This window comes from Leptolyngbya subtilissima AS-A7, assembly GCF_039962255.1.
Classification (GTDB): Bacteria; Cyanobacteriota; Cyanobacteriia; order Phormidesmidales; family Phormidesmidaceae; genus Nodosilinea.
This window is the reverse complement of sequence record NZ_JAMPKY010000002.1, coordinates 400,716-458,386: the sequence shown is the minus strand read 5'-3', so window position 1 is coordinate 458,386 and position 57,671 is coordinate 400,716. Positions and strand designations below refer to the sequence as shown.

Below are 57,671 nucleotides of genomic sequence, written 5' to 3'. Positions count from 1 at the left end.
CGGTGACACCGGGGGTCTGACCGGCGGGCGATCGCCCTTTTCACTTAAGGCGTAACCCGCCGGTTCACCATTGCTAATTTGGGGCATCTGTCCGAGAGCGGCGATCAGCGTCTTGTCGTTCAAAATCATCTGGGCGCCCTGGTTGATCAGCCCCAGGCAGCCCTCACTATTGAGGTTATCCAGCGACCCTGGCACCGCAAATACATCGCGGCCATAGTCATTGGCCAACTGCGCCGTAATCAGTGCCCCCGATCGCGCCGGAGCTTCGGTCACCACCACTGCTCGACTGAGCCCGGCAATGATGCGGTTGCGGCGGGGAAAGTGGGCGCGATCGGGAGGTGTGCCGTTGGGGTGCTCACTGAGCAGCAGACCGTGGCGAGCAATGCGATCGTGCAGATCGCGGTTGCCCAGGGGATAAACCTGATCAACCCCCGTTCCCAGCACCGCAATGGTGAGACCATGGCTGTCTAGGGTCTGCTGGTGGGCGTAGCGATCGACCCCCTTGGCCAACCCCGAGATTACGATCACATCGTGGGCCACCAGTTGCTGGGTCAGGCGGCGGGTCCAGCGCTGACCGTAGTCTGATGGGTTGCGAGTGCCCACCACCCCAACCGATGGAACCAGGTGCAGGGCACCCGCCAGCTCCGGCTGTCCCCGATAAAATAGCAGCGGCGGCGGATCAGTAATTTCGTAGAGCAGGGCCGGGTACTCCGCATCTGCCGGAGTCCAAAAATTGGGGTGCTGCTGTTCGTAGCTGGCCAGCAGCTCTAGCGGAGAAACCGTCTGCCGATACTCCACCAGTTTGGACCCCGTCCCCAGGCCAATGCCTTCCACCTCTAGCAGAGCTGCTCCTTCAGCATGCCAGGCGGCAGATAGGGTGCCGAAGTGGCTGCACAGTCGCTTCAACAAAATTGGGCCGAGGCCGTAAGCCTGGGCCCAGGCTAGCCAATACGCTCGTTCTGCCATGCTGGACGGGGGTTAAAATCTCCCGCTCAGTATGCCCGCATCGTGCTGCAAGCCCTACCGACGCGCCCTGGGCAAACGCTGGGTGCCGCTGCGCCTAAAGAGACTGCCCAGGGGCAGCCGTCTTGGGTTGAGCTGTCGCAGGGGTGCCGGCAGTTCTAGGGTGGTGGTGGGTTCACCCCCAGGCGTCGTCCACCAGGCGTTGATGGTGCCTCCGGCAAACCCGGCCACTGCCCCCAGCAAAATGCTGGGCACCACGCCATAGCCCAGCAGCAAGAATATAAATAGAAAGGCCAGCCAAATTTTTAGCGCTGGTGGAATAATTTTGTCGGCCACCGGTACATCCTCTCTGGGGCGCTAGTGAGGCTAGGCAAGTGCCTATGCCCCTACTATAGCGGCTATTTGCTGGGGCACCGCTCGGGTAGTGTCAATCGCCTGCACCAGCGGCTGCTCGACCTCGGTAAAGGGCTCCATGTGCTGGCGCTGAAGCACCGCTACGGTCGCATCAGCAATGTCCCCCGCGCGATCGCGCACCCGCTGCTCCAATACCTCAGGGGGAGCCGTGCAGTGCAGAATGCTCACCGGCAATTCCGCCTGCTGAATGGCCTCAATCGCAGTTTGGCGCAGAGCCTGGCGATCGTACTTGGCATCAAGAATCACTGGGTAGCCGGTCTGAGCCAGGGCAATGCCCAAGGTGAGGAGGCGATCGTAGGTCTTCTCGGTCATCTCTGGAGTGTAGAGGCTGTCGTCGCCCCGCTGGTCTAGGGGCACTCCGGCCAGGTGCTTGCGCACCGCGTCGCTGCGCAGGTGAATGGCATTGGTGTGACTGGCCAACTGCCGAGCGGTGGTGGACTTGCCCGAGCCGGACAGCCCGGCCATTATGTAGACTGCACCGCTGCGGGGTTGGCACACCGACCAGGCGAGGCGGTAGTAGCCAGCCGCTGTCTCAGCCGCTTGTTGCTTGGTCGCTTCATCAACTGACGGATCGCCAAGCAAAAATGAGGTCACCTTGGCTCGCACGTAGGCCTGGCGGCTAATGTACAGAGGCAGCAGCTGCACCCCTTCCCAATCGCCGGTGCACTCTACATAGTTGTTCAAAAACACCGTGGCTAGTGTGGCGCAGTCCTTAGACAGCAGATCCATCACCACAAAGCCGACGTCATACATCACATCGACGTAGCGAAAGGGCTCGTTAAACTCGATGCAGTCAAAGAGATAGAGTTGCTCTTGCCAGCGACACAGGTTATTTAAATGCAGGTCACCGTGGCAGGCGCGAATCCAGTTTTGTTCAACCCGCCGTTTAAACAAATCGCCGTGGGCCGCGAAGAAAGAGTCGGTATAAGTCTTGGTCTCATCGAACTGGGCTTGGGTCTGGGGGCCGCCGATAAAACCAGTGGTTTGCTCGTAGTTTTCGTCAAAGGCCTGGCGAATCTGCTCTACCGCACCAAAGGTGCGAATGTGGTCATTGGTTTCGGCCCCCAGGTGAAAGTCGGCCACGGCCGTTGCTAGATCTGCCATTAGGGATTCGGTGAGTTCGCTGCGATCGAATAGAGCACTCAGCAGCGTATCCTGCGGGAACTGCACCATTTTGACGGCATACTCCACGGTCGTGCCGCTGCCGAGGTGATAGGTTTCTCCGGTTTGGCCCAAAGCGACCACCTCTAGGTAAAGCGCTCCGGCCCCCCGCTGGTTAAGCCGCAGCTCTTCTTGGCAAAAATGCTGCCGCTTTTCCAGGGTGGAATAGTCTAGAAAGCCAAAATTTACCGGCTTTTTCACCTTGTAGGCGTAGTCACCAGTCAGCAGCACATAGGACACGTGGGTTTGCAGCAGCCGAATGGGCTCAACTACCGGGTGGGGATAAAACTCCGGCTGACTCATCTGCTGAATCAATTCGGGAAGTGCAAAATCGGCCATATTCTACCTGCCAAAAACTGCCTAACGCTACAAAGGGGCCAGGAATGTGTTTCCTAGCCCCTAGGGATTAAAACCTGCCAGATTAACCAAGCAAGCCTATTCTGCTGCCGCTTCGTCCTCGCCTTCGCCCTCAGCCATGCGGCCCTGGAGCACCGTAGCAATGGTTTGAGTTTGGTCGCCAGCTACCACAGCGCCCTCGGGCAGCACTAGGTCGGCCACGGTGAGCGAGTCACCCACACCTAGCCCAGACACATCCACCTCGATCACCTCGGGGATGTCGATGGCCTTGCACTTAACGGTGACTTCGTTGATTTCGGTGTTGAGCACGCCGCCGTCGTCTTTAACCCCAGTGGGCTCACCTACAAAATGGAGCGTAACGCCCACTTCCACAGCATCTTGAGCCTTCACCGCAAAAAAGCTCAGGTGGTACACAGTTTTCTTCCAGGGGTGGGCCTGAACTTCCCGCAGCAAAGCCTTGCCGTTCCAGGACATATCTGGAATTTTTAGGTCAATCATGGTGTTGTTGACCGCGGCCTTGCGCAGCAGCAGGTCGGCGTCTTTTTGATTGACGGTCAGCGACACCGACTCGGTGCCCTGGTGGCCGTAAAGGACTACCGGCAGCAGCCCTTCGCGGCGTAGGGCGTTAGGCTTGGCCTTAGCATCGCGCGATTTGCACTCAATAGTCAGTTCCATGGAAAATCCCCCCGTTAAAAATAAATTCAAAAAACAAACTTGCCAAGCCCTAGGCTACCTGGGACTCGCCATTCTCGTAGAGCAGCGCCCGCTTCGGCCCATGGATGGGGTCCTCTACGATGATAGTCTGGTCGCGGCTGGCCCCAAGCGACACGATCGCGATCGGTACCTCCATCAACTCCGCCAAAAACTTGAGATAGTCTAGGGCAGCTTTGGGTAGGTCACTCAGCGATCGGCAGTGATCGGTGGGCTGTTTCCAGCCGGGCATGGTTTTGTAGATGGGCTTGCAGCGGCCAAAGGCCTCGGCACTGGCCGGAAGCTCTTCGCAGCGCTCACCGTCTAGTTCATAGGCCACGCATACCTCGATCTCATCCACATCGTCGAGGACATCGAGCTTGGTGACAGCGAGACAGTCGAGGCCATTGATGCGCACCGCGTAACGGCCAATTACGGCATCAAACCAGCCGCAGCGGCGGCGGCGACCGGTGGTAGTGCCAAACTCGGCACCGCGATCGCAGAGCAACTCACCCATCTCACCGGTCAGCTCGGTGGGGAAGGGGCCTTCTCCAACGCGAGTGGTGTAGGCCTTAGCCACCCCAATCACCCGGTCGATCACTGTAGGGCCAATGCCGGTGCCGATGCACGCCCCCCCCGCCACCGGGTTAGAGGAGGTAACGTAGGGATAAGTGCCGTGGTCGAGGTCGAGTAAAGTGCCCTGGGCCCCTTCAAACAGCACGTTTTTGCGCTGGCGAATGGCTTGATAGACATGGAGGGAACTGTCAATAATGTGGGGCCGCAGCCGCTCAGCATACTCAATGTATTCGTCAATCACCGCCGCTGGATCGAGGGGGGCGAGATCGTACAACTTTTCGAGAATGCCGTTTTTGTACTGAATCGTCCACTCCAGCTGCTTGCGGAGGCGGGCGTAGTCCATCAGGTCAATGACGCGGATGCCAATGCGCTCAGACTTGTCGGCGTAAGTAGGGCCAATGCCGCGCTTGGTGGTGCCGATCTTATGGTTGCCCCGGCGCTCCTCCGACGCCTGATCGATCAGGCGGTGATAGGGCATGGTGACGTGGGCCGCGTTGGAAATGAAGAGGTTTTTAGTGGAAATTCCTAGCTCGACCAGCTTGTCGAGTTCGCCAATTAGAGCCTTGGGGTCAATAACGGTGCCGCTGCCGATAACGCACTCAGTATCGGGGTAGAGAATACCGGAGGGAATCAGGTGCAGCTTGAAGGTTTGATCTTTAACAACGACGGTGTGACCGGCGTTGACCCCACCCTGGTAGCGCACAACTACGTCTGCCGAACGACTCAGCAAATCGGTAATTTTGCCCTTACCTTCGTCGCCCCACTGGGCCCCAATTACTACAACGTTTGCCAAGGGAATTCAGGCTCTAAAGTTCACACAAATTCCCATTATCACTAGGTAAATGTAATTGTGTCAACTTCAAGATCTTGTGACTCTGACTAAAGGCAACGCTACCTAGAGCCCGAACCCTTAGCAAATTAAATGTGTTTAACCTTATACCCAATGAGTGAAATATGCGATAGAACAGGGGAATATCTAGTTTACATTTCTTTAGATTTTTCAAAGACTCGCGATGGTATTGGCACAGCCTCTCTGCAGGGGTTAAGTCGGCTCTGAGAGGCCATTGCGAGCCCAGTCCATCTATAAAAGCTGCACTACAAAAGCTTCATTAAGGCGGAGGTTGCCGTGAGTCTATATGCTGAACTACACCGTCATCTAGGCGGTTCTGTTGTACCCCGAGTCCTGTGGCGCTATTTTGAGCGCAATCGCCCCGATCTGTCGGGCCAGTTTGCTGATTACCCAGCGTTTGAGCAGTTTTACACCCGTCCCCGGAATACTCTTGCGGAGTATCTAGAGCTGCATACCCTCGTCGAGAGTGTGCAAACCTACGAGGCCTTACCCTACTTCATCTATCGCCTGATTCGGGGTGCCTACATTTTTGAAAACCTGGCCTACTTAGAGCTGCGCTATACCCCCTACCTGCGCACCCCTGAGCATTTGACCCAGAACCAGCGCATTGAGGCGATGGCCGAGATTGTAGAAATTGTCGGGCGAGCCAGCCAGCAGCCTGAGTATCCCATTGTGACCAAGCAGATTCTGTGTATGCACTCGCGGCTGCCCCACGAGGTGAACCAGGCAATTGTGGAACTGGCGGGGCAATATCCCGAATATGTGTGTGCGGTCGATGTGGCGGGCGGTGACGCGAAGTACGGCGATCGCATCGACGAGTTTACCCAGCTCTACCAGCGCGCCCAGGATCTAGGCCTCAAAACCACCGGCCACCTCTACGAAACCGTGGATGGCGACCATCCCAAGCTGCTGCCCTACCTGATGCGCATTGGCCACGGCATTCAAATTCCGCTGCGACACCCGGAGCTACTGCCCGAGGTAGCGGCGCGAGGGCAGTGCCTAGAGGTGTGCCCCACCACTTACCTCAAGACCGGCACCCTAGACGAAATCAGCCAGCTCAAAGTCGTGTTCGATCGCTGCTTTGAGGCCGGGGTTGATATCGCTATCTGCACCGACAACGCGGGGCTGCACAACGTACGCCTGCCCTTTGAGTACGAGAACCTGCTCACCCACGACGTCATCGGCTTTGAGGAGCTGCAAGCCTGCCAGGAAGCGGCCTTTCGCCACGCCTTTGCTTGGCCACACAGCCAGCCCCCCTCCACACTATTGACCGACATGCTGCAAGTGCCGCCCGTCAGCCCCCTACCCACTAGGGAGCTAGCCGAGAGGGGCTCGCTGTCTTAACGGGCCTGTTCTAAACTAAGGTTGCACCGGTTTTGGTCGCATTTCTGGCAATGCTGCTGGGGCCGGAGCAATGGATTCGCAACACCGTTTAAGCAGCGGGGCTAGGGCATGCCACCTCGACTTCTATCTACGGCTAGCCAGGTGGATAACCTGTTTACGGCCCCGCCGCTGTTGTCTACCCAGGGCTTTTGCTGGCGTGGCACTCACGTAGACTGTCGCTGGGAACCGCCTGGAGCCATTGAGGAAGAGGTGTCTACGCCCTGGCACAGTGTTGTGCTATTTACTCAGTTTCCCGGATCAGAACCGGTCTGGGCAGAGCGCTCGATCGATGGACGATTTAAATCAGAGCGGGTGCATCCGGGAGACATTTTGGTGCTGCCCGCCGGGGTAGGACAGCGATCGCGCTGGAATGCCCCCGGCGAATTTATGAACTTGGTCTTTGAGACTGCTGCCCTAGGGCGATCGCTCGACGAAGCTGCCGACGGCACCACCTTTGAGCTCATACCTCACTTTGCTACCCAAGACCTCTTGGTGTTACAGCTAGGGCTATGTCTCAGACGGGTGCTTCAAAGTGGTGGTGAGCGTCTCTATGCCGAAGCGCTCACCACAGCCCTGGCCGTGCATCTGCTGCAAACCTATGCCACTCGCAAGCCACAGCTCAAAACCTATGGCAACGGGCTGGCCAAGCCTCAGCTCCAGCGGGTGGTGGACTACATTCACAGCCACTTAGATGCTGACTTGAGCCTAGAGACCCTATCCACCCTGGTGGGCATGAGCGCCCACTACTTTGCGCAACTGTTTAAGCAGTCCACTGGGGCCGCGCCCCACCAGTACGTCATTCGCTGCCGGGTACAGCAGGCCAAGACGCTGCTGGCTCAGCCCGACCTCCCCATTGCCGATATTGCCTGCCGGGTAGGCTTTGCCCACCAGAGCCACCTCAACCGTCACTTTAGGCGGCTGGTGGGCACGACCCCTGGCCAATGGCGGCAGGCAAACCGTTTCTAGGGCCGCTCTGTTGTCGTCATTAGGGTTGGCTTTGGCGTTTGGGTATATACCTGCATCGAACAGTGAGCCAAGAGCTTTGCATAGCCTCTTGCCGTGAGGGTAGAGGTTAGGCGCGGCGATCGGAAGTTTGTGCAAACCAGCGGAAGAACTTGCAAGACAGAGCGCGATCGCCCTGGCGATACTAAAACTATGCGCTCTGACTGGAGAAACGTCCATGGTGCTGCTTGAAACTCGAACCGAACCCATGGTGGTTAACTTTGGCCCTCACCACCCCTCCATGCACGGCTGCTTTCGGATTATGGTCACCCTCGACGGCGAAGATGTGATCGACTGTGAACCCGTGATCGGCTACCTGCATCGCGGTATGGAGAAAATTGCCGAGAGCCGGACTTCCACCATGTTCATCCCCTACACCAGCCGGTGGGACTACTACGGTGGCTTATTCAACGAGGCCGTCACCGTCAACGCCGTAGAAAAGCTGGCAGATATTGAGGTGCCCAAGCGGGCTAGCTATATTCGCGTGATTTTGCTAGAGCTGACCCGCTTGGTCAATCACCTGCTCTGGGTAGGCCCTTTCGTGATGGATATGGGGGCGCAGACGCTGTTTTTCTATGCGCTGCGCGATCGCGAACCCATTCTCGATTTATTTGAGGCGGTGAGCGGTTACCGCATGGTCAATCACAATTATTTCCGGGTGGGTGGTGTGGCTGCTGACCTGCCCTACGGCTGGACGGAAAAATGCCAAGACTTTGTGGACTACTTAGCCCCCAAGCTCGACGAGTACGAGCGCCTGGTCACCGACAACCCAGTGTTTCGCCGTCGCTGCGAAGGGCTGGGCGTCGTCACCCGTGATGAGGCTATAGGCTGGGGCTGCTCTGGCCCCATGCTGCGGGCTTCTGGCGTCCAGTGGGATCTGCGCAAGGTCGATCATTACGAGTGCTATGACGACTTTAACTGGCAGGTAGCCTGGCAGTCTGAGGGCGATTGCCTGGCTCGCTACCGGGTGCGTTTAGAGGAAATGCGTCAGTCGCTCAAGATCATTCGGCAGGCTCTCGATGGGCTACCAGGCGGCCCCTGGGAAACCCTCGAGGCCAAGCGCCTAGCTGAAGGGCCAAAGTCGCCGTGGGATAGCTTTGACTACCAGTTCATCGCCAAAAAAATTGCCCCTACCTTCAAAATTCCCGCCGGGGAGCACTATGTGCGGGTCGAGTCGGGGCGGGGTGAACTGGGCATTTTTCTGATCGGCAACGAGAGCCCTATGCCGTGGCGATGGAAGATTCGCCCTGCCGATTTCAACAACTTGCAGCTGCTGCCCTACCTGCTCAAGGGCCAAAAGGTGGCCGATATTTTCGTTATTCTCGGCAGCATTGACGTGGTTATGGGGTCAGTGGATCGGTAGAGGGTTAGTGCCATGGTTAGCACTCTGGCCAAAGCACAGCGTTGATGCTGGTGTGGGAACGCGCCATAACGCGTCAATTCGGCTTAACGCCATCCCTAAAGGTCGATATCTTGGCACATAGCAAACAGGGTTCAGACATCTCTGCCTGAACCCTGTTTGCTATTTATCTAGGTTTGGTCTTTACGATCAAATCTAGGAGTAGAGGTTTAGTAACCGCCGCGGGAGAAGCTATCGCCACCGCCACGGCGACCACCGCCGCCGCCGCCACCGAAGTTACCACCGCCGCCACCGCGATCTTCGCGGGGCTTGGCTTTGTTAACTTTGAGATCACGGCCCATCCACTCAGCGCCGTCTAGGGCTTCGATAGCTGCGTTTTCTTCAGAATCGGCAGACATCTCGACGAAGGCGAAGCCGCGCATACGCCCGGTTTCACGATCGGTGGGAAGTTGTACCCGCTTAACAGACCCGTACTCTGCAAACACAGAGGTTAGGTCTTCGCTGGTAGCGTCATAGGACAGGTTGCCTACGTAGATTGACATATCTTTTCTCCAAAAATTAAAGGATGTGCAGAGCAAAATTTCGGAGAGAAGTCTGTCAATGGAAAAACGGAAAAATTCGTTAGTACTAGAAACAAATGCTGCTAACCGATCTCTATATCTCTGGAGACACCCTAGCACGTTTGAAAAGCTGGTGGAACCCTAGAGGGTCAAATCGCTAAATAAAAACTAGCTATGGAGTGACAAACCCCGTGCAACCGTATATCTAGCGTTTTAATTGTGAAGTTTTGTATGTTTTGATGGCGCCGATCTTGGACAAATTACTTGCTTCAGATCAGTTTTTAGCCGCCTTACCAACCTGTTCAAGGGGAAAGGGCAGTAGGTGACGCCCGGTTTCCTGAACCATCCCCGTGGGAGAATGGGCCTTTAACTGAGATTTCACCTATGCCTGCTGCATACATTGAAAACGAAACCGAGTTTGATGCGCTTCTAAGTGCAGAGTCGTTATTTGTGGTCGATTGCACAGCAGCCTGGTGTGGCCCCTGCAAGTTGGTGGCCCCGCTGATGGACCAGCTGGCCGACGAATACGGCGATCGCGTCAAAGTCCTCAAGCTCGATTTAGATGCCAATCAGGCTGTAGCCAAGCGCTACGGCATTCGCAGCATTCCCGCCGTGATGTTCTTTCAGCAGGGAGACGTAGCGGAAACCTTGGTGGGGGCGAAAAAGTATGACGAATATAGTGAGACCCTAAGTAAGTACCTGAGCTAGGGCATTCGCCTTTGCCCAATGCTCTTTAGTCGCCACCGTTATAGGCGCAGGTCGCGATAGTTTAGGGCCAGTTGACCAAACCGCTCGTGGATGGGGCAACTGGCCGAGCTGCGATCGTAGGGTTGAGGGCAGATCTAGGCATAACGCCCACACCCCCGTAGACTGAGGACAACCGATTGATCCAACAGCAGGGCGGGCGATATGGAAATTCTTTTTGTAGCAGCAGAAGCGGCACCCCTGGCTAAGGTCGGCGGTATGGGTGACGTCGTGGGTTCCCTGCCTAAAGTGCTGCGCAAAATGGGGCACGACGTGCGCATCTTCATGCCCTACTACGGCTTTTTGCCTGACAAGGTCGATATTCCTGAAGAGCCGGTGTGGAAAGGCACCGCCATGTTTAACGACTTTGCGGTGTACGAAACTACTCTGCCTGAGTCTGATGTGCCGGTTTATCTGTTTGGCCACCCCGCCTTTGATCCCCGTAAGGTCTATGGTGGCGACGATGAAGCCTGGCGGTTTACATTCTTTGCCAACGGCGCGGCTGAGTTTGCCTGGAACTACTGGAAGCCTCAGATTATTCACTGCCACGACTGGCACACGGGCATGATTCCGGTGTGGATGCAGCAGTCGCCCGACATCAGCACGGTGTTTACCATCCACAACCTGGCTTACCAAGGGCCGTGGCGATGGGAGCTAGAGCGCATTACCTGGTGCCCGTGGTACATGCAGGGGCACAACACCATGGCGGCGGCGGTGCAGGCTGCCGATCGCGTCAACACGGTGTCGCCTACCTACGCCCAGCAAATTAAAACTCCCGACTACGGCGAAGAGCTGGAGGGGCTGCTGTCGTTTATTAGCGGCAAGCTAGGCGGCATTCTCAACGGCATTGATGACGAGTCCTACGACCCCGCCACTGACAGATATATCGTTAAAAACTTTACCCCTGACAGCCTTGAAAATCGCCGCGCCAATAAAGTGGCGATTCAAGAAGAGCTGGGTCTAGAGGTGAATTCTAAGGCCTTTTTGGTGGGGCTGGTCGGCCGCCTGGTGGAGCAAAAGGGGCTGGATCTAATTCTGCAAATTCTGGACCGCTTCCTCTCCTATACCGACGCGCAGTTTATTTTGCTGGGCACGGGCGATCGCTACTACGAAACCCAGCTCTGGCAGATGGCTAGCCGCTACCGGGGTCGCATGGCCACCTACCTCCTCTACAGCGAGGGGCTAGGCCGCCGTATTTATGCTGGAGCCGACGCGTTTCTAATGCCGTCGCGGTTTGAGCCCTGCGGTATTAGCCAGATGATTGCCATGCGCTACGGCTGCATTCCGGTGGTGCGGCGCACGGGTGGTTTGGTGGATACGGTGCAGCACCACGACCCCGAGCACCACACGGGCACGGGCTACTGCTTTGACCGCTACGAGCCGCTGGACCTGTTTACCTGCCTCATTCGCGCTTGGGAAGGCTACCGCTTTAAGGATGCTTGGCGGGCGCTACAGCGGCGGGCCATGGAGCAAGACTTTAGCTGGGACAAATCGGCGATCGATTACGTCAAGCTCTACAGCGAAATGCTGGGGATCGACTTTAAAGACCAGCTGTCTAAGCCCGAGTTAGCCCCAGCTACGACCTCTCCCCAGGAGCCGCTAGTGGTGGTGGATGCGACTCTTCCCAAATCTCCGCTAGCAAAATAGAGCGGAGAACCCTGCGGGACGGACGGTACTGCTGTCTGTCACTTGTGAGCGGTTTGTAAGGGGGAAAGTGTGGCAGATTAGTGGTTTCTGTTCCACGAGGCACCTATGAGCGATGGTAACGGTTCGGCAGCGGGAAACCTGATCCAACCCGGTCTACCCGAGACCGGAGCCTTGCCCAAGCGCCGTCATATTGTGCTGACCTCTCACTCCAATCGGTCGGGGCTCAAAGGGAATTCGGTGCAGTGGGGCCATGGGGATCCTCTTCAGCGTGGGGCAATCGTAGCGACGGTCACCGACCCCAACCACCGCAACGCCATTGGTACTCATTCTGGCTCCTATGCTGTGTACCGCGCTCTGGCGGTGGCTAGCGGGGTGCTGGATCCTGACCATAGGCCTGATTTTACCAATACCTCCCCTGCGATCGCCATTGGCCCTCACCCTAGCTGGGCTGACCCTGACAAAATCGTCTCCCTCGACCCCTTTGGGGCATTAGTTGGCGATGTCTATCGCGACAAGATTACCGAAGGCCTCGACATTCGCCCCACGATCGCCGTCACCCGGGCCCATATTCAAATGCCGGAACTGCTAGAGGCGGTGCGTCAGGGGCGAATTAAAGAAGACGGCGAAATCGTCAAACCTGGTGGCGACCTAGTGGTCACTAAGGCAGCCGTGGAGCCGGTGTGGTATTTGCCGGGGGTAGCCCAGCGCCTCGGGGTCAGCGAAGACGAGCTGCGCTACGCCCTGTTTGAGCAGACCGGCGGCATGTTTCCTGAGCTGGTAACGCGGTTTGATGTGAAGGTATTTTTGCCTCCTATCGGCGGCATTACGGTTTATATCGTTGGTGATCCCGACGCTATCACTGACCCGACTCGGCCCTTGGCGGTACGGGTTCACGATGAATGCAATGGCTCGGATGTGTTTGGTTCTGACATTTGCACCTGTCGCCCCTACCTAGTGCACGGCTTGGAAGAATGTATTGCTACGGCTCAGCAGGGGGGCGCGGGGCTGATCATCTACTTCCGTAAGGAAGGGCGCGCCCTGGGAGAGGTGACCAAGTTTCTGGTGTATAACGCCCGCAAACGGCAGGAAGGGGGCGATCGCGCCGATGCCTACTTTGCCCGCACCGAGTGCGTGGCCGGAGTGCAGGATGTGCGCTTTCAGGAGCTGATGCCCGATGTGCTGCACTGGTTGGGGGTGACCCGCATCGATCGCTTCGTGTCGATGAGCGACATGAAGTACAACGCTCTGGTGCGCTCGGGTATTGAGATTGTTGAGCGCGTGCCGATCCCCGACGATCTGGTGCCCCCTGATGCGCGGGTAGAGATTGAGGCCAAGAAGGCGGCGGGCTACTACACCGACAAAGTAGCCCCCACCGAAGAAGATCTGGCCCAGGTGAAGGGGCGGGGTTTGGAATAAGGATGGTAATAGGCAGCGATGGGATGGTGGGCGGTGCCCACACGACAGCAGAGGCAGCGATCGCTTACCTGCAAAGTCCGCAGGCCATTCGCGATCGCACCCGCGCCCTTTTTAAGCTAGCCGAGCAGGATCAGCTCCAGCATTTTCGCTACCATCCCGAAGCCCTATCCGCTACCGCTGCCTACGTTCTCGACGTCATGCGGCAGCAGTATCCCGATGGTGAGATTCCCTTTCACTCGCGCTGGCGACATTTTGAGGTAGAAGGGCGATCGCGCCTAGACCTTCTAGAGCCAGAGTTATCGAGACTGGATCTACTAGAGCAGGCAAGGCTGAAGGTGGATTTGGCGATCACCAGCGTGCTGCTGGACGCTGGAGCCGGGAGTCGGTGGCGGTACGTGGAGCCAGGGACGGGAATTGAGTTTCAACGGTCGGAGGGGTTGGCGATCGCCAGCTTCCACAGCTTCACTGCGGGACTTTTCTCTAGCCAACCCGACCATCCCTGGCAAGCAGACGCCCATGGGCTCACGCAACTCACTGCTAACCAACTTGCCCAAGCCTTCCAGGTTAACAACGACAATCCACTATTGGGACTCGAAGGACGAGTAGCGCTGCTGCAAAAACTCGGCCACACCCTGCGCCAGTGGCCCCAATTCTTTGGGTCTGACCTTCCCCGACCAGGTCACTTGGTGGACTACTGGCTACAAATTGCCTTCCAGAGTCAGCTATCAGCAACGACCGTTTTGCAAACCATTCTGCTAGGCCTGGGGCCGATCTGGCCCGGACGGGTAGAACTGGCGGGCACCAATCTCGGCGACGTATGGCCCCATCCTCAACTGCCCGATACTGGCTCCGGCAGCAACCTTGTCCCCTTCCACAAGCTCTCCCAGTGGCTCACCTATTCGCTGCTGGAACCCCTGCAAGACCTCGGCCTCACCATCACCGATCTCGATCAGCTCACCGGCTTAGCCGAATACCGCAACGGGGGGCTGTTTGTGGATATGGGTGTCCTCAGCCTCAAAAATTCTGCTGATTTTGAGGTCGCCCATCCGCCCAATTCTTCACTGATAGTTGAATGGCGCGCCCTCACCCTCTGTTTGCTAGACGACCTCGCCACCCACATTCGCCAGTCGTTAAACCTGGATGCCGAAACGCTTCCCCTGGTAAAAATTCTCCAGGGAGGCACCTGGACGGCGGGGCGACAGATCGCTGCGGAGAGGCGATCGGGGGGAGAACCGCCGATTCAATTGGCCAGCGATGGCACGGTGTTTTAGAGTTCAAAAATTCAAAATGGAGAATTCAAAACTTTGTAAATCCTTCGGACTGGCTTTGCCTACGTGCAGCGTCTTTGCAGGAGAAACTTTGAGTTTTGCATTTTCCCCTTCCCTCACCCACCCATCCTCCTCTCTACTAACCTATGCCTGATCTCCACCTCATCGACCATCCCCTCATCCAGCACAAGCTCACCCTGATGCGGCGGGCCGAGACCAGCACGGCAAAGTTTCGCACGCTGCTAAAGGAAATCAGCCTGCTGATGGCCTACGAAGTGACGCGCGATCTGCCGCTGAAGCTAGAAACCATCCAGACACCCATGGCCACGATGGAAGCTCCGGTGCTGGCTCCGGAGAAAAAGCTAGTCGTCGTTTCGATCATGCGGGCGGGGCAGGGCATTCTCGACGGCATCTTGGAGCTGATGCCCTCGGCGCGGGTGGGGCACATTGGTCTCTACCGCGATCCCCAAACCCTGCGGGTGATTGAGTACTTCTTCAAGGTGCCGGAGGATTTGAGCGATCGCGACGTTCTCGTCGTTGACCCGATGATCGCTACGGGCAATACGGCGGTGGCGGCACTGTACCCGTTAAAACAGGCTCAGCCGCGATCGCTCCGCTTTCTCTGCCTGCTCGCCGCCCCCGAGGGCATTGCCCACTTTCACCGCGAACACCCCGACGTGCCCCTCTACGCTGCCGCCGTAGATGAAAAACTGGACGAGCGCGGCTACATCTTGCCCGGCCTGGGGGATGCAGGCGATCGCCTGTTTGGCACTAAGTAGCAACGCCAAACCTCATTCACGCTTGATCAGCCTTGTTCCTAACGTTTGAATGTTCAACTAAACGGTTGCCCTAGACCCGTAGACGCTCCTATGAGATGCGGCGGCTCAAGCTCCTGGTCAGAGTTGAGTGGCGCTAAATTCTCTCAGCCAATTGACCTGTAGCAGATGAAGTTTGAGTAGGAAAGCCAAAATGCCACAACTTAAGACTATTGAGCTTTTCTTAATTTCTCGCTCTTCTGTTTTCATGCTTTTGCGATCGCAAAAGCATTCAATCAAAACGTTGGCCTACAATAACTTCATAAATTTGGGTGACTGACGCAGACTTATAAATAGCCTTAGTCTTAAGGAAATCAGCATTTATTATCTTTAAGTCGTGACACAACAGGTGGAACTGTTTTTTAATCTAGAATTCATCTGGTCAACAAATTGATTAAGATAATCGAGAACAGCTAGTTTTTACCTAAGCACGTCATCCGGAAGTAGCAAGGTGTTGCGTAAAGCTATGTAAAGCAGCTTCTGGAAATATTTAGAATTGTTCATGAAGCTTTTGTTACATCGAAAAGGCATTAACGATAAGGGTTTCAGGGCTTGAAGTCAAAAAAATCCGCTCTTTGACGCACTAATTCATTTAACTTCATACTTCTAAATCAGCGGCTCATAATATTGTCCTTCATACTCTTTTAAGGACTCTAAAAGTGAGCTAATTGGGGCATTCGCAGCGTTTGTCAGCATTTCTTGAGGCGAGCTGAGTAACGGGCTGAGGAGTTTTTAGAGCCGGTTAACAGGTCTTTTTCTTTCGTTCAGCAGTTTTGTCGGTTGGCTAGACGACAGAGTTTTATTCGCAGCCAGTTAAAATGAGGTCAATCTCGCCAAAAGCCTAAGGCTCAAGACAGGCCTTTGACCACGCTGGGCGAGAGAACCAATCCATAGTTGGGTTTGCTTGGTGTAAAAGTCTCAAGTCATTGAGGCCAAGTTGTCAACGCGAATGGTGAATTGCCCTGTAATTTGTCTTGGGTAATGCGATCGCCCCTACAGGCAGTCTGACCATCGCGGCATCTGCTTCGAGCCTACGGGCTGCCAGCGAATTCTTGTGTGATTACTACAGTATTAAGGGTTCTTATGGCTAAGCAATCTATTCGTCTGCCCGAATCAAACACAACGACAGAGGTGCCACTGTCGTTAGAGTCGGCAGGTGTTGCGCTCGATGCCGAAGCGCAGGTGAGCCAAATTCAGCAGGCGTTGGTCAACAACTTGTACTGGGTACAGGGCAAAGATGAACAGTTTGCCAACGCCCACGACTACTACACAGCGCTGGCCCACAGCGTGCGTAATCAGCTCCTGCAAAAGCGCATTCGCACCGCTAAAACCTACGCTCAAGAGCGGGCGAAGACGGTCTATTACATGTCGGCCGAATTTTTGATGGGGCGTCAGCTCGGCAATGGCCTCATCAACTTGGGCCTCTACGACACCATGCGCCACGCCCTAGCCGACTGCGGCCTCGACCTCGACGAACTGCTAGAGCGCGAGGCTGAGCCTGGCCTAGGTAATGGTGGACTGGGTCGGCTGGCCGCCTGCTTTATGGATTCGCTCACCACCCTTAACCTGCCGGCGGTGGGCTACGGCATTCGCTACGAATTTGGCATCTTTACCCAGCTGATTCGCCAAGGCCACCAGGTCGAAGCGCCCGACAAATGGCTCAGCTACGGCAACCCCTGGGAAATTGCCCGCCCCGACTATCGGGTCGAAATCAAGTTTGGCGGTCACACTGAGGTCTACAAAAAAGACGGCGACGACGACTATCAGGTGCGATGGATCCCAGCTCAGACCGTGATTGGTATTCCCCACGATGTGCCGGTGCCAGGCTATGGCACCGAGAACGTCAACCTGCTGCGGCTGTGGAAGGCCGAGGCCGGAGAAGCCTTTGACCTCGATGCCTTTAACGCTGGCGACTATTTTGGGGCGGTAGCCAACAAGATGATGTCTGAGAACATTACCAAGGTGCTCTATCCCAACGACGAGACCCGCCAGGGCAAAGAGCTGCGTCTGCAACAGCAGTACTTCTTCGTCGCCTGCTCGCTGCAAGACATTATTCGCCTGCACCTGCGCGACCACAGCAGCCTAGATAATTTGGCCGAGTTTGCCGCCATTCAGCTTAACGACACTCACCCGGCTATTGGCGTCGCCGAACTCATGCGCCTGCTGATCGACGAATACAACTTTGAGTGGGCCGCCGCCTGGCAAATCACCCAGCGCACCTTTGGCTACACCAACCACACCCTCATGCCTGAGGCGCTGGAGAAGTGGTCAGTGGACTTGTTTGGCAAGCTGCTGCCCCGCCACCTCGAAATCATCTACGAAATCAACCACCGCTTCCTAGCCCAGGTCAAGCTGCGCTACCCCAACGACCCCGATCGCCTCGAACGCCTTTCGCTAATCGAAGAAGGCGGCGAGCGCCGGGTGCGGATGGCCAACCTGGCCTGCGTCGGCAGCCACGCCATTAACGGCGTCGCCGCTCTGCACACCGAGCTGCTCAAGCAGGAGGTGCTGCAAGATTTCTACGAGCTGTGGCCCGACAAATTCAGCAATAAGACCAATGGCATTACCCCCCGCCGCTGGCTATTGCAGTGCAACCCCCGCCTGGCGCAGCTGATTTCTGAAACCATCGGCGACAGCTGGATCACCAACCTTGATGATCTCAAGCAGCTAGAAGCTCACCTAGACAACGAGGTGTTTCGCCACGCCTGGCAGGCCATCAAGCAAGAAAACAAGTGGAGCTTGGCCCGTTACATCCACGACACCGTGGGTATAGAGGTCAACCCCGACTCGATGTTTGATGTGCAGATTAAGCGCATCCACGAGTACAAGCGGCAGCTGATGAACGTGCTGCACGTGATTACCCTCTACAACCGCATGGTGCAAAACCCTGGGGATCACGTCGTGCCCCGCACGGTGATCTTTGGCGGCAAAGCGGCCCCCGGCTACGCCATGGCTAAGCTAGTGGTGAAGCTGGTCAACGCTGTCGCCGATGTGGTCAACAACGACCCGATTGTGGCCGGGCGGCTGAAAGTGGTATTTTTGCCCAACTACAACGTCTCCCAGGCCCAGCGACTATTCCCAGCCTCTGACCTGTCAGAGCAGATCTCAACCGCTGGCATGGAGGCCTCGGGCACTGGCAACATGAAGTTTGCCCTTAACGGCGCACTCACTATCGGCACCCTCGACGGCGCCAATGTGGAAATCCGCGAAGAGGTGGGAGCCGACAACTTCTTCCTGTTTGGTCTGACCACTGAGCAGGTCGCCGCCTGCAAGGCCGTGGGCCACAACCCCTGGTATTACTACGACACCAACCCTGAGCTAAAGCGCACCCTGGATGTGATCGCCTCAGGGCTGTTTTCGCCCGGCGAGCCCGACCTGTTCTTGCCCATCCTCGACTCGCTGTTGGTGGATGACCCCTACATGGTGATGGCTGACTTTGCCGCCTATGTGCAGTGCCAAGAGCATGTCAGCCGCACCTATGAAGACCGCGATCGCTGGGTACGCATGGCCATTCTTAACACCGCTCGCATCGGCAAGTTCTCCGCCGATCGCACGATCGCTGACTATGCCCGCGAGATCTGGAAGGTGAAGGCGGTGCCGGTGGCTGGAGAGTAGGAGGGTGGATGGGTGGATGAGTAGTCGGGTGGATGAGCGATTCCGTTGATCCTACCCCCCTACCCATCCACCCTCTCACCCATTTACCCCTCTCCTCGCTTCGGCGGTTCTTTGAGCGCCGCCACGAGCAGGCAGACGATGCCGATGTTGATGCAGACATCGGCTACGTTAAAAATCGGGAAGCGAATTAGCCGAAAGTCTAGGAAGTCAATGACTTCGCCAGACAGGAGGCGATCGATGCCGTTGCCCAGTGCTCCGCTGAGAATCAGCCCGTAGCCCACCTGCTCCCAGCGGTTGGGCAATCGTGCTTTTAAACCCAGAGCAATCAGTCCCAGACTGACGGCTAGCGATAGCCACTTAAGCCATTCACCGTTGTTGCTAAACAGGCTGAAGGCGGCCCCGCTGTTGGTTACATAGGTAAAGTAAAACACCCCTGGCCAGATTGGCAGCGAGTCGGGTGGGGTGGTGAGTTCAAAAGTTTGAGCTACCCAAAACTTAGTTAGCTGATCGAGGGCTAGCCCAACCCCAGCGGCGATCCAAAACCAACGATTGCGCACTCTCATGGGCCTAGTAGAACAACAGCTGTCGCAGCACCAGCGACAGCACTGCCACCGCACACACTATCACCAGATGGCCCGGTATCGGCAAAATAGAATAGCCCACCAGCAGCTCCCAGTAGGAGGCCGATACAGTCTGCAACCAGCCTAGCAGGGAGGCGAGAGTCAGGTAAATAATGCCCAGTCCGTGGATGATGCCCAACCCGCTAAGGCAGCTCAGTGCCAAGGTTTCTAGCTTGGGTGGGTTTTGAAAGGCCAGGTAGCCGCATACCCACCCAGCGGGCACAAAACCAATCAGATAGCCAAAGCCCGGCTCGCGCACGTAGCTCAGCCCGCCCCCCTGGGTAAATACCGGAAACTCAAACACTCGAAACAGCGCCAGCCCCAGCACTAGGTAAGCAACCTGCGACAGCGCCGCCGCGTTTTTGCCTCCCACGCAGCCGGTCAGCAGCACAGCCCCCACCTGAAAGCTCACCCCCAGCGACAGCAGCGCCATACCAGACTGACCCCAAGTCCAGGGAGCGTTGAGGGTAAAAGCTTCCATCCAGGTGGCCACAATGGTGAGAACCAACCCAATCAGAGCCCACAGTAGTTCGAATGGTGCTAGCACTGGCGATGTCTTCACCCGTTGGCGGCAGAATTCAGACATTCACATTAGCAGGGTTTGTCAGACTGGGCACGGGTTAACAGAAAGATTTTTGCCCGCTATTAGGCAGCGACAAAGGCATCTCAGTCGCGCACATTCCCCCGCAGAGATTTAATCTGCCCACGCTTAGCTTTGCTGTCGAGGCGTTTTCTCTTGGCAGTTTTTGAGGGTTTGGTGGGTTTGCGCTTTTTAGGCGTAACAGTAACGCTTTGAACTAAACCCTTGAGGCGATCGAGGGCATCTTCTCTGTTTTGCTCTTGGGTGCGATGCTGCTGGGCTTTAATGATGACAATTCCCTCTTTGGTGATGCGGCTGTCGTTGAGGTTGAGCAGACGTTCTTTGTAGAGGGGCGATAGAGAAGATGCATTGATGTCAAACCGCAGGTGAATGGCAGTGGCAACTTTGTTGACGTTTTGGCCCCCCGCCCCCTGAGAGCGGACGGCGCTCAGCTCAATCTCGCTCAGCGGAATGGCAGTGCGGTTGGTAATTTGCAGCATGAAAAATTGAGGACGCTATCTACACCATAGCCAGATTGAGCCAGGATGCAGCATAAAGCCTTGTCAGGTAACGACTTCATGCCGTGTGGCATCTCTACATTCTGGTTGATTACCTGCTCGACGGGTTTATTTACTTTGAAGTCAGAACGTTGCTCGCAGGGTGCTTTCTTCTTGTAGGGCGGGCGTTTTGGAGTGTTCCACCCAAAACTATTCTGATCAAGCATAGGGCTCGGCCCTTAGTCTGGCCCAGCAGAATCTTGAATAAGTATTTGGCGGAACACTCTTGGTTAAGAGCGACAAAGTCAACCAAAGGAGCTTAATGATGAGAGAACGCAACTGTGCACTAGTTTTAGGCATTTTATTTACGGTTTTGGGTTTGGCTGGGTTTGTTCCAGCGCTTGTAACGCTTCCCTCACCGGACATGGCCAGCGCTGCCCCTCTTCCAATTGATATGGGAGATACCTATGTACAGGGTTTTGGCTATCTTTTTGGCCTTTTCCCGATCAACTTAATGCACAACCTAGTTCACCTAGCGGTGGGCATCTTTGGGATCTCGGCTTCTACCACGGTAGGTGGTGCCCGTTTGTTTAATCGGTTCTTTGCAATTTCTTATCTGTTGATTGCCATTATGGGTTTGGTACCCGTGGCTCATACCACGTTTGGCTTGATGCCGATTTTTGGCAACAACGTTTGGTTCAACGCCGTTACAGCGTTGATAGCGGGCTATTTTGGGTTTGTTGCACCCGACAAAGAAACCAGCCTCAGCGTTTAATGATCTGGGAGTGGTAGGCTTGGCCTTCTAAGCCCACCGCTCTTAGGTTCTGTTTGGTTAAGCAAGGTTAGCTTGCTCAAGCATTTTTAGAAGATGGACGTAATTGAACTCGAACCGACGATCCCCACGATATTTAGGTAGGGTTTCAGCATTGCGAGAAATTCTGGCTAGCTTTATGACCTCATTGCTAACAACATGAGCCTGCCGCTGCCAACACGCCGGTGCAGCTTAGCCCTAATCTCTACACAGGGCTGACAGCATTGTCATGAACAAGACGGCGATCTCTGTCTAAGCTTCGTAGCCAAGATAGAACGTCTCTGTAAACGGTGTAGAAGACTAGTTGGCCAACCTAGTGCGTTGGAAAGACAAACCCATTGCCATGTCGATTGTCCAGGGTTAGTTAGTCGGTGTAGCCCACTTTACTCTAGGTTATACCCTCACCTACGCAGCCTTTTTGATTGCCACTACAGCTGGGCGATTTGGCTAACAAGGGGCTCAAAAAATCTAAGTCTTTCTCACGTGAAGTTGTCATGAATCATAAAGCTTAGTCGTGAGAAGCCGCGCAGTTAGAAGGGACTAACTGCGCTTTTTTATGGCGTCAAAAATTAGGTTACGACCTTTGACCGTTGAGGATTGCTCTGGAAAGGTAAAGCATGGATAAAAGCATTACTGTAACAGCCTTAAACGGGGCTGACTAGGAGACACCATGACAGAGCAATATACCCACAGAGGCATCGGTTTTTTCCCTAAGGAGGAGCAGGCCGAGCAAGCTATTCGAGCCTTACAATCATCCGACTTTCCGATGGGCCAGATCTCAATTTTGGCCAAGCAGTTAGCAGACGATGTGGTGGCGGGGGGCGTTAAGACAGGCTCTGAGGTTGAAGGGCAAGACATCAACGACTCTAAACGACTGCCGCAAAATGCTCTAGCAGGAGGATTTTGGGGTGGTTTGCTAGGCGGCCTGACCGGTTTGGCAATGATTCCTGGGGCGGGCGCGGTGATAGCGGCAGGCTCCGTTGGTGCGGCTTTGGCTACGTTGGCAGCTGGACAAGGGGCAGGGGCCTTGGCGACGTCAAACCTCAAGGCTGGGTTGCGTTCTTTAGGCGTTTCCGAAGACCAGGCTGGAGTCTTTAGCGATCGCTTAATTGGCGCAGAGTTTATGGTGATTGTCGATGGCAGTCAGGAGGAAGTGAGCCAGGCTGAGTCGGTTTTAGCTGGCCACAGCATTCAAACCTGGGATGTCTATCCCATGCCGCAGTCTGAAGTCGATTCTAAGTAGTCGATTCTAATTGGAAAGAACGATTGCGCTAGAGGCGATTGGTAGCTTTTAGATTAGTTGGGCGATCGCCTAAACGTCAATCTATTCCTTTCTAATGAGGATGTCCTAGACTCCCATTTCTAGACTGAAAACGACGACCTAGATAAAGCCTTTCTAACGCGATCTTAGCCTTCCTCGACAAGTCGTGACTGAGACCAAAGCCGCGATCGCAGCAGGTGCGCGCTGAGGTGTTGGCGAGGCTGTTTTGCAAGCTAGAGCCACCACTATTAGCCATGATCGACTCTCCTTCCTCAGGTACGGCAGAAAAGCCCAGTGCTTTTCCGATCAACGTTAGGCCGTTTAAGGTGGCCGGGTTTTTGATCGGGTTTGGTCTGGGCGGCTTTATTGACGCCATTGTTTTGCACATGCTGTTGCAGTGGCACCACCTGGTTTCGGGCCGGGTACCAATGAACACTTTGGTAGGTTTGCAGCGCAACGTTTTTTGGGATGGAGTTTTGAGCGCTGGCATGTGGTTGGTCATCGTGGTTGGGCTGGCTGTGCTGTGGCGCGGTATGCAGCAGGTCCCCATTGTGCCCCTCACCACCTCAGCTTTTGTGGGATGGATTTTGATGGGGTGGGGCGGATTCCAGCTCTTCGACAGCGTCTTTTTTCACGCTCTGCTGGGGCTGCACCACATCCGGCCGGGACCTAATTATTTAGTCTACGACGCGGCCTTTTTTCTAATCGGCTTTGTGTTGATTGGATTAGGTTTTCTCATGACGCGTAACCAAATTGATGCTTAGCCATTTTTCCTCCTAGCAGCCCTGCTGGTGCTGGTTGAGCGGCTCGATTCACTGCGATCGCCGTTTCGTCTTCTAGTACGGCTCTGAGTGAGGGCGATCGCGGGTCTTTTTAGTACTTACCCTGTCCTATCTTGTTCTGTCTAAAAAAGAATCACTAGGAGCGTTTGTCTGCTTGCCCAAATCAGCGGCATTGTCTATGTGCTGGTTTGCTTAGCTTTGTTCCTACTGTCGAGCACAGTGGTGGACAAATTTTGGAACGTTTCACGAAAGAGCTGCTGAGAGAGATTGTGTTGCTGCTCTGTGGCGCGGGGCAACTACTCTGGGCCACTCTATGGCCTGCTCTGGGGTCACTCCAGGCTCTGGAGTCTTAAGGAAAAAACACTTCACCATGATCTTGAAGGTTGGCATCAGCTTTTTCCTACGTCGTCAAGGGCACGGCTGATGCCCGGATACTTTCGCCTCAAAAGGGAGATGTGCTGAAACTTCTCGATCTATATAGTTGTTCCAGAAGAGCACAATGGTAGATATAACGTTTCAGAACATTTTTAGTTCTGAAACTCAGCGTGCTTGTATTGTTCGTCACTTCTTTTAACAAATTACTTAGTACATCATTTTTGCTTTCATGGATTTAAATCCTTCAGTTAGAACCGATGCGCCGTTTCCGGTTGTGGGGATGGCTGCTTCTGCGGGTGGCCTGGAAGCGTTCATAAACTTGATCTCTAACTTGCCAGCCGACACGGGTATGGCATTTGTGCTGATTCAGCATCTAGCGCCTGACCATGAGAGCCAACTGGCTGAGATCTTAGGTAGAGTCACCCCAATGGCGGTGCAGCAGGTGCAAGACCAGATGGCGATCGCGCCCAACCAGATTTACGTGATTCCGCCCAACACCCAAATGACATTGATAGATGGGGCCTTTTGTCTGGCGGCGCGCCAGAAAACTCAGGGCAAATATATGCCGGGGGATGCGTTTTTTGAGTCGTTGGCCGCGGATTGGGGCAATAAAGCGATCGCAGTCGTGCTGTCAGGCATGGATGGCGACGGTTCGCAGGGGTTAAAAGCGATTAAGGTGGCGGGCGGTGTGACCTTTGCCCAGTGCGAAGACAGCGCCAGGTATGACAGTATGCCGAATACGGCGGTTGCTACCGGAGACGTTGATTTTGTGCTGCCGCCCGAGGCGATCGCCGCAGAGCTGGTCAACATCAGCCGCAGCCCGCTGTTGACCGTCTCAGAGCCGCTTCAGGGCGTAAAGGAGCTGCCTCAGGCGGACGATGCCCTGACCACCATTTTTGCGCTGCTGCGCACGATGAAGGGCGTTGACTTCACGTTTTACAAATCTAAGACGATCGATCGCCGCATGCAGCGCCGGATGCTGCTGTATAAGCTCGACACCCTGGAAAACTATGCTCAGCACCTGCAAGAGCACCCGGCTGAGGTTCAAGCTCTACATGATGAGATTCTGATCCACGTCACGAGTTTCTTCCGGGATCCAGATACCTTTGAGCAGCTCAAAGCACAGGTTTTTCCAACCATTAGTCAAAACAAAGCCGCAGACACGCCCATTCGAATCTGGGTGGCGGGGTGCTCGACGGGGGAAGAAGTCTACTCGATCGCCATTTGCTTGCTAGAGTTTTTTAGCGATCGCGCCACCATCCCGACGATTCAGATTTTTGCCACCGACATCAGCGAAGCCGCGATCGCCAAAGCTAGGGCAGGCGTTTACTTAGAAAGCCAAATGGGGGGCGTCTCGCCCGAGCGGCTCAGCCGCTTTTTCTTTCCGGTGGCCGCCGGAGGATACCAAATTAGCAGCGCTGTCCGTGAACTCTGTATCTTTGCGCGGCACGATTTAGGCAGCGATCCGCCGTTCTCTAATCTCGACCTGATTAGCTGTCGCAACGTGCTGATTTATCTATCGAGTGCGTTGCAAGAGCGCATCATCGCTATTTTTCACTACAGTCTCAACCTCAACGGCTTTCTCATGCTGGGCATGTCTGAAAGCGTCAAAACCGCCTCAGACCTATTTACGTCGGTTCACGAGCCCGCCAAAATTTATGCGCGCAAGCTGACCTTGACTCGTCCCCTGTTTTCATTCACCACCAGGGTTCACCCGGCTGTCGGTGGCGAGCGCCCGCCGCGAGTGATTGAAACCACCAGCAATAATTTTGATGTAGTGCGAGAAGTTGACCAGCTAATCGCCGCTCGCTACGCCCCAGTGTCTGTAATTATCAACGACCAAATGCAGATTCTCCACCTGCGCGGCGACACCGACCCCTATCTGAAGCTACCCACCGGCACCACTGACCTCAACGTGTTGATGATGGCCCGAGAAGGGCTAATACTGCCCCTGCGCACCGCTATCTACCAAGCTCAAACTCAAAACATTGTGGTGCGACAAGAACAGGTTCAGCTGGACTCGGGTGAGGACTCAGCGTACCTCAACCTAGAAGTAATTCCATTTCAGCCGACCACTGCCGCCACAGTTTATTTTTTGGTGATCTTTGAAGCGGTTTTGCTACCGGTTCTCCCCGCCTCAGCGGCAGCTGAGCGTCAGGAACCGGAAGACCTAGAGCGTGAAATATTGCAGCTTCGTCAAGCTCTGTCCGCTGCGATCCAGCGAGAACTTTCGGCGCAGGCGCATTTGCAGGCGGTGATTGAGGAACACAGCCACCTCAACCAAAATCTGCGAGTGGCCAATGAAGAAATTCTGTCGAGCAATGAGGAGTTGCAGAGCACCAACGAAGAGCTCCAGACGGCTAAAGAAGAGATTCAGGCTACTAACGAAGAACTCTCCACCACCAACGACGAACTGCGCAGCCGCCACCTGCAACAAATTCGAGACAACAGTGATCTCAACAACCTGGTTGATAGCATCAGTGTGCCGATCCTAATGCTCAACAATAAGCTGGAAATTCGTCGGCTTACATCCACAGCACAGCGTCTGTTCAACTTCATTCCTAGCGATGTCGGCAGACCGTTTAGCGACCTTTGCACCGATTTTGACGTTTCCAGCCTAGAGTCTATGGCGTTAGAAGTGCTAGAGACGCTCAACACCAAAGAACAAGAAATTCAAACTCGAACCGGCTATTGGTACTCCCTGCGGATTCGTCCCTATCGCACGACAGAAAACCTGATTGACGGCGTAACCATAGTTTTTCTCGACATCGACGCGCTCAAACGCCATGCTGCCATCTTGGAGGCGGCTCGTGACTATGCAGAAGCGATCATTGAGACGGTGCCCACCCCCTTAGTTGTGCTGGATGCCGCTCTTCGAGTGGACATGGTCAATCGCGCGTTCCGCGACATGTTTCAGACGTCAGCATCAACGTTTGTGCGCTCGTCCCTGTTTGACCTCAGCAACGGGCAGTGGAATAGTCCTCAACTGCGATCGCGCTTAGCAGACGTGCTCAGCCATGATAGTCGGCTGCAAAATTTTGAGATGGACTATTGGTCTGAACGAATTGGGCAAAAAACGCTGCTGCTCAATGCCTGCAAGCTACAGCGTGACGATGAGACGGCGATGGTTTTGCTCGCGATCGAAGACATTACCGAGCGCCAGCGGTTTGAAAGCGAGCGCTCCCAACTCCTCGCCCAAGAACAGGTCGCCCGTCAGCAGGCCGAAACGGCCAACCTCGCCAAAGATGAGTTTCTCTCCAACCTCTCCCACGAACTCCGCAATCCTCTCAACGCCATACTCGGCTGGGCGCAGCAGCTTCGTGCGCGCGCCCTCGAAGAAACGACTATTATCCGTGCTTTAGAGACAATTGAGCGCAATGCCAGGATGCAATCCCAACTGATTGAGGACATTTTAGATACCTCTCGGATTGTTAACGGCAGGCTCATTCTTCGCCCGGCTCCGCTCGAACTGCGCTCAGTGGTGCAGGCTGCGATCGAGACCGTTCAACTTTCAGCCGACGCCAAACAGATTGAAATTGTGGCTCAGCTCAATGCTGAAACGGTAGTCGGGGATGCCAATCGATTGCAGCAAGTCTTTTGGAATTTGCTGTCAAACGCGATTAAATTTACCCCGCCCAACGGGCGCATTGAAATCACCCTAGAGCGGGTGCAGGGGCAGGCTCAAATTCGGGTTACTGACACCGGGCAGGGCATTACAGCCGATTTATTGCCGCATGTTTTTGAGCGCTTCCGGCAGGGCGACTCTAGCACCACCAAAGCAAAGCCCGGTTTGGGCCTAGGGCTCGCGATCGCCCAGCAGCTGGTAGAACTCCACGGCGGCACCATGCAAGCCACCAGCCCCGGCGAAGGACAAGGCGCCACGTTCATCGTCAGGTTGCCGCTGGACGGGCGCTTGGGAGCGCCGCCATTCAGTGTAGAGTCGCCTGCATCAGAGAGTTCAAGCGCCCCAGTTGCGTCGGTAGACGGCCTGCAAATTTTGGCCGTCGATGACGAAATTGATACCCTTGAGCTATTCAAATTTGTGCTAGGAAACTATGGGGCTAAGGTGCTAACTGTGGCCTCTGCCAGCGAAGCCCTAGCGGCTCTGAATGACAATCCCAATCGGTACAACGTGCTAATTTGCGATATTGGCATGCCCGAGAAAGACGGCTATTGGTTGATTCAGCAAGTGCGAGCGCTGAGTGCAGATGCCGGCGGGCAAATTCCAGCCATCGCGCTGACGGCTTATGTGGATGAAGCCGACCGACAACGGGCGATCGCCGCCGGGTTCCAGCGCCATCTGGCGAAACCTGTGGACCCAGAAGACCTCATCAGAGCGATCGTGTCAGTCCATAGCGACTCCATGTAAACCGTGCTGTAGGGTTAGGCATTTCGCCTGCACGGGCAAAATACCCGTTCCATCGAGTAAGCCAACTGGCCGATCACATTTGTCTCCTGCTACTGTAACCAGCAAGCAGGGCACCATCGCTCCACCGCGGCGATCGCTACTCGTGTAGATGCAACCTGATGCCTTAACCCTCACCGGCACCGCTGGCCTGTTGGGAGCTTTGTTTTGGGCACCATTGGCGGGTTACGACGGGTGTGGCTATGGATTCTGGGAAATGGCCATCTGATTGGCTAATGTATACCGTGCTGGGCCTTGACCTGCTCTAGCTGATGGGCGTTGCTGTGCTGGTGTGGCTAGCGGACGTAGGCAGCAAAAAGCCCCAACGCTGACCAGAGGCTAAAGTGAAGTTCCGTTGGCCCTATTTTGCCTTCAATTGCTCCAATATTATGCTCACGTTTTCGATGCCTGCGCAGGTTTTATCTAACAGCGCTGCTTAAGCTTTGTCGGCGGGTTCGGCGTGCAAGATGCGGTTAAGAATTTGTTCTAAGGTTTGAATGTCAATGTTCATTTTTGATGCTTCGCTGGCGTGGTTGCCTGCTTTGAGGCAGCGAATCTCGACGGGCACTACCCACCGTCCATCCCTTGTTTTTTTCTGCGTTCAAGCGATCGTGCTGGGATAGTACAACTATGCCATCTAGCTCTTTCATCAGCGTTTCAGCAGTAGCCGTGTCCCCGTCATTCGAAGCCTGAGTGTAGGCTTCTATCAAAATTCGAAATTCGTTGTTCATCATTTGCCATTCCTCTCAATGCTGCGTCAGTTGGTTTTCTCCATATACGAAGTAACACGCTCAGTTATTGAGGAGGCACAACCAAACGACAGATTCATCAGTAATTTCTAACAACTTATACGCATCTAAAACATTTTCATCTAATAAGTTATACATGCCATCAAATAACTGCTGAATTGCAAAATTCAGATCCATCGGGGTGATTTTTCTCCAATAGGATGGCCGAACATACCGTAAGATTCTGAGATCAGCGTTCTGTAAAAATAGACCGCATCTTCCTCCCCTCGTACTCAATCACCGTTGATTGATTGGGGTCGGTCGCGTTCAGCGTTATAACAACGTCAAACTCAGTAAACTCATATCTCATAACAAGGCCCGAAATAGGGGTTAACCTCCGAAGTAAACGGCTCGCTCTTTCTCGCGGCGCTTGACTAAGCCCAGTAGCACCTTGCCCCCGGCCTTTGTTCAGCTCATTAGGGCATCGGCTTGGCGGTTGCTCGCCTGTGCGTGGAGGTAGATTTCGCTGCCTATAAACTGGTGCGGACCCACGTTGTAGCAGAAGCTGTCCAGGGCACTGGCCTGATGCTCAGCGAAGCCCAAGGGTGCGATCGCAGGTAGGCATTTGCGCTCCAGGTAGGCCAGCATCTCCCGCTCTGCTCTTAATCAGTTCCGTCATCCCCGGTGCATCGATAGCGGGGTTCGAGGCTGCGATCCTCATCGTCTTGCGCTGCCCCTGATGCCGCCACCTCGGGCGAATCCAGCCGTCTATGTTCCCAATTGAAACTTCACCTTTGGGAGTTCTAGCCATTTCGGGTACCCATTCTGTACCCATTGAAGCGCTAAAACCCTGATCGTTCCGTTTAAATCCGTTAAGTGCACACCCGTTTCTAAATGCGATCGCACCCCAGTGTCAATCATTAAAGGCCTTGAAATGGCGGCTTTTCAGGGAATGGACGTAACTGGACTCGAACCAGTGACCCCCACGATGTCAACGTGGTGCTCTAAATGGCTCAAATGTATTGATTACAAGGCTTTTGAGAGGTTTCAGCGGTGTTAGGGCTTGTCGGAAAGTAACGGAATTATAGGGGTTTTAGTGGTTTAATGGAGGTGTAATGGCGGTGTAGAAGGCATGCCTAGGACTCCTAAGGGCGAAATCAGCATAAATGACAGTGACGGTTGGATTCAGCTTGTATGGCGCTACGAGGGTAAGCGGAAGTGGTTCAGCCCTGGTCTACGGTATGAACCGATCAACCTGGCAGTGGCCCACCAGTTGGCCCACCAGATCAAGTTGGACATAATCAGCGGTAACTTTGATCCAAGTCTTAAGAAGTACAAGGGCGATCGCAGTCTTGAGCCAGCCAAGGATCTAGGGGCTGTGAAGCTGTTTGAGCGGTTCATCGAGTTCAAGACCAAGAAGGTACAGCATAGAACTTTAGAAAAATATAAAGGGCTGCTGACTTGGCTTAGAGAGTTCTATGGCGATCGCCCTGCTACGGAGAAGGATGCTGAGGACTTCATTCACTGGCTCAATGAGAATATGGAACCAGTCACCAGCCAAGAAAGGCTAGGGTTGCTGAAATCTGGCTGGAAATGGGGAATCAAGCAAGAACTCGTGAAGGATAACCCTTGGGTAGAACTGAGGGTCAGGAATCGGCCTAAGCAGAAGCCCAAAGCCTTTACTAAGGACGAAGTACAGCGCATACTCAAGGGTTTTGCGGAACATTGTCGCTATAACCACTACACCGACTATGTGAGATTCAAATTTAGCTGTGGTTGTCGAACTGGAGAGGCTAATGGTCTTCGCTGGCGACACTTGAACGAAGATTGCACTGTGATTTGGTTTGGTGAAGCTCATACTCATGGCGAGTTCAAGGAAACCAAGACTGGCAAGGATCGAGACGTGAAGCTATCTGACAGCCTGGGGGCAATGTTGCGTTTTCGTAGACCTACCAACGTTGACCCTGATAGTTTGGTATTTCCAGCACCAAAGGGCGGTGCAATCACAGAGGGTAACTTTGGTAAGCGTGGATGGCGGAAGGTTTTAGAGGCTCAGGGAGTGCCCTACCGTCGTTACTATAATACTCGCCACACGTTTATCTCTCATGCTCTTGAATCAGGTATGAACCCGGTAGAGGTAGCGGCGATTACTGGGCATGATGTCAAGACACTGTACCAAAACTATGCCGGATTGATCAAAAGCCATCCAAAAACACCGGAGTTGTTTTAACTGGCTTTTCTATTGCGCTTCTGCCCACTAGGTAGCGATCGCCGAAAGTTTTCTATGGCAACTTGGTGGGCATGAGGAGAGGACTGGTTTGCTAACCAATCAAAAATCAACTCTCTATTAAATAAAATTGGTGCTGTGAGTCCTTTGCCTCTCTTAAAATAGTGAACGCCTTCAATCCAGTGCTCCCTTAAGCTCTTGAGGGTATCCTTTTCGCATTTTAGAAATTCACAAGCTTCTTCGGAAGTTAGTAGAGTACAATTCATTTTCATCGTCGATCTAAATTATTGTAAAATGCCTAGGTCGTATATAGGTAATTGTCTTAGCAGCGGCTTAAAAGGTTATATTTACCTTTCACTTAAGTTGTGGTTACTTAGGGCGGCATAGCATCTCTCCTCTGATGGCTAGCTTTCATTGGGAATTACTGTTATGGAAGGCTGCTCGTAAAGATCAGAGATTTTATCGATCGCATTCAAAATCTCTTGGTAGGTGTCTTCAGGTAATATTTTCTCCAGAACATTGATGAACTCAGTAACTTGCACGTCCATCATGTTTTGAATCTCAAGACGTTTAGCGCTTTCTAGGCCATAGAGCCTCATCCTTAACTCAATGTTTCGATGTAACTGTTGAGTGAGTTTAGCCAGATCGCTAGGGCTTCCAGTGCTGACTAGTGTGGTGGACAGTTTTAGCCAAATGCCATCCAGCCGTTGACCTTCGAGTTCTCGAAGGTTTTCACATATTTCAGCCGTATGAGATCTAGTCTCAGAGAGAGATACCTGGACATCTTGAAAGGCTTGAACGTGAGAAACCCCTAATTCTTCGCCGATTTGTCTAAAGGTGTAGCCTTTGAGCCTTAGTTCAGAGGCTTTTTCTTTTCTAATGGCTAGACTGCATTGGTCTGGGCTTAACTTTCCACCTGGCATGTTAAATCACCTATCAGTTAAATTGATTGTCTCCAATTACAAGCCTGAGAAACTTCTGAATAGCGATTCACCATTATTGAATCAGGCAAAATCAAGAGATTAGCAGAAAGGGCGCGGCATCGAAGAGGGAGTGAGCAGCGCCGGGGTTTACTTCGACGTTTGGGACAGCCCCGGTAACTCGTCTAGAGAGTACCCACACAAAACGCCCCCTTGGGAGAGACAAACACCAAGGGGCATTTGGGTAGACAACGTCATAGATGAAATTGAAAATCCTTGAGGAATTTAGAAAAAATAAAAAAAATATTTTTATCTCGTAGCAGTTCCGTATGGGAACTCGCCCTCGTGAATCCATAGCGTTGAAGTGGAAGCATTTTTCTGATGACTGTTCCTCTGTATGGATAGGAGAGTCCTACAGTCGAAAGAAATATATCAAGTTAGCCAAGATGAATAAGTCTAGGACGCTTGTGCTGCCCTGTGAGGTGCGCGAGACGATGTTCGCTCGTCATATATCTCATCTAATGAACTGGTCTTTCCTGCTCCTCGTCGTGGAAGCTATTTGGACGATCACAACTTTAGCCAAAGGATATGGAATAAGTCTTTTGTGGCGGCAGATGTGCGTCATCGTACGTTCTATAGGACTAGAAGCACATTTATTAGTGACGCCCTACAGTCGGGTATTCATCCGATCGATGTTGCAGCCTGCGTTGGCGATAGTGTTGCTGTGATTTATCGCTATTACTCTGGATGTATTAAAGGTTCAAACAATATACCGATGCTTTTCTAGTAAGTGCGATCGCTAGAAGTATTGATATACAAAGCTTTAATCCCCTATATACAAACGCGATAAGGAATAAGGGGGGGACTGTCTATACATAAGACGTTACCCGTGGTACTTCCATTTCTGGAACTATTTTATTTTTGATCTTTATTGGTAACCTTCCTATTCGCTTGTGTATGGGGGAGCCGGTGAAGTTCTCTAATCCAATTCGATAGATATTAAATGACTTGTGGTGCTTGTTCGAGATTATCGAGCAAATTTGTGATCTGAATCACTCAAGACCGGAAAAACTTACTTAAAACTGCACCAATTCCTATATTTAGAGTAACTTTTTCCGGTCAAGCCCTCGAAAAAATAAAAATGATCGCTTTCCCCTTATAGCGTGGAACTATCAATATAGATGAAGTCAGTATGTTAGTTCTGCTTTCTCGAACTAGCTAAAAGATAGTTTCTCCTTGTATTAGAGAAACTAAATTGAAAGAGTACGAATTGTAAAGGTATCAACCGATGAAATCCATTCTCGAATCACCAGTATCAGTTTTCAAGTTTTCACACGAGAACTCTACTGTACCTGCTCACACCACCGCAATATTAGATGCGCTGGACAGTATTCGCACTAATGAACAGGCAAAAATTGTAAGAGATATTTACCAGAAGGAAGGCAAAAGCAAGCATTATAAAGCTGAAAAGAAGAAACTACCTGGCATTACCTGGGCTGGAACCTTCCCTATCCGCAAAGATGACTGTATAGATAAAGTCAGCGGAGTGATGTACCTGGACAAAGATGAACTAGACATCACTCTCGATCAAATCGTCCAATACCCTGAAGTTGTAGCCTGCTGGAAGAGTGTTTCTGGAGCGGGATACGGCTTTCTTGCTTTCTATGAGGGTAACTACAAGAGTGCTTTCCGTGAACTCAGCATACGGTTTGAGGCCAGAGGTATTAAACTTGATCCTCAATGTTCAAATATTGGACGGCTTAACTTCCTCTCTTATGACCCTGAGCTTTGGATAAGAGAAGATTGGGAGTCCTGCCCTGTTGTCGTTGGCCCCGAACCTGAGTTGGGTGAGATCGAGGATATTCCGACAGGTACTTTTGCAGCAACGCTTGAGGAGGTCATTGAGAACTGCATAGGGTACGCAAACGATCGCGCTGGTAAGTACGAAGAAGGCAATCGTTACAACTACAGCATTTACCTAGCTTGCAAACTCATTCATTACGGTGTTCCTCTCTCGGAAGTTTTCAGTGACATCGAGAAGTTCATACCTGACATCACTGACGACACCTTAGAGAGAATCAATGACCTCTACCATCGCTGGGCTGACCAATATGGCACCTGGTCTTACTCGACCACCAACTACGACGAGTATTGGGTTCCTGTTATCTATAAGTACAACGCTCCTGAAAATGCGATCGTACTAAACCAGGAGTACACCTCAAACTACCCAGTTGAGAATCACCCTAAGTTGGGAATCAAGGCTGCCAAGGGTACTGGCAAGACCACCCTCATCAAACGATGGGTGAATCAGTTCAATGATCCCAAGATGGTTCTGGTCGTCTCTAACCGTCAGTCCATCGTAGATAAGTTGGTGAACGATCTAGGGTTTGTGGACTACCGCAACGTCAAAGGCGGTGATTACCGCAGGGGTGGTCGTTATGTCATCTGTATAAACTCGATTCCTCATATCCCTGCTGAGATGCGTTCTGGCTGTGTAACCATCATCGATGAAGTGGAGAGCACTCTGAATGACCTGACCCTTAGCAGCACATTTGGATCTAATCGTAATGAAGTTAGGATGGCTCTAGAGGAAATGGTCTCAACCTGTGAGGGTTTACTGTACCTAGATGCTGACATATCGGAAGCCACCTACAACTACATCAACGAACTCACCGAAGGTGGAGAGTTCCTGGTAAATATGTACCAGCCTCTAGCTCATAAGGGGAAAGCAGGTGGAATGACTAACCTGGAGATTCGTACCAGCAAAAATATGGAGGCGGTACTGACAGACCTTGACAACACTATTAAATGTCGCACTCCTTTCATCTACTGTGATCTTGCGGCGACGGTTACCATCCTTGGTACTATCTACCCTGAGTTTGACGCTATAACCAGTGACACAAAAGCTAATTATCCTCAAATCTTCAACGACCCTGATAACTATCGTCCTGCTGGATCGATTGGTTCTCCTTCTGTAGCAACTGCTATCAGCCTCACCAACGGTCATTTCAACTTTGTAGGTGGTATCTACCAACTGAAACTTACAACCATTGAGATGTTTGCTCAGGGGCTACATAGGGTACGTTCTGGTTGCGATCGCGTCGTATGGTGTGTATCAACCACTAATCCTAAACTAGCGAAGACTGAAGCGGAATGTTTAGCTGATATTTTGTCTGCACAACAAAAAGTTTTTGATTTGAACGATGTACCGAAGAAGGCTGTAGCTACTCCGTTCGATCGTCTTAAGGCCGCAATGATGGCTAAGAACTCTCGCCAACACGCTTTCCCCCTCCAAGCGATGCGTGAGAAATTCCGTGCTGAAGGGTACTTTGTCACTGAGACTGAACTCCTTGATGGTGAGATGACTGAATTAGACATCATCTACAAGCAGGCTAAAGAGTTTATCAAGGTTTCTAAGATTGAGTCCATCATCAATGCTGAAGATGTAGACATAGAAGTTCTTCAAGAAAAGAAAGAGTTGACACCGGACGAGAGTGCTAGTTTGATAAAGTGTCTCATCAGGCGATCGCTGGTTATTAATGATGTTATTAAAGAAGATGTAAAATTCTACCAGAAAGATGACAATTGGCAAGCCATTCGTTTGGTTGAGTATCTGAACGACCCCAAGTTGGCTGAGCAGAAAGATGAGTGGCAGAAAGATTATTACGCTCCTGATAAGGACTTCTGCCTTGATACCGTCAGACTGGCCTGTGACCTTAACCTAGGCTATTTTAGGGACAATGCTCAGTCTATTACCGTTGAAGACATTAAAGAGCTAGTAGAGGTTGCTAGGGAGCACTCAGCAGACATCAAGCTTCTCTTCGGTATTGATATCAGCAAGTTGAAAAAAGAAAACGCCATCGCTCGTAAGATTCTTGCCTGTGTAGGTCTGAAGGTGGTTAGCAAGAGACATTATGCTGACGGTAAAGAATTTCAGATTCCCGAGGTTAATATCGATGAATACTTTGAGGAGGTCATTCAGCGCCGAGAGTTGAAGAGAGCAGAAGTTCAGGTAGTGCCTACAAAAGACACTCTAGATTTAGGTCGCCCTTCTCAATTAAAAGAGGCTTTGAGTCCTCACTATTTCAGTGATCAGTTCCGCAATGAGTTAGAAGACTATTTCCCTAGAGAACATACTTTAGGAGAAGAGGATGACGACAATCTTATAATCGAGTTCTGAAAAGCAAATAGCTAATCAGCATTGATAGCTTATTAACAATTTCGTATACTGGTGGTAAGTTGAGGATTGATACCCCTTGGCTTATCTATTAAAATTCGTACTAAAAGACCGATCAGGATTAATATCTCTAATCGGTCTTTTAATATTTATAGCGGTTCTCAATCGTATGAGGTATAGGCAAGTTGCTCAAGCACATTTTTGAGCTGTGCCAGTTCTGTCTCTAGAACTGCAGCTCGGGCTTCGAAGTGCACGCAGCCACGGTAGAGTGGGCACTGCCCACCAGTAGAGACAATGGGCGATCGCCCCAATGCAACCTGCTGAACTTGCCTGGTTTCAAGGAAGACTGGGCTGACTAGGGCAGCTTAAATTTAATGGTGGGCAGTGCCGACCCTACTTACTACGGGCGTAGCTGCCAAAGAAGATGATTTTCTCTTGTTGGAAGCGATCATCTATGCGATCTAGACGCTTTTGTGTCTTTGGCTACGAATATATCTTTCTAAGTCGAAAATTTAAACTTTTGTCATAAAAAGTAGATGATTATCCTGAGCTAGGCCTACAACCCGCGATCTTGGGAAGAGTGAATATATGTCACTATCCCTTTGAATCTCTTTAAGGCAAACCATGACGACCACTCCAGAAAGCTTGATTGCTGAAGTTGTAGCTTTTGCAGAACAGTGCAGGAAGAAAATTAATGAATTTGATGAAGCAGAGGTTTTGTGTGGCTTAATAGGCGCATCTGGAAGTGGAAAATCATCGCTCATCAATGCCATAGCTGGGGAAAAGGTATCAGCAGTCGGGGTTGTCGAAACCACTCTGGAAGCGCAGGCATTTGTTCATCAAGGCATTAGATTTGTTGATCTTCCTGGGTGTGGAACACTTAAGTTCCCTCGAGAAGGGTACATAGAGAATCTAAAATTAACTACCTATGACTGCTTTTTACTCGTCACAGCAAATCGTTTTACAGAAAATGATGTATTCCTTTTTCAGGAGCTTTCCAAAATAGGAAAACTCTGCTTTGTCATCCGCAACAAGTTTGATACTGCCGTTGAGGATGGAATGTATGATAATGGGCACTCAGAAGATGAAACCAGAAAAATAATTACTAATGATATTTTAGTGAACCTCTCTCCATCACGTCCCGAAAAAATATATCTTATATCTGCTCGTAAACCCACAGAGTATGACCTAGGCAATCTTCTTCGCGATATCGCTGAGGCTTTGGATGGATTGAAGCAACAAAGATTTGTAGCTGATATGGGTACTTATAGTCAAGAGGCTCTTCAAAAAAAGGGCAAGCTTGCTAGAGATAGGATTCCTTTATATGCATTTCTGGCCGCAGCTAATGGAGTCAATCCAATTATTGGAGTTGACATCGCTGTAGACATGAGTCTTTTGCTGAAGTTTGGGAATGAAGTTGCTAATATCTATGGGCTTACATCAAGTCAATTTGAGTACATCAAAAGACTTTTAGGCGCGGGTGCCGTTCCGGGCTTGCTGGCTAAAATCACTCAATTTTCTGCTAAATATTTAGCGAAGGAAGGATTGGTATTACTACTAAAGAAAACTGCTACTCGCCAGGTAGCAAAACAAACAACCAAATGGATTCCAATTGTTGGCCAGCTCGTTGCTGCTGGCATAGGGGGGACAGCGACTTTTTGGCTATGCGAACAAATCGTTGAAGAAGCAGAAGATTTAGCTAAGGAAATTCTGAGCGAACTAATATAAGATTCAAAAATAAGATTATTAATATTATGTAGACGACAGGGCAAGAAAAACCTTAATGCTGATTTCCGCTGTGGATAGACATGTTGATCTTCCCATCAAGGTTTGTGGTGATGGGGAATGGATATTGTTTATCAGCAGTGGGCTAATCCACAGGTCTTTAGCTCGCCCTACTAATTTCGACCAATCTACAACCGACAGCAAAACAATTCTCAATTCAGAAGATCCGGGCAATAAGACTTCCTATGCCCAGCAAAGAGAATGGGCGATCGCCCCAATGCAACCTGCTGAACTGGCCTGGTTTTAAGGAAGATTAGACCAACTGGGGCATTTTAATTTTAATGGTGGGCAATGCCCACCCTACTTACTTATTAGAACAGCTTACATTTAATGATGAATAACATCCATTTACCCTATCAAAGTAAAACTAAAATCAAATTTAATTTTAAAGAATCTCAAACATGCGATCAAAGTTTTCTCTCAAAATTTTATTATTCTCATCACGCAGCTCCCTCACAAAAGCGCAAAAATCTTCTTTTATATCTTCTAGCATTTTTCTGGGATTAATATGGCAAGCAAATTTCTTTTCTTTTTTCCCTTTTGTTTTCCGCAAATGTGTGATTTCATCAATTTTAATTGAATCTTGAAAATCACAGTTCAGGACAATTTGACCTTTAATCATTCCATTGTGAAAAAGTCCACATCTGGCACTAGAATACAAGAAATCTATTTCATCTTTTTTGAATTTATCTCCATATAGCCTCCTAACTGAATTTGCAAAGAAATCTCCACTTTTTCCATGACTTGAAATCCCCGTCTTGTATTGCTCAACTCCTTCAAAGTAAGAAATACAGATCATTAAAGCAACAAATCCATATTGTGTTGAATGATCTTGCAAAATCGCTTCAGCCTTATTCAAAAACCATCCGCTCACCTCTCTCTCATAAATTTTTATTTTGTCATCTATATTTTCAGGATCTAATCTTTGATCACTGCTTTCATCCAAAGCTACAGGAACTCCCTCTTCGTAGAAGCCTAAAATTCCTGGCGCTATATAATAATCCTCATTTTCGGGTATTGATTTCGACATGCTAAACAGTGTGTAGGAGGTGTTATCGATAGCGTAACGCATCAACGCTATGTATTTTCCCTAGCCAAAAGGTGCTTCCCGCATGGATTATGCTGCGTTAATCCATCCTACGGCTGCTACGGTTGATTAAGGTCTTGGTTTTTGAGCATATTGCCTAGGTAGAAATCGACGAAAGCTTCGGCGGCCTCGCCGTTTAAGCCTTTTAGAGCTTCCACAATGTCCGCAACTGTCTCTGCTGTCGGATCGCGTTCCTCATGGAACCACTTGTAGATAGCCGATCGCTGCAAGCCCATTTTTACAGCAAGGCTGTTTTGGCTAATGCCGTACTGCGTGAGGACTTCCCGTAGCGCTTTTCCTGCTCTTCCCATGTCCCCATCGTCCCAAAGAAGCATGGGATCGTAAATGTAATCGCAAGAGATGACATTCTCTAGAGGGGTGCGGTATGATGCGTTTGTCATCTTAAGCGATTACATTCAAGGAGTATCCCTATGCCTCAAGCCTTCCTGCCTTCTTCCCTACCCAGTGCCAATACCCAGGCACCTATGACCACCGAATCCACCGCCGAACCTGGTAGAGAAAAGGTCTTGCTTACTCTCACAGGTTCCGCTTTCGCCATAGAACGAGTGATCCATGAACTGTACCGAGTTGGATTCGCAGAGGTACGCGAATGGAGCAAACCTGTACCGACAGGTAAGGTGAACGAGGTTATGAGAGTCTTAACTCGATATGTGATTATTGAGTGATTATGCTTGGCAGTGCTTAGAGCACAAGTAAGAATCACTAAAGAACAACACTACAGCTCCTACTCTTCCCAAGATGAATCGGTGGCGATCGCAGAGAAGAGTAGGAGCATTGTTTTATGGTCGGTTGGTTTCTACTTACTGTAGCCAGCAGCGATCGCGGTAGTTGCCATCAGGATTGCTAGATACAGCTTCACGAAGTTTTTCTCTACAAACTAGATAGCATAATTTTGCTTAGTGAAATATTGACACTGGCACAACCAAAATTCCTTCTGTAGGAATCAAGTGTTGAGGCATCATCATCATCCGCATTTACCATAGTACAATCAGGATAAGTTGTCCAAAGTGAAGCTATGAAAAGCATTGAAGAAGACGGCGTTTGGTTCCTTCCCAATAATCCAGATAAGGAAATATCCGGTCGGCTTACATTCTCCGCTGAAGAGCCTCCAAAACTCTATCTACTTGATCAGCTACAAGAAATTAAATTTGATAATACGATTCCTCAAAGATTGGAATTTGATATTGTAAATGGATATTTAGTCAACGGGAAGAAGGTCACTTTATGTAATTGTTTTCAGCCCATAGGATTTAAAACAGGTATTCAAACTAGTACAGTTCATGCAAAGTATCTGATAATTGGGCATCACTTCAAGACGTTAGAAGAAATTCTCTTGAAAGGTGTTTCTTTAAGATATAAAAATTTAGAAGACTGGGTAGACTTGCCGAACTTTGAGATTAATTGGTCTACCAACGATGAACATAATCAGGTCAAAGAAATCAATGTAAAACAGGTAACACTAGAACCTATTGAACTTGGCAAACTACTAGATTTTTCTTTGGTTCTTTATGACAAGCCAGTTGAGCTGGAAAGACTACAAATAGCTGGTTTTTTTGGAAATATAGGCAGGAAGGTTTCTCTTGAAGAGAGGAAATCTATTATTATTCGAGCAGATAATGAAAAAAGATTAGAAGACGTTGTTGATGTTATCTACTTATTTCAAGAGCTGCTAATTTTTGCATCTGGTCAAATGACGTATCCATATGAAATTCAATCAGGCATTGTAGTTATAGAAAAAGAAGTTAGGATACCTGATCATCTCAATTTTGCTTTAATGGCAGGCTTAATCAAGCCTGAGCGTACTGCAAAAAGTGATTTGGGTTTTGAAATACATGATTTTGGTGAAGAGGTGAAAGCTATTGAAGAAGAAAAGGAGAAGTTTATTCCACTTGAGATATATTTCCAAGTTGGAGAATCAGAAGATTTAGATGCTAAGTTCAATTCTCAGAGAGTCTTATTTAGCTTCAAGGACGTAAAAGATCAATTCACTGAACTTCTAAGACTTTGGGAACAGAATTCAAAAGAATTGGAGTCAATCATCGACCTATACCTAAGATTGACCTATATACCAAGACGGCATATTAATGACTTTTTTCTTAGTCTTGCTCAAGCCATTGAAGCATTTCATAGCCTTGCACACTCTGGGAGACACATAGATAAAAGGATTTACAAGAAGGTAGTACGAAAGACATTAGAAGAAGCTGTAAATTCCATTCCAGACTCTATTGCTCTAGAAAACGAAACAGAGGAAAGTTTAGATTTAAGAGAATACAAAAGAATTTTGAAGGAGGAAAAACTTTCACATTTAAATAGTTTCTCTTTAAGAGAACGTTTAGAGGAGATAATAAGTGAATATCGCTTTTGTTTGCCTGATAATTTCTTTGCGTCCCCAGAGGAGCAGAGCGATTTTCTTAAAAAGATTAGGAAAACAAGAAATTATTTGACTCATTTATCTTCTGAGCAGGATGAGTACGTGGCTTCTGGTCAAGATTTGTTAGTTTTGAGTAGAAAGTTAAGAGTCTTGCTAGAAGTCTGCTTGCTCAAACAATTAGGTTTGGAGGATGTAGACGTAAAAACAATTACTTCTAAGAATAGATGATTGAGGAAATGATAAAGAGATTGTCGTGGTCTTTCCGACATAAAAAACCCAATTCATGCCGACCGTCGAGAGGTTATTTGCAAGGATCAGAGATCGTCTGCGGTGGGTGATTGGAAACGTTTAAGTGCTGCCAATTTTTATTATAAAGTAGCTTGTTGGAATTAAATCCTGACAAAGTTATCAAGACCCATATTGTTTTAGTCTGATTTTTCTGTTTATTTCTATCAATCAATTAGGTTGAATAATGGATTTTTCTCGTTTGGTGTACATAAAGAATATTAATGATGAGACAGATTGGGCCTATAAAGAATATCCAGTTTGTTCTTACTTCCCTCTAAATTTTAAGAGAGGTGATGGCGTAGAGGCTCATGCCTCCAATTTACCCAAAGGCTCTCTGATTATTCTTTCTCAGAAACCCCCAAATCAAAGTAAGCGTTATCTTACTCACGTTGTTGAACTGTGCAATGAACATAATGAAGATAAACCTCAGTGGGACTTGGGGCCGTGGGGCATAGTTCGCTGGGTAAAAATTTGTTGGATAGCAGATTTTAGCAACGTTGAAAAGATGCCTGCTGACCAGGATGTTATGCAAGCTGAATGGAGCTGGTATGATACAAAAGCAAAGTTGTTAGAGAGTCCCAGTTTGATGAAAAAATGGGATAGCATTGATAATTTGAGAGCGCATTTGCAGAAGATTTTCATCTAGTTAGCGCATTCTAACAACCGCAATCTGCCGGAACTCATACTGCTTGCTAGCAGAAGTGATCTGCGCCCGGTGATTGTGAACGTTAGGATAAGCGCTAAGAGCAATCACATAAACTTACTCAATATCACTTGACCTCAAATACTCATTTCATCTATCAATTACCGCAGTCTTGCATTACCCTCTCATTCCTGAATTTCTAAATTTTTGTTTGGCCACCTAAACAAGCTCGAATTATCGAGAGGTAGACGATAGTTAAGGTCAGCCGATTCCAGTTGGGCTGGCTGAGGCTGTAGAACTCATCCAAAGCAGTTAGGGGGATACTTTATCCTCTTATCTACTTACTTCAAAGCTAAACCAGGAATGGATCTGAATACTATTAGATCTTTCCACAGATTGTAGAAATATCATCTTCTGAATCATACGAGTCCTCCTTGACCGAAGGATGCTATCGCCTCAGAAAAATTTGAACCTAAAATTTTCTACTGTAAAAAATTAGAGTTCCCTTTCTGAGATAACCTCCTTTTTAATTTCAGGGCGTTTGCACCTTGCAAGACAGGCACCTGGGGAACGGCTAGGTATTAGCCAGATCAGGGGTGCCCGCAGCCCGAGGGGGAGGGGTCAGCCTTGACTCTCCCCAGAAATTTCTTTCAGTCCATCAGCATTCAAGCCTGGTGATCTAGCTAACCGCTCCAACACTTCAGAGCGGGTAAGCCCAAGCTCATCAGCTACGCCATCGATCGCAGCGATCGCCAACTTAATCAGCTCCAGGGATATACCTCAACAGATCCCCTGGCTGACAATCCAGCACTTTACACAAAAGCTCTAAGGTTTCTACATCCACCCTCCTAGGTGGATTGTTCCTTAACTTCGAGATTGTCCCTAAATGCAATCCCGTGAGTTCATGCAGCTTTTGGTTATCTATCTCACGGTCTGCCATTACAGCCGCAAGCCTCCACTTAATGGGCATATCAGGGAGCATGGTTATCAACATGGTTACTCTACCTCGATTCATTCTATCGGTGAATTAATTCATCGTAACATATTCTCAAACAACCGAAATGATGTTGACATTCACCGTTTCGATGAATTACAATAAGGGTATGAAAACAAGCAAGCCGGTGGGATGAGGAGCCACAGCCACGGCAAACGGTGCCAACGGGATGCAACCCCAGCGACAAAGCAATTTAGACAATGATCATTTGAGGAAAAACCCAATGATTCGAGGAGTATCAATCGGAGTACCGCTCCATTCAGAAACCGATGTCTACGCCTTCTGGCTAGAACGTCGATCGTGCATCCACTTCATTATGGAACGCCTAACCAAGGCGACCGGGGCATCGATCTGGAAAGGGTTCACCTCTGAGAGTGAAGCCCTGGAATGGATCAAAAAATACTGAACGACAAAGGGAGAGCAGATGCTTGGCGGCTTGCTCTCCCCCCTAAACCCACTACTACATAGGTCTAACGTCAATGATAGTTTCTCTAGCTAACTACGAACAGGCCAAACAAGCCCAGCTTGAACAGGATTGTATTAACTCCAGCATTGAGCAGGGCGTAGAGGATGCCATCAAAGGGCTACCCGACTACACGCGCATCGTTGAAGATCCGCTCTATCGGGCATCGCTGGTTAAGGAGCTGCTGAAAATGTCGGCTGAAATGAGAGGCCGATATCACCAGCAACAGACCCACGCTTTCGGGTCATGGGGCGCTAGCTTCGACAGCTCCAACACAAGCGAAATCGGCGAATTTTAGCCACCTGGGGAGGGCTTTCCCTCCCTTACCCTCCATCCATTTACAGTCTTCAAAACAATGGCACAACTACTCATTGCAACCCTGGCTAAGACACCTCGACAAGTCAACACTAAGCATGGTTCTCGCACTGTGGCTGATATCCGGCTTGAGGATGGTACCGAACAGACCCTATGGCGACCCGCTAACGATTCAACGTTAACTGCTTTAAGGGAAGGGGCAACCATTCAGCTCACGCGAGATTCTAAAGGCAAGCTGAGCTTGATTGAGAATGCTCCACAGGCCACTACACCAGCGCCGGGGCATGAATCCCCAGCCAGTGCTAGAGAGGCGTATCTATCGGCCCTAGAGCGGGTATCTAACCGATATCAAGCTTGCATTACCAAGGCCAAACAGGTTTGGTCTGCTGACTACTCAGAAGATGAGCTTCAGGCATTGCCAGAGCTGCTACATAGCACCGCCGCAAGCCTATTCATCGAAGCCAACAAAATGATCCGTTAGTCATTCTCAGGGCAGGCGATCGCGTCTGCCTTATCCCTCTACTCCCTTCATTTGAGGATTGCACCATGCTTTTTAACCTTCAACACTGCACCGCTACACCAGCCGCCCTAGATGTATTAGAACAAGCGGGTATTTCCCCTAGCAATTTACTCAGACGCCACGTTTCAGGCGACTTTGGTAAGGCTGGGCACTATAACGAAATACTTCCTAGCCTGACAGAAGAAGAGATTGCTTTGCAGGCTCTAGCGACTAGCGACGATGGCAAACTCAATGCAATCGCCATCAAAATGGGTGACGGTCGGGTGATGTCGTACTACTGCATTAATGATAAGCCTGTTTGGGTGAGTACCTATCTAGGCGATGGCGGATACACAACGATCCTGCTACCCAGCGAATACTAAACCACATCCACAGGGCAGTTCTTTTGAGCTGTCCTATTTGTTTTTAATCGTACGACTCAACTCTGGGAAATGACGATGAAACCAGCACCGCCGACAACTGCCCAGTTTGGGGCATATCAAAACGCTTACGACTATTTCAATGAAACACTATTTGAAAACAGCCTTAACCCTTGCCTACTCAACTTCAGCCGCAAATCTAAAGCGCTAGGTTTTTTTGCTTCAGAGCGCTGGTCTGATGGCACTCATTACACCCACGAGATTAGCCTTAACCCTGATTTGCTTGAACGCCCACTAGAAGACATCTTTTCTACGCTGGTTCATGAGATGGCTCACCAGTGGCAGCAAGATTTTGGCACACCTAGCAAAGGCGGATACCACAACCGGGAATGGTCAGATAAGATGATTGCGATCGGTCTTATACCCAGCGATATAGCTCAACCAGGAGGCAAGAAAACAGGCTCTAGTATGTCGCACTATATTGATCAAGCTGGAGCCTTCAAGCGGGTTTTTGAGGCTACGCCTGATGATCTACGGTTGCCCTGGCTAGCTGGGCCAGGAATGCAGCGACAACCTAGCCGCAATAAGGTTGTGTATCAGTGTCCAGAATGCCAAGCAAAGATATGGGGCAAGCCTGATCTAATGGTGCTGTGTAACACTCATGACGATCTAATTCCGTTTGAGAGAGTAGCGTAGTTCCAGCGCAAGGATATGGGAGCAACTCTCCCATGTCCTTGGCAAGACGGATTGAGTTAGGCCATCATGTGGGTATCAACAAAATATTGACAAGACTATCCAGAGCTTGAAAAAAGCACAATGAGCTTAATTAACCTTCCAGAAAAATTAGATTGCCCCGACTCATGGAAGTACACTGAGGAGTGGCAAGAAAGATATGAGAAAACTTATGGATTTGACTATCTAGAAAAAATATGTAGCCATAGTGAGGCTGGAAGCAGGGTCATGTACTACATCTGTAGCATGGGCGAGATGGCTCTAACCAAGATAAAAACGCAAAATCTCTATATCAAGCGAATTAATGCTGGAACAATTGATTTATCAAGAATCGGCGAACTAGATATTGACTGGCAATCAGGACATACTTGGGCAAGACTAAACGAGAGCTGGGAAGAGCTTTTTGAGATTTACAATGCTAGTAAAGCTCCTGTAGAAATTCTAAAGGTAATCGATGAAGTAAAAAACTTTATGGATACAGGCCAGTCCCATTGCCAAGCACTTCTAAATTACATTGCTGATGCACGAGAAGCTCAAAACAGGGAGAAAATAGCAAAGCGTGAAGAAACACATCTTCAGATAACTCAGCAAAGACGCAAATGGGAATCAATTGATATAAACCATAGTAAGGTCGAGGAAGGTTTCGTTTATCTCCTAGCTAATGATCTTATGCCAGGTGTGTACAAAATTGGTTTCACAGCCCGAAATCCTGATAAACGCGCAAGGGAACTGAGCGAACAGTATGGACTACCGACATCATTTAAGGTCGTCGATTACTGGCGAACAAAAGATCCATATATCGTTGAGCAACGTATCCATGAAGAGCTTGCTAACTTCAAGAAAGCAGGCGAATTTTTTGAGATAGATTTAGAATGTGCAAAGGAAATTATCCAATTTTTAATCGCAGAAATATAGTATTTCTATAGCTGATTAGATATATCTAACTCTAATTATGCAACTGTTCTTATAACTGCTTTTTCTTGTTTCATTTACAGTTTCTCTGCCAATATTATTTGCTGGAATTAAGTATCATGGCTTCAAAGTCATCACAGAGTTTGTTGACGAGATCTTCCATTTCTCTGAAAAAATACTCTCCTACGGTCTTCCGATTAAGGATTTTATATTTTCGGTAGATTTTGGCGAAGTCATCATAGATTTCATCTTCGGATACGTCAGAATTGATTTTGACGATCAGGCGTTTCCCTTCTTCAGATCCCCTAACATATTTGAATAAATCTTGGATTTTTGACTCAAACTCTTTAATACGTTCGGCTTTGAGTTCTTCTTGCTCATTACGGGCTTCAATAATTGTTAGAATGTCAAATTGGTAGACTGTGCTGCTGAGTTCCTTGCCCTTAGCAACTTTGGTCTCTCGTTTCTCTTTTTGCTCAGTTTCTTGTAGTTCAACTTCGATAATGCCGATCTGATTATCAAAGTAGACTTCAATGGGATCTTTTACATCATCGGTGCGATGCAACTGATTATAGAGCCTATTAAATAAGCGTAAGAATGCCAGAAAGGTTGGCTCTTTGTATTTATCATCTAATGTGATGACATATTCGATACGGTTGAGGATAGTGAAGTATTGAGCCGCTTTCGCTTTGGCATCAGCCGTATGCTGAGGGTTGGCTGAGATGTGTTTCTCAATGCTGCTTTCTAGGTCAAGGTAGCTTTCTGGATCATTGCGTTTGGCATCATCATTGAAGATTTGCAGGAAGAGATCAAAGAACTGGTTGTAAACCCCAGACTTTTTGAGTTCCGAAAAGACGATGTCTAAAACCCGTTGATCACTGAATGGGTCGAAGTCACTCACCACGACATCAGAAAAATGCTCGAAGGCCTCTTTGATATTTTGGACGTTGACGTTGTTGTAGGAGAAGTCAACGATCTTACAGTCGTTTTTATATTTGGCAGTTCGGTCTACCCGTGAAATGGCTTGAATTGCGGGAATACCTTTAATTTCTTTATCGAGGAATAGGGTGTGTAGTCGTCTCTCATCAAACCCTGTTTGTAGCTTGGCAACGACAATAATTAAGCCGTTTTTTCGCAAGGCAAAGTTTTCTAAGACTTTTTCTTCGCTAAGCCCATCATTTAACCCAGTGGCGCTTTGCTGATCTTGACTGCTGGAATAGACGACATAGATCGGGGCATCCGCATATTTAGCGTATTTGAGCTGTTGAGTGATCTCCTGAAAATGGCGTTTAACGGCTTCTGCGTAGGCGATCGCGGCTTTAATGGAGTATACCGCTAGCATGGCCTTGCCCGTACCTCTGACTTGTCGATAGACATCTTTGACGAGTAAATCAGCAATGTATCTGCTGATTGCGTCTATCCGTTCGGGCTCTTCGTAGATTTGCTTTTTTTCAGCGTCTTTGTAATTTGGTTCCTCAAAGCCCTCTAGCTCATTGTTGGGAACGTCAAACAGCATCTTCGAAGCAACGGGGACAATATTTTTGATGGGGTTGAGGATGAACCCGTCTTTGATAGCTTCATTCATGGTGTAAGCGTCGAAGGGCACCCACAGCTTTTCGCTTTCGGCATAGCCGCTAAATTCTCCGAATCGTGCCAGGGTGTTATCGTCTGGGGTGGCTGTAAAGCCGATGATCAGATTTTTCTTCGTGCGGGTTTGGTTGTAGGTGTCGTTGGCATCAAAGGGCGTTTGTAATACATCGAAGATATTGATCATTTCTTCGTGTTGGCTTCCCCTGTTGGAGCGGTGAATTTCGTCAATTAGAAAAACGGTGCGGAGATTGGCCAAAGCTTGTAGGGTATCGGCATCGAGAATATTCCGTACGTCTTGGAATTTTTGTAGGTTGATGATGACTAAGCGTTTATCGGAAGTAAGGGCTTCCTGAAAGGTCTTCTTGTCGTGGGCCTCAAGGAACATAGAATTTTCTATGTTCATGTTCCGCATTTTGGCGTCAATCTGGCTACGGAGTTGCAGGCGATCAACCACGATCATGACCTTATCGTAGACATACCCACCATTACGGCGGAGGTCTTTGAGTTGTAGAGCCGTCCAACCGATAATGTTAGATTTGCCAAAGCCAGCGGCATATTGCAGCAACAGGGAATAAACGTTTTTGTTGTTGGCGTAGGTTTTGCGCTTTTCGATTAGTTCGGCGCGTTTTGTAGGGGCAACGTGGGCAAGCTGTTGCTCTAGCTGATGAATGAAGTAGTCATCTTCAGTTTCGTGTTCTAGGAACTCGTCTATCTTTGCCAGGATCTTATCGGTGCCAAATTTTTGTTTAGGACGGGGGCAAATGAGTTGCCCTTTCTCGTCTTTGAGTTCCTTTTTGCCGTTGACGGTGTAAACTTCTCGCTCGATGAAATTGTAATAGAGAATTTCTTTTTCGATAAAGCTTTTGCCATAGTGGAAGCTGAATAGCTCTTTTAGCTTGTCTTTTTTGCCGGCATCAGAGTTGAGAAGCGGATAAGGTTTGAAGACTTCAAAAACGTGTTTATCGTATTCTTCACGATCAAACTTACCTTTTCTACAAGTGTCTAGGGCTTCATCAAAGAACTGGTCAATGGTGCGAATAACGTAGGTTTCAGCAATGTCAGTGGTGGTGATGTGAATTGCTTTCTCGAAGATTTTGAGTAAGTCTCGGCGGTAGCGTTCTTTTTCGGAGTCGCTGAGGTGAGAATTTTGATCGAAAACCTCATAATACTTTCTGACGGCTTCAAAGTAGTCTTTAGTGACTTTGCCCCGTCCGTTTTTCTTCGCAGTCTGGTTGCTGAAGTTAGCTTTGAGTTCGCTATAGCCAAGATATAGACCATTGACAAAGAAGGTCAGGTCAGGGCGGAAGGAAAAAATACGCTTGCCTTCATACTCGTATTTGTAAGGTAATTCTTGAATAACAGAAAAAATATTTTGGTTGAATAGTTCGCTGTCGTGGATAACGCTGTCGTCGGTATAGAAGAGGTGGAGCTTAACTCCTCGAAGGGTAACGGATTTATTGGCATTGATGAACAATGCCATGTTCCGACTGCTAGCGATCCGTTCTTGAATGAGACCGATGAGGTCAGCCAGAAGCTTTTTGGCATCACCACTATATTTTTGGAGCAGAGTTTCGTAGGATTTTTGATTGAGTTCTGTGGCGGAAATAAAGGCTTGCAGGTCTTCCTCAATGAAGAGGGAACTGGTAACAGTATTGGGTTTGACTTCCCGGTAGCCTAACTCTGACTTGATGAAGGGGATGAGGAATTTGTCTTGGAGGTGTAGTTCACTCATGAGTTAGGTTACCTTGATTTTGCCTGTTACGACATCATTAATTAGTGTTTTGCGAAGTTCTTTTTGAATTTCAATTTTTGAATTGACATTCTCGATCATCCGATCAATATGATTGGTTTTTTGAGATAGATAATTGGAGATCTCCTGCTGCTCAGTCAATGGAGGACAGCAGTACAAAAAACGATCAAAAACGTTTTGATATAAGTGCTGTATTGTAGAGCCACCCTTAGTTAAGTCAATGTAATTCCTAAAAACGGATGAATTAAGTACCCAGTATAGAAAAATGTTTAAGTATTTGCCTTTCAAAGGCCTTGTGACAAATAGCCCACTATTCAATGTTGCTTTTCTGGGCAATACATCTACTAAGGCTGTCTTTCCTATGGTTCCATCTTTTGTGATCAAAAGATCACCAATATTAAGCTGTATGTACTTGTCTTGTTCGTATCTCGCCTTTGAGACAAAGTAACAGTCTGACCAATTAACTAAGCCATTGATAAGGTCAGTACCAGTTACGCAGTAGTGATCACCTGTGTCTAGAAAATCTGAACTGCGAAGACCCTGCCAACCAATCCGACCTTTGACATAGGTGAAATCTTTGATTCTATATATATACCAATGCTCAGGAATCTCTCCTATCCACTCGATGCCGCTATCTTTCATGGACGCAGACTTATCAAGACCGCGTGTAACGGTTTCGTTAATAAGCGTTCTTTTTAGTTCCTGGTAGCGTTGGGATTTTTGGATGAGCAAGTCAATTTTGCAATCAATCTGGGCGATTTTGGTGTCGAGGTAGTGGGCGATCGCCTTCTGTTCAGTGAGGCTAGGAAGGACAATATTCAGTAGCCTGACCTTACTACCTTTTAACCCCTGAGCAGTAGACCCTGTTGCATGACGCTGTAAGCTGTATTGAAAGGTTGATGACATCAACCAATATTTCATGAAGTAGTTATCGAGGGCTTTTTCGTTCCCCCGAAACTTGATAATTCTCTGAGCAAGGGCAAAACCAGTTCTATCAACATTAGCCACCTCGCCAAGTGGAGCTTCTGTAGTAAATAATACGTCGCCAACTTCTGGCTTTCCCCTATTGAGTAAAGATTGAACATCATCAATATCTACAAATTCTTCTGAAAGTGAATAGTCAATACTTCCCTGTTTAATATTCTTTGCTGTGACGAGAAGCATTCCATTTTCATCAAAACCTACTTTTTTGGGAGTTCGCCCTCTGTAGTCCACAAGTGAAGATAAAACTTTGACTAAAAAATTTAATTTCCAGTCTTTGGGGATGTCACCTAGCCAAGCAAGCCCACTATCTTTGTATTCTTCATAAGTCTGTAGTGCCTCTCTCATAGCGTTAGCTCCTCTTCTAACACTTTTAATTCATCATTCAAAGCGTCTATCTCACCTAAGATTTCTTCCACGCTTCTTAACTGTTCAGACTTGTAAAATACCTTGTTAAAGTTGATCTCTACCCCCAACACATTGTCCAAATACTCAAACGGCTTCGTAATATACTTTGCCATAAACGCCTCAATTGCCGCCCAATTCTCATCCGGGTCACGATGATAAGGAATAATCTCATAATCCTTCTGATAGTCCGGCGTTAGCTCCACCGTAATCACAATGCTTTCCGGTTTTGTTTTTGTCCTTTTCTTAAACGCAGACTTCACCACAATCTTTCCACAGCCCAATGCTTCCCGCTTACCTAATACTTCCTTAATCAGCGTTTCTCGGTCAGCATCAAAGCTGTATTGTGCCTCCTCAGTTGCCACCACCAACCGCTGTTCCTGATAGTCCAACGAACTCACAAAAGGCTTAATATCCAACTCGTGATACACCGCCAAGACTTTCTCGTTATCAATTCCTTCTTCTAATTCAGCATTAGGAGGACTCAAAATTGTAAACTCGGTGAGTGTCCGCTCCCCATTATCTAACTTCACAGGTGTGAGCTTTAGGCTCTTTTTCCCTTCCTTCAAGCGATCCGCAAACGTTTTGCCATGCTCATCCACATTCGTGAGCATAATTGCCTGCTTATTAAAATAGAAAAACTCCTTATCAAACACCCTTGCATAGTCGTGATCCGTCCACTTATCGAGGGTGTCTACAATCTCTAAACGGTTAGCTTCATCCACCTCTTTCCGTTTCGAGCCTTTGCTCTTCTTCAGGGGCTTAAACTTCTCACTGGCATTAATCAACATCACCTGATCCTTCCGCCCATCGGGTTTCTGCTTATTCAGCACCCACAGATAGGTGTAGATATTGGTGTTAAAAAACTCATCCGTAGGCAACTGGATCACCGCTTCCACCAAATCGTTATCCAGCATCCATTTACGGATATTGCTTTCCCCCGATCCGGCATCTCCACTAAACAGGGTCGAGCCATTGTGAACTACTACCCCCATACTCGTGGCATTCATCTTCGAGATTAGGTGTTGCATAAACAACAACTGGCCATCTCCCACTGAGGGCAGATGGTGAAAGCGTTGGGTCTTATCATTGCGAATATCTTTCTGAAAGCCTTTCCAGTCCACCCCATAGGGCGGATTCGCCACCACCACGTCAAACTCATCATCAAAGAACTTGTCATCGGTTAGGGTGTTGCCATGCTCGATTTTAGAATCTACCCGAAACCGACTTTCAATCTTGGCCAGAGCGTATAGGGCGTCATTCCAGTCTTGCCCAAAGGTCTGAGTCAGGCGGTTCACCTTTTCCTTAATCCGGTCTTCCACCCCAAACAGCAGGTTGCCACCCCCACAGGTACAGTCGTAGATTTTCAGCAGGCGATCCGAATCCTCAATCTTAGAGGCGATAATCTCCGCGATCAGGGCGATCACATCATCTGGTGTGTACTGTTCTCCCGCTGTGTCTGCTGAGATATCCGCCCATCGGCGTTTGATGTGTTCCTCTAAGGTTGTGATGGCAGAGTTGTTAAACGGCTTCAGGTCAATGCTGCTCCACGCCTTAACATAGCTAAACAGCACTCTCTTTTTCTTAAGACTGGTGATCACCCCTTTGATATCAAGAAACTTTTCCCCCTCAAAGGCATCTACCCCAAGCAGGTCTTTGGTTTCACCGTCGAAGCCTTTTAGATAAGCATCAAAGTCAACATCAAAGGATTTATCGTTCTGGCAGATATCCTTTAAGGTCTGGTGCTTCTCAAAGATGTAGGTGTTGTAGCCCTGCCCTTTATCCTGAATCAGTTCGATCAGCTCATCTGGCTCAATCTCATCAACGGTGTCTTCCCCTAGTTCTGCCTTTAGCTCATCAAACATCCTGAGTAGACGGCTCTCAATCATCACCAGGGCAAAGAACGGCATCATGTGTGACGGCCAGTCTGACTCCTTGATGCCACAGCCCCGTAACAGGTCAGCCGTTGACCAAATGATTGACTCGTATTGAAGGATGTTTTGCTTGTGGGCGGTGTCAGGCATAGTGGGCGATCGGTCGGTAGGGAAAGTCTCTATCTTATTGATCGCTGTCGGTGTTGGACTACCCGGACAACGAAACACAATCAAGGCGTCTTTACCTAGGATGCCCAAGTCTTAGTTAAGTAGTCATGGACGTTCCCATCGAGAGGGTAAGGGACTGTTGTGCTCTATCAAATCTGGGTAGTCATGAGGACTCCAGTCGCCTTTGGAAAGACTGTCCCCTAGCTAGACCACCTCGGCAGACACCGCGATCGCAGGCAGATTCTCATCCCTCAGCTCATCGCCAATAATTTCAAGCAGTTCTTGGAAGGCACTGGGAGACAGTCTCCCCACCAGATGCCCTACAAACTGATCGATGGAGTCAGCTAATTCTGGTCAGCCAAATCCTGTTTCGACTGCTCCAGGCCATGCAGGCGCTGCCTCAGCTCACTATTGCGGTGCATTGCTGTAGTGAGCTTAACCAGCTTGTCGATATCAGTACAGCCCTCAGCCTCCGTAGAGAGACGCTGCCAAACACCCTCAAGCCGTTCATGTTCAATCGTACGAAGCAAAATACAATCATCAGCAGTGCGATCGCGGCTCCTAGCCGAGCCACGAGCTTTCTAGACTCCAGCAAAACCTAAACCGCTTCTTGAGAATGGCGGCAAAATGGCGGTGGACTTTTTGACTATGTAGTACGAGCAATTGGGCCAAGCCCTAGATGCCTTGAAATGTAGGCTTTTCAAGGAATGGACGTAACTGGACTCGAACCAGTGACCCCCACGATGTCAACGTGGTGCTCTAACCAACTGAGCTATACGTCCGGGCAGATATAGAAATTAGCACAATGGGTGGGGCGATCGCAACCTCTATCGCCACCGATCTAACGAGCCAGAGCAGGCTAAGGGGGAGCGTAGTTGTCCAAGGCGCCCACGAAATAGACGTTTCAGGAGGATTATAGAGACATGTAAGAGATATATCTTATAACTGGTGGGCGTTCTTGCAAGGGGTCGGTGTCGGTGCAATCGTTTCGTGGGTGATCGCGATCGCTAGTGTGCTGATCAAGCAGGGGGTAACAACTTCACTTTAGGAGACGAAATGGCTGACAACTAACGTGCCACTCATTATTTGGGTGCGTAGTAAATAGAACACCCTCAGCCATAGCTAAGGGACAGTATTAGTAGGGGTGTGAATGGCGGTACTGAAGCTAGTTAAGGTTGTTGTAGATAGCTTGTGGACAGCTCACAACAGCCAGAGGGTTCCACACTAATATTTCTTTATTTCACAACAGTAAGTTAATAGGAGTCAAACAAATAGACAAATTCATTTGAATAATATCTATTAAAGGCATCATAGGTACCTTGTTCTGACTCGTAGTACAGGTCGCCCTCTTTATCCAATAGGACAAAGCGTAAATCCTCTTCGCCTTCTAGCTTGATTGACATGAGAGGGCGTTCTGAGATGATGCTTACGCCTATAGTGACTAGACCCTGGTCAGAATTAACAGTTAGATATCTGAATTCATTATCATCTACAGATTTTACGCAGATATTTGAGTTAATTACCCGACCTTCACAAACGCTTTCTAAATTGTTATAGGGGATAGTCTGCGCTTGGGCGGCTGCGGGGAAAAGGACGGCTAAAGCCGTACCAAGAACCAATGAATGTTTGAGCATATTGAGCCTAGCGGGTGCTTCTCAAGTCTTCCCTAAAGAATCCGATGGATTGGAGTAGAAAGAATAATCTTTAATCAAATTAATACTTTCGCTCACAGAACTCCTATCCTAAGTACTCCGCTCTGGTATGTCTGTCACTGGCATCACTTTTTCAACCCCTACTAAGCGAACAAGGCAGGGGTTGAAAGTTTCTTAGAAAGATGTGGTTTAGAGATGCAACTGAGACACACTAGTTGCTGTATGAAACATAAAACGCTCTAATTTTCAAGCGTTCTAAGGGCTTACTACTCCCACGGTTTCAACGTGGTGCTCTAATCAACTACACCATACGTCCAGGCAGACATAGAAGTTGGCATATCGGGCGGCGCGATCGCAACCTCTACCACCGCCGATTTAGCGAGCCAAGCCAGGTTGAAGCCCTTTGGGATTTAGCAGCAGCGGCGCATCTTGCTTGGGGGTAGCGGCTACTCGCAGATTAGAAAGAGCAGTGCCCTGGTAGTAGTGGGCCAAAATTTGCTGGTAGTTGTGGCCTCGAGTAGCCAGCCCGCGCGCGCCCCACTGGCTCATCCCCAGGCCGTGACCATAGCCGCGCCCGTCAACCCGTAGGGTGTCGCCCGCCAGGGTAAGAGAGCACAGTGAGCTGCGCAGCCCTAACGCCTGACGTAGTTCGGTGCCGGTCATGGTGCGGCTGCCCTGGGTGCCCTGAAGCCGGATGGAGGTGATGCGCCCCTGGGGAGTGGCGCGCTCAGTGACAACTCCGGTCAGGCGGCCAATGCCGGTAATGCGCTGCGCAACTTGCTGGGTTGAAAAGGTTTCAGACCACTGAAATACCGGGGCCTCTTGGTCGTAGTCGGCCACGCCGCGCAGGTAGGGGGTAGCGCGCTGCCAAATATCTTCGGAATTTTCGGTATAGCCGCCGGAGGAGGAGTGGAACACGGCCTCAATTACCCGACCGCCGTAGGTCAGCACCTGGCCCTGGGTAGCGTTGACTGCAGCTTGTACAGAGGGAGCTTCGGCTGCTAGCCCGCCATAAACCTGGTGGGCCGTGGTGCCCCCTACATCAAATAGGTCGCCCTGGGTGCGATCGCGCCGATAAAGGGCATAGGAGCGAGCGGCTACCGCCTGGGCCTTGAGTGCTTCCTGGGGCCAGCTAGCAGGCATTTCGCCGCCAACAACGCCGTAGAGATAGGCTTCGAGATCCACCCAGTTGACGGCGGTCACTTTGCCCTCAATGGGCACTACCAGCACCTTACCCCGGTACCATTTGTCGTTGATAAAGATGTAGCCGCCACCGGTCGGCTCTACCCAAAAGGCTTGCCCTTGCCAGTCGGCTAGCTTCAGCCCGCCTCCCTGGGGAGTGACGGTGACCGATCGCCCCTGGGGAATCTGGCCCACTCCCTGGCCCGTCCCGTTTTTAACCACCGCTGGGGTAGAGCTGCCCACCACCGCTTGATTGAGGCGATCGCCCACAGCTACCCGCATTTCGACCGCCGCCTGCACCGGCAGCGTCGCCAGCCACCACAGCACCGATAGGCTAATGCCATGTTTAAGAAAGCCTCGGGAGCGGCTGAGCAGCAGCCCAAACAGGGGTTGGCGAAGTAAAGTCATCGGTTGCGGCAAAACGTAGAGAACGTGTGGGATCACCGGACAGCGCTTTTTACGGTATCACCGATGGCTCAGCCCGGCACATTAGGATCCAATCATCCCTGTGACGATCTCGGTACATACAAGTTGCCCCAAAAGGGACAGCGATCAAACTGGTCGCTTAGGGCGGCACGATAGGCTCGTAAAGCCTTCGCAGAAAGGCCATAATTTTGCGGCCATATTCTGGGTCGGCGCTCCAGCGGCCGCTGAGCTGATCCACTAGGGGGGCAACTCCCCGCACCACAAACAAAAAGCGAGGATCGACCTGGCGCTGCACCAGGGGGTCGAGGCTAGCGTAGGCCTTGAGGTGCTGAATCTGCGCCCGCACCCCCACCCGAGCGCTGGGGAACGATGACCCCTCTGGCCCGCCCGTGGGTGAACCAATGCCGCCAAAGTTGTTTTGGGCCGGGTTGAGGCTGCCGCCAAAGTTGAGGGAGTTGGTTTCGACCAGCATTTGGCAAAAGGCAATGTCGTGGTTGACCCCTTCGATCGCCGCTTCTTCTCGGTAGAGCTTGGGCAGGTCGCGGTAGGTATTGACGGCACCCTGGTTGACGCTCTGCAAAAACAGGGTCAACTGTGTATCCGACGTGCTGCCGTTGCCCATGATGCGATCCATCGAGCCAGGGCAAAATTGAGTGCCCGTGCGCGATCGCAGCCGAATCGTGCGGCTCGCTGCATCCCAGGTCACCGTCACGTTGTAGTTTTGCAGATCCACCGCTTTGATGTAGACCACGTTGGCGTAGCGAATGCGGGTGATGTTGGGAGAACTGGTCGCGTCTACCCCCAGCAAGTCGGCAATGTCGACGGGCACGTAGGCATTGCCGTTGACGATGATGCCGGTCTCTGGGTAAATCCCGCCGTTGAGGTTAATGCGAATTTCGGGCAGGTTGCTCCCAGGCGCAGTGGGGGTACCGCTGCCTACCGCCCGGCT

Annotated in this window: 47 protein-coding genes and 1 tRNA gene (2 of these 48 cut by a window edge); 26 read left to right on the top strand and 22 right to left on the bottom strand. The window is 50.1% G+C overall.

The features are described 5' to 3' along the window. The 5 genes from dprA to NC979_RS06695 all read right to left on the bottom strand — a co-directional run. A protein-coding gene (gene dprA / locus NC979_RS06715) for a DNA-processing protein DprA (protein WP_190518702.1) crosses the window boundary here: on the bottom strand, positions 1-966 show its 5' portion. It extends 177 nt beyond the left edge of the window; the window shows 966 of its 1,143 coding nt (coding positions 1-966); its start codon is at positions 964-966; its stop codon lies beyond the left edge, outside the window. Positions 967-1,020: 54 nt separating this feature from the next. Then, positions 1,021-1,299 carry a hypothetical protein gene (locus NC979_RS06710; protein ID WP_190518700.1) on the bottom strand — a complete coding sequence of 93 codons (279 nt, stop codon included), beginning with the start codon at positions 1,297-1,299 and terminating at the stop codon, positions 1,021-1,023. A gap of 42 nt (positions 1,300-1,341) precedes the next feature. Continuing rightward, positions 1,342-2,877 carry a bifunctional aminoglycoside phosphotransferase/ATP-binding protein gene (locus NC979_RS06705; RefSeq protein WP_190518697.1) on the bottom strand — a complete coding sequence of 512 codons (1,536 nt, stop codon included), beginning with the start codon at positions 2,875-2,877 and terminating at the stop codon, positions 1,342-1,344. A gap of 96 nt (positions 2,878-2,973) precedes the next feature. After that, positions 2,974-3,570, bottom strand: coding sequence for a 50S ribosomal protein L25/general stress protein Ctc (locus NC979_RS06700; RefSeq protein WP_190518694.1), 597 nt, complete (start codon positions 3,568-3,570; stop codon positions 2,974-2,976). Positions 3,571-3,619: 49 nt separating this feature from the next. Beyond that, entirely contained in the window at positions 3,620-4,954 is a 1,335-nt protein-coding gene (locus NC979_RS06695) for an adenylosuccinate synthase (RefSeq protein WP_190518692.1), read from the bottom strand. Between the two features lie 333 nt (positions 4,955-5,287). On the opposite strand from NC979_RS06695, the gene NC979_RS06690 reads away from it, so the two are divergent. The 3 genes from NC979_RS06690 (at position 5,288) to NC979_RS06680 (ending at position 8,759) form a co-directional block, all read left to right on the top strand. Then, positions 5,288-6,355: an adenosine deaminase gene (locus tag NC979_RS06690; RefSeq protein WP_190518690.1), complete on the top strand. Its 1,068-nt coding sequence runs from the start codon at positions 5,288-5,290 to the stop codon at positions 6,353-6,355. Between the two features lie 108 nt (positions 6,356-6,463). Beyond that, a complete protein-coding gene (locus NC979_RS06685) occupies positions 6,464-7,360 on the top strand; it encodes a helix-turn-helix domain-containing protein (RefSeq protein WP_190518688.1) in 897 nt (298 codons plus the stop codon). 214 nt (positions 7,361-7,574) lie between these two features. Further along, entirely contained in the window at positions 7,575-8,759 is a 1,185-nt protein-coding gene (locus tag NC979_RS06680) for an NAD(P)H-quinone oxidoreductase subunit H (RefSeq protein ID WP_190518686.1), read from the top strand. Between the two features lie 206 nt (positions 8,760-8,965). On the opposite strand, the gene rbp is transcribed toward NC979_RS06680, so the two are convergent. Continuing rightward, complete coding sequence (rbp, locus tag NC979_RS06675; RefSeq protein ID WP_190518684.1) at positions 8,966-9,298, bottom strand: RNA-binding regulator; 333 nt, start codon at positions 9,296-9,298, stop codon at positions 8,966-8,968. 402 nt (positions 9,299-9,700) lie between these two features. Between rbp and trxA the strand changes: the two genes are divergently transcribed. From trxA to NC979_RS06645, 6 genes are all read left to right on the top strand, one after another. Continuing rightward, positions 9,701-10,024, top strand: coding sequence for a thioredoxin (gene trxA, locus NC979_RS06670; RefSeq protein WP_190518682.1), 324 nt, complete (start codon positions 9,701-9,703; stop codon positions 10,022-10,024). Between the two features lie 201 nt (positions 10,025-10,225). Continuing rightward, complete coding sequence (gene glgA, locus NC979_RS06665) at positions 10,226-11,707, top strand: glycogen synthase GlgA (protein ID WP_190518679.1); 1,482 nt, start codon at positions 10,226-10,228, stop codon at positions 11,705-11,707. Between the two features lie 105 nt (positions 11,708-11,812). Further along, positions 11,813-13,123, top strand: coding sequence for a GTP cyclohydrolase II (locus NC979_RS06660; RefSeq protein ID WP_242023985.1), 1,311 nt, complete (start codon positions 11,813-11,815; stop codon positions 13,121-13,123). Between the two features lie 2 nt (positions 13,124-13,125). Further along, complete coding sequence (locus tag NC979_RS06655) at positions 13,126-14,394, top strand: URC4/urg3 family protein (protein ID WP_190518677.1); 1,269 nt, start codon at positions 13,126-13,128, stop codon at positions 14,392-14,394. Between the two features lie 143 nt (positions 14,395-14,537). Next, positions 14,538-15,170 carry a uracil phosphoribosyltransferase gene (gene upp / locus NC979_RS06650; protein WP_190518675.1) on the top strand — a complete coding sequence of 211 codons (633 nt, stop codon included), beginning with the start codon at positions 14,538-14,540 and terminating at the stop codon, positions 15,168-15,170. Between the two features lie 1,119 nt (positions 15,171-16,289). Next, positions 16,290-18,821, top strand: a complete 2,532-nt coding sequence (locus NC979_RS06645) for a glycogen/starch/alpha-glucan phosphorylase (RefSeq protein WP_190518673.1) — start codon at positions 16,290-16,292, stop codon at positions 18,819-18,821. Between the two features lie 83 nt (positions 18,822-18,904). On the opposite strand, the gene lspA is transcribed toward NC979_RS06645, so the two are convergent. From lspA to arfB, 3 genes are all read right to left on the bottom strand, one after another. Next, on the bottom strand, positions 18,905-19,384 hold the full coding sequence (gene lspA, locus NC979_RS06640) for a signal peptidase II (RefSeq protein ID WP_190518671.1): 480 nt from the start codon (positions 19,382-19,384) through the stop codon (positions 18,905-18,907). Between the two features lie 4 nt (positions 19,385-19,388). Further along, the gene (locus NC979_RS06635) at positions 19,389-20,027 is read right to left on the bottom strand and encodes a biotin transporter BioY (RefSeq protein WP_199308798.1); all 639 of its coding nucleotides are present in this window, start codon (positions 20,025-20,027) and stop codon (positions 19,389-19,391) included. Between the two features lie 80 nt (positions 20,028-20,107). Then, the gene (gene arfB, locus NC979_RS06630) at positions 20,108-20,521 is read right to left on the bottom strand and encodes an alternative ribosome rescue aminoacyl-tRNA hydrolase ArfB (RefSeq protein WP_190518668.1); all 414 of its coding nucleotides are present in this window, start codon (positions 20,519-20,521) and stop codon (positions 20,108-20,110) included. A 322-nt stretch (positions 20,522-20,843) separates the two neighbouring features. On the opposite strand from arfB, the gene NC979_RS06625 reads away from it, so the two are divergent. From NC979_RS06625 to NC979_RS06610, 4 genes are all read left to right on the top strand, one after another. Continuing rightward, positions 20,844-21,293, top strand: a complete 450-nt coding sequence (locus NC979_RS06625; protein WP_431191027.1) for a DUF4383 domain-containing protein — start codon at positions 20,844-20,846, stop codon at positions 21,291-21,293. Positions 21,294-21,999: 706 nt separating this feature from the next. Then, entirely contained in the window at positions 22,000-22,572 is a 573-nt protein-coding gene (locus NC979_RS06620; RefSeq protein WP_190518666.1) for a hypothetical protein, read from the top strand. Between the two features lie 272 nt (positions 22,573-22,844). Continuing rightward, entirely contained in the window at positions 22,845-23,354 is a 510-nt protein-coding gene (locus NC979_RS06615) for a DUF2243 domain-containing protein (RefSeq protein ID WP_190518664.1), read from the top strand. A 622-nt stretch (positions 23,355-23,976) separates the two neighbouring features. Further along, positions 23,977-28,116 (top strand): CheR family methyltransferase, encoded by a 4,140-nt coding sequence (locus tag NC979_RS06610; protein ID WP_190518661.1) that lies wholly within the window; start codon positions 23,977-23,979, stop codon positions 28,114-28,116. Between the two features lie 472 nt (positions 28,117-28,588). Here the strand turns inward: NC979_RS06610 and NC979_RS06605 are convergent, their stop codons facing one another. Beyond that, positions 28,589-28,720 (bottom strand): hypothetical protein, encoded by a 132-nt coding sequence (locus tag NC979_RS06605; protein ID WP_255524800.1) that lies wholly within the window; start codon positions 28,718-28,720, stop codon positions 28,589-28,591. A gap of 628 nt (positions 28,721-29,348) precedes the next feature. Next, a complete protein-coding gene (locus NC979_RS06600) occupies positions 29,349-29,528 on the bottom strand; it encodes a glycoside hydrolase family protein (protein ID WP_190518659.1) in 180 nt (59 codons plus the stop codon). A gap of 484 nt (positions 29,529-30,012) precedes the next feature. Here NC979_RS06600 and NC979_RS06595 point away from each other — a divergent pair, with 484 nt between their 5' ends. Next, on the top strand, positions 30,013-31,110 hold the full coding sequence (locus NC979_RS06595; protein WP_190518657.1) for a site-specific integrase: 1,098 nt from the start codon (positions 30,013-30,015) through the stop codon (positions 31,108-31,110). A gap of 401 nt (positions 31,111-31,511) precedes the next feature. Here the strand turns inward: NC979_RS06595 and NC979_RS06590 are convergent, their stop codons facing one another. Next, positions 31,512-32,030, bottom strand: a complete 519-nt coding sequence (locus NC979_RS06590) for a hypothetical protein (RefSeq protein ID WP_190518655.1) — start codon at positions 32,028-32,030, stop codon at positions 31,512-31,514. A gap of 1,285 nt (positions 32,031-33,315) precedes the next feature. On the opposite strand from NC979_RS06590, the gene NC979_RS06585 reads away from it, so the two are divergent. The 3 genes from NC979_RS06585 (at position 33,316) to NC979_RS06575 (ending at position 38,236) form a co-directional block, all read left to right on the top strand. Further along, entirely contained in the window at positions 33,316-36,207 is a 2,892-nt protein-coding gene (locus NC979_RS06585; protein ID WP_190518653.1) for a BT4734/BF3469 family protein, read from the top strand. Positions 36,208-36,828: 621 nt separating this feature from the next. Further along, positions 36,829-37,932 carry a GTPase gene (locus NC979_RS06580; RefSeq protein WP_190518651.1) on the top strand — a complete coding sequence of 368 codons (1,104 nt, stop codon included), beginning with the start codon at positions 36,829-36,831 and terminating at the stop codon, positions 37,930-37,932. A gap of 55 nt (positions 37,933-37,987) precedes the next feature. Further along, the gene (locus NC979_RS06575) at positions 37,988-38,236 is read left to right on the top strand and encodes a hypothetical protein (protein ID WP_190518644.1); all 249 of its coding nucleotides are present in this window, start codon (positions 37,988-37,990) and stop codon (positions 38,234-38,236) included. A gap of 138 nt (positions 38,237-38,374) precedes the next feature. On the opposite strand, the gene NC979_RS06570 is transcribed toward NC979_RS06575, so the two are convergent. Both NC979_RS06570 and NC979_RS06565 read right to left on the bottom strand, forming a co-directional pair. Further along, positions 38,375-39,019 carry a hypothetical protein gene (locus NC979_RS06570; protein ID WP_206755251.1) on the bottom strand — a complete coding sequence of 215 codons (645 nt, stop codon included), beginning with the start codon at positions 39,017-39,019 and terminating at the stop codon, positions 38,375-38,377. Between the two features lie 116 nt (positions 39,020-39,135). Then, positions 39,136-39,387 carry a helix-turn-helix domain-containing protein gene (locus NC979_RS06565; RefSeq protein ID WP_190518998.1) on the bottom strand — a complete coding sequence of 84 codons (252 nt, stop codon included), beginning with the start codon at positions 39,385-39,387 and terminating at the stop codon, positions 39,136-39,138. Between the two features lie 120 nt (positions 39,388-39,507). On the opposite strand from NC979_RS06565, the gene NC979_RS06560 reads away from it, so the two are divergent. From NC979_RS06560 to NC979_RS06550, 3 genes are all read left to right on the top strand, one after another. After that, positions 39,508-39,762 (top strand): hypothetical protein, encoded by a 255-nt coding sequence (locus NC979_RS06560; protein ID WP_348253526.1) that lies wholly within the window; start codon positions 39,508-39,510, stop codon positions 39,760-39,762. Between the two features lie 350 nt (positions 39,763-40,112). Then, complete coding sequence (locus NC979_RS06555; RefSeq protein WP_190518639.1) at positions 40,113-41,696, top strand: ApeA N-terminal domain 1-containing protein; 1,584 nt, start codon at positions 40,113-40,115, stop codon at positions 41,694-41,696. Positions 41,697-41,940: 244 nt separating this feature from the next. Further along, a complete protein-coding gene (locus tag NC979_RS06550; RefSeq protein WP_190518637.1) occupies positions 41,941-42,402 on the top strand; it encodes a hypothetical protein in 462 nt (153 codons plus the stop codon). 754 nt (positions 42,403-43,156) lie between these two features. Here the strand turns inward: NC979_RS06550 and NC979_RS06545 are convergent. Next, the gene (locus NC979_RS06545; protein ID WP_278002570.1) at positions 43,157-43,369 is read right to left on the bottom strand and encodes a helix-turn-helix domain-containing protein; all 213 of its coding nucleotides are present in this window, start codon (positions 43,367-43,369) and stop codon (positions 43,157-43,159) included. Positions 43,370-43,616: 247 nt separating this feature from the next. Here NC979_RS06545 and NC979_RS06540 point away from each other — a divergent pair, with 247 nt between their 5' ends. The 6 genes from NC979_RS06540 (at position 43,617) to NC979_RS06515 (ending at position 46,697) form a co-directional block, all read left to right on the top strand. After that, on the top strand, positions 43,617-43,799 hold the full coding sequence (locus NC979_RS06540; RefSeq protein ID WP_190518635.1) for a hypothetical protein: 183 nt from the start codon (positions 43,617-43,619) through the stop codon (positions 43,797-43,799). Positions 43,800-43,872: 73 nt separating this feature from the next. After that, the gene (locus NC979_RS06535; protein ID WP_190518634.1) at positions 43,873-44,154 is read left to right on the top strand and encodes a hypothetical protein; all 282 of its coding nucleotides are present in this window, start codon (positions 43,873-43,875) and stop codon (positions 44,152-44,154) included. Between the two features lie 57 nt (positions 44,155-44,211). Then, positions 44,212-44,652: a single stranded DNA-binding domain-containing protein gene (locus NC979_RS06530; RefSeq protein ID WP_190518633.1), complete on the top strand. Its 441-nt coding sequence runs from the start codon at positions 44,212-44,214 to the stop codon at positions 44,650-44,652. 65 nt (positions 44,653-44,717) lie between these two features. Then, on the top strand, positions 44,718-45,053 hold the full coding sequence (locus tag NC979_RS06525) for a hypothetical protein (RefSeq protein ID WP_190518632.1): 336 nt from the start codon (positions 44,718-44,720) through the stop codon (positions 45,051-45,053). A gap of 75 nt (positions 45,054-45,128) precedes the next feature. Continuing rightward, positions 45,129-45,746, top strand: coding sequence for a SprT-like domain-containing protein (locus NC979_RS06520; RefSeq protein WP_190518630.1), 618 nt, complete (start codon positions 45,129-45,131; stop codon positions 45,744-45,746). A 120-nt stretch (positions 45,747-45,866) separates the two neighbouring features. Continuing rightward, entirely contained in the window at positions 45,867-46,697 is an 831-nt protein-coding gene (locus tag NC979_RS06515; protein ID WP_190518628.1) for a GIY-YIG nuclease family protein, read from the top strand. A 94-nt stretch (positions 46,698-46,791) separates the two neighbouring features. Here the strand turns inward: NC979_RS06515 and NC979_RS06510 are convergent, their stop codons facing one another. The 7 genes from NC979_RS06510 to tftA form a co-directional block, all read right to left on the bottom strand. Continuing rightward, positions 46,792-50,016, bottom strand: coding sequence for a DEAD/DEAH box helicase family protein (locus tag NC979_RS06510; protein ID WP_190518625.1), 3,225 nt, complete (start codon positions 50,014-50,016; stop codon positions 46,792-46,794). A gap of 3 nt (positions 50,017-50,019) precedes the next feature. Beyond that, a complete protein-coding gene (locus NC979_RS06505) occupies positions 50,020-51,363 on the bottom strand; it encodes a restriction endonuclease subunit S (protein ID WP_190518622.1) in 1,344 nt (447 codons plus the stop codon). Then, positions 51,360-53,444 (bottom strand): HsdM family class I SAM-dependent methyltransferase, encoded by a 2,085-nt coding sequence (locus NC979_RS06500; RefSeq protein ID WP_190518619.1) that lies wholly within the window; start codon positions 53,442-53,444, stop codon positions 51,360-51,362. The genes NC979_RS06505 and NC979_RS06500 overlap by 4 nt, the downstream gene beginning before the upstream one ends. 726 nt (positions 53,445-54,170) lie before the next feature. Continuing rightward, positions 54,171-54,244 (bottom strand) — tRNA-Val (locus NC979_RS06495). Positions 54,245-54,715: 471 nt separating this feature from the next. Then, positions 54,716-55,096, bottom strand: a complete 381-nt coding sequence (locus NC979_RS06490; protein ID WP_190518617.1) for a hypothetical protein — start codon at positions 55,094-55,096, stop codon at positions 54,716-54,718. A 393-nt stretch (positions 55,097-55,489) separates the two neighbouring features. After that, a complete protein-coding gene (locus tag NC979_RS06485; RefSeq protein WP_190518614.1) occupies positions 55,490-56,704 on the bottom strand; it encodes a SpoIID/LytB domain-containing protein in 1,215 nt (404 codons plus the stop codon). Positions 56,705-56,861: 157 nt separating this feature from the next. After that, positions 56,862-57,671: the 3' portion of a hormogonium tapered terminus morphoprotein TftA gene (gene tftA / locus NC979_RS06480; protein WP_190518611.1), read on the bottom strand. It continues 549 nt past the right edge of the window; only the last 810 of its 1,359 coding nucleotides appear in the window; its start codon lies beyond the right edge, outside the window — the gene reads right to left on this strand; its stop codon occupies positions 56,862-56,864.

Coding starts and splice junctions, on each gene's coding strand:
- NC979_RS06530 (WP_190518633.1), top strand. CDS start 44,212: ATGGCACAACTACTCATTGCAACCCTGGCTAAGACACCTCGACAAGTC.
- NC979_RS06525 (WP_190518632.1), top strand. CDS start 44,718: ATGCTTTTTAACCTTCAACACTGCACCGCTACACCAGCCGCCCTAGAT.
- NC979_RS06550 (WP_190518637.1), top strand. CDS start 41,941: ATGGATTTTTCTCGTTTGGTGTACATAAAGAATATTAATGATGAGACA.
- NC979_RS06705 (WP_190518697.1), bottom strand. CDS start 2,877: ATGGCCGATTTTGCACTTCCCGAATTGATTCAGCAGATGAGTCAGCCG.
- rbp (WP_190518684.1), bottom strand. CDS start 9,298: ATGTCAATCTACGTAGGCAACCTGTCCTATGACGCTACCAGCGAAGAC.
- NC979_RS06635 (WP_199308798.1), bottom strand. CDS start 20,027: ATGTCTGAATTCTGCCGCCAACGGGTGAAGACATCGCCAGTGCTAGCA.
- NC979_RS06535 (WP_190518634.1), top strand. CDS start 43,873: ATGATAGTTTCTCTAGCTAACTACGAACAGGCCAAACAAGCCCAGCTT.
- NC979_RS06575 (WP_190518644.1), top strand. CDS start 37,988: ATGCTGATTTCCGCTGTGGATAGACATGTTGATCTTCCCATCAAGGTT.
- NC979_RS06580 (WP_190518651.1), top strand. CDS start 36,829: ATGACGACCACTCCAGAAAGCTTGATTGCTGAAGTTGTAGCTTTTGCA.
- NC979_RS06655 (WP_190518677.1), top strand. CDS start 13,126: ATGGTAATAGGCAGCGATGGGATGGTGGGCGGTGCCCACACGACAGCA.
- NC979_RS06600 (WP_190518659.1), bottom strand. CDS start 29,528: ATGCTGGCCTACCTGGAGCGCAAATGCCTACCTGCGATCGCACCCTTG.
- upp (WP_190518675.1), top strand. CDS start 14,538: ATGCCTGATCTCCACCTCATCGACCATCCCCTCATCCAGCACAAGCTC.
- NC979_RS06520 (WP_190518630.1), top strand. CDS start 45,129: ATGAAACCAGCACCGCCGACAACTGCCCAGTTTGGGGCATATCAAAAC.
- NC979_RS06615 (WP_190518664.1), top strand. CDS start 22,845: ATGATCGACTCTCCTTCCTCAGGTACGGCAGAAAAGCCCAGTGCTTTT.
- NC979_RS06545 (WP_278002570.1), bottom strand. CDS start 43,369: ATGCCCATTAAGTGGAGGCTTGCGGCTGTAATGGCAGACCGTGAGATA.
- NC979_RS06565 (WP_190518998.1), bottom strand. CDS start 39,387: ATGGGAAGAGCAGGAAAAGCGCTACGGGAAGTCCTCACGCAGTACGGC.
- NC979_RS06685 (WP_190518688.1), top strand. CDS start 6,464: ATGCCACCTCGACTTCTATCTACGGCTAGCCAGGTGGATAACCTGTTT.
- NC979_RS06540 (WP_190518635.1), top strand. CDS start 43,617: ATGATTCGAGGAGTATCAATCGGAGTACCGCTCCATTCAGAAACCGAT.
- NC979_RS06620 (WP_190518666.1), top strand. CDS start 22,000: ATGACAGAGCAATATACCCACAGAGGCATCGGTTTTTTCCCTAAGGAG.
- NC979_RS06560 (WP_348253526.1), top strand. CDS start 39,508: ATGCCTCAAGCCTTCCTGCCTTCTTCCCTACCCAGTGCCAATACCCAG.
- glgA (WP_190518679.1), top strand. CDS start 10,226: ATGGAAATTCTTTTTGTAGCAGCAGAAGCGGCACCCCTGGCTAAGGTC.
- NC979_RS06500 (WP_190518619.1), bottom strand. CDS start 53,444: ATGCCTGACACCGCCCACAAGCAAAACATCCTTCAATACGAGTCAATC.
- NC979_RS06625 (WP_431191027.1), top strand. CDS start 20,844: ATGAGAGAACGCAACTGTGCACTAGTTTTAGGCATTTTATTTACGGTT.
- arfB (WP_190518668.1), bottom strand. CDS start 20,521: ATGCTGCAAATTACCAACCGCACTGCCATTCCGCTGAGCGAGATTGAG.
- NC979_RS06510 (WP_190518625.1), bottom strand. CDS start 50,016: ATGAGTGAACTACACCTCCAAGACAAATTCCTCATCCCCTTCATCAAG.
- NC979_RS06645 (WP_190518673.1), top strand. CDS start 16,290: ATGGCTAAGCAATCTATTCGTCTGCCCGAATCAAACACAACGACAGAG.
- lspA (WP_190518671.1), bottom strand. CDS start 19,384: ATGAGAGTGCGCAATCGTTGGTTTTGGATCGCCGCTGGGGTTGGGCTA.
- NC979_RS06485 (WP_190518614.1), bottom strand. CDS start 56,704: ATGACTTTACTTCGCCAACCCCTGTTTGGGCTGCTGCTCAGCCGCTCC.
- trxA (WP_190518682.1), top strand. CDS start 9,701: ATGCCTGCTGCATACATTGAAAACGAAACCGAGTTTGATGCGCTTCTA.
- NC979_RS06570 (WP_206755251.1), bottom strand. CDS start 39,019: ATGTCGAAATCAATACCCGAAAATGAGGATTATTATATAGCGCCAGGA.
- NC979_RS06505 (WP_190518622.1), bottom strand. CDS start 51,363: ATGAGAGAGGCACTACAGACTTATGAAGAATACAAAGATAGTGGGCTT.
- NC979_RS06595 (WP_190518657.1), top strand. CDS start 30,013: ATGCCTAGGACTCCTAAGGGCGAAATCAGCATAAATGACAGTGACGGT.
- NC979_RS06590 (WP_190518655.1), bottom strand. CDS start 32,030: ATGCCAGGTGGAAAGTTAAGCCCAGACCAATGCAGTCTAGCCATTAGA.
- NC979_RS06660 (WP_242023985.1), top strand. CDS start 11,813: ATGAGCGATGGTAACGGTTCGGCAGCGGGAAACCTGATCCAACCCGGT.
- NC979_RS06555 (WP_190518639.1), top strand. CDS start 40,113: ATGAAAAGCATTGAAGAAGACGGCGTTTGGTTCCTTCCCAATAATCCA.
- NC979_RS06515 (WP_190518628.1), top strand. CDS start 45,867: ATGAGCTTAATTAACCTTCCAGAAAAATTAGATTGCCCCGACTCATGG.
- NC979_RS06700 (WP_190518694.1), bottom strand. CDS start 3,570: ATGGAACTGACTATTGAGTGCAAATCGCGCGATGCTAAGGCCAAGCCT.
- NC979_RS06680 (WP_190518686.1), top strand. CDS start 7,575: ATGGTGCTGCTTGAAACTCGAACCGAACCCATGGTGGTTAACTTTGGC.
- NC979_RS06610 (WP_190518661.1), top strand. CDS start 23,977: ATGGATTTAAATCCTTCAGTTAGAACCGATGCGCCGTTTCCGGTTGTG.
- NC979_RS06490 (WP_190518617.1), bottom strand. CDS start 55,096: ATGCTCAAACATTCATTGGTTCTTGGTACGGCTTTAGCCGTCCTTTTC.
- NC979_RS06585 (WP_190518653.1), top strand. CDS start 33,316: ATGAAATCCATTCTCGAATCACCAGTATCAGTTTTCAAGTTTTCACAC.